Annotated in this window: 34 protein-coding genes, 4 tRNA genes, 5 rRNA genes and 1 pseudogene (2 of these 44 cut by a window edge); 28 read left to right on the top strand and 16 right to left on the bottom strand. The window is 45.1% G+C overall.

From position 1 onward, the window contains the following. From NEE14_RS10955 to NEE14_RS10945, 3 genes are all read left to right on the top strand, one after another. A protein-coding gene (locus NEE14_RS10955) for a hypothetical protein (RefSeq protein ID WP_251967861.1) crosses the window boundary here: on the top strand, nt 1–138 show its 3' end. Its footprint begins 150 nt before the window's first position; 138 of the gene's 288 nt are visible here — the last part of the coding sequence; its start codon lies beyond the left edge, outside the window; its stop codon occupies nt 136–138. A gap of 192 nt (nt 139–330) precedes the next feature. After that, nucleotides 331–1,812, top strand: a complete 1,482-nt coding sequence (gene cysS, locus NEE14_RS10950; RefSeq protein WP_251967862.1) for a cysteine--tRNA ligase — start codon at nt 331–333, stop codon at nt 1,810–1,812. 81 nt (nt 1,813–1,893) lie between these two features. Beyond that, a complete protein-coding gene (locus tag NEE14_RS10945; protein WP_251967863.1) occupies nt 1,894–2,301 on the top strand; it encodes a PaaI family thioesterase in 408 nt (135 codons plus the stop codon). On the opposite strand, the gene purN is transcribed toward NEE14_RS10945, so the two are convergent. Beyond that, nucleotides 2,285–2,857, bottom strand: a complete 573-nt coding sequence (gene purN, locus NEE14_RS10940; protein WP_251967864.1) for a phosphoribosylglycinamide formyltransferase — start codon at nt 2,855–2,857, stop codon at nt 2,285–2,287. The two genes, NEE14_RS10945 and purN, sit on opposite strands and share 17 nt — an antisense overlap. A gap of 153 nt (nt 2,858–3,010) precedes the next feature. On the opposite strand from purN, the gene NEE14_RS10935 reads away from it, so the two are divergent. The 3 genes from NEE14_RS10935 to rnc are packed head-to-tail and all read left to right on the top strand — an operon-like array spanning nt 3,011 to nt 5,456. Continuing rightward, nucleotides 3,011–3,247, top strand: coding sequence for an acyl carrier protein (locus NEE14_RS10935; protein ID WP_022454585.1), 237 nt, complete (start codon nt 3,011–3,013; stop codon nt 3,245–3,247). A 24-nt stretch (nt 3,248–3,271) separates the two neighbouring features. After that, on the top strand, nt 3,272–4,537 hold the full coding sequence (gene fabF / locus NEE14_RS10930; RefSeq protein ID WP_251967865.1) for a beta-ketoacyl-ACP synthase II: 1,266 nt from the start codon (nt 3,272–3,274) through the stop codon (nt 4,535–4,537). A 37-nt stretch (nt 4,538–4,574) separates the two neighbouring features. Then, the gene (rnc, locus tag NEE14_RS10925; protein ID WP_251967866.1) at nt 4,575–5,456 is read left to right on the top strand and encodes a ribonuclease III; all 882 of its coding nucleotides are present in this window, start codon (nt 4,575–4,577) and stop codon (nt 5,454–5,456) included. A 94-nt stretch (nt 5,457–5,550) separates the two neighbouring features. On the opposite strand, the gene NEE14_RS10920 is transcribed toward rnc, so the two are convergent. Further along, nucleotides 5,551–6,597: an asparaginase gene (locus NEE14_RS10920; protein ID WP_251967867.1), complete on the bottom strand. Its 1,047-nt coding sequence runs from the start codon at nt 6,595–6,597 to the stop codon at nt 5,551–5,553. Nucleotides 6,598–6,919: 322 nt separating this feature from the next. Here NEE14_RS10920 and NEE14_RS10915 point away from each other — a divergent pair, with 322 nt between their 5' ends. The 3 genes from NEE14_RS10915 (at nt 6,920) to mutS (ending at nt 11,424) form a co-directional block, all read left to right on the top strand. Further along, nucleotides 6,920–7,744 (top strand): 1-acyl-sn-glycerol-3-phosphate acyltransferase, encoded by an 825-nt coding sequence (locus NEE14_RS10915; protein ID WP_251967868.1) that lies wholly within the window; start codon nt 6,920–6,922, stop codon nt 7,742–7,744. A gap of 4 nt (nt 7,745–7,748) precedes the next feature. After that, entirely contained in the window at nt 7,749–8,714 is a 966-nt protein-coding gene (locus tag NEE14_RS10910) for a GNAT family N-acetyltransferase (protein WP_251967869.1), read from the top strand. 88 nt (nt 8,715–8,802) lie between these two features. Further along, a complete protein-coding gene (gene mutS / locus NEE14_RS10905; RefSeq protein WP_251967870.1) occupies nt 8,803–11,424 on the top strand; it encodes a DNA mismatch repair protein MutS in 2,622 nt (873 codons plus the stop codon). Nucleotides 11,425–11,455: 31 nt separating this feature from the next. Here mutS and ftsH read toward each other — a convergent pair whose 3' ends face one another. Then, nucleotides 11,456–13,330, bottom strand: coding sequence for an ATP-dependent zinc metalloprotease FtsH (ftsH, locus tag NEE14_RS10900; protein ID WP_251967871.1), 1,875 nt, complete (start codon nt 13,328–13,330; stop codon nt 11,456–11,458). Nucleotides 13,331–13,568: 238 nt separating this feature from the next. Further along, a pseudogene (locus NEE14_RS10895) lies at nt 13,569–14,513 on the bottom strand (phosphatase PAP2 family protein); the annotation flags it as partial. Between the two features lie 971 nt (nt 14,514–15,484). Here NEE14_RS10895 and NEE14_RS10890 point away from each other — a divergent pair. The 5 genes from NEE14_RS10890 to rrf all read left to right on the top strand — a co-directional run bounded on the left by NEE14_RS10890 (nt 15,485) and on the right by rrf (nt 20,500). Continuing rightward, nucleotides 15,485–17,011 (top strand): 16S ribosomal RNA (locus NEE14_RS10890). Nucleotides 17,012–17,145: 134 nt separating this feature from the next. Then, nucleotides 17,146–17,219 (top strand) — tRNA-Ile (locus NEE14_RS10885). Nucleotides 17,220–17,230: 11 nt separating this feature from the next. Continuing rightward, nucleotides 17,231–17,304: transfer RNA gene (locus NEE14_RS10880), tRNA-Ala, on the top strand. A 111-nt stretch (nt 17,305–17,415) separates the two neighbouring features. After that, a 23S ribosomal RNA gene (locus NEE14_RS10875) occupies nt 17,416–20,298 on the top strand. A 91-nt stretch (nt 20,299–20,389) separates the two neighbouring features. Continuing rightward, nucleotides 20,390–20,500, top strand: a 5S ribosomal RNA gene (rrf, locus tag NEE14_RS10870). Together the 16S, 23S and 5S rRNA genes with 2 tRNA genes alongside form the textbook arrangement of a ribosomal RNA operon. A 229-nt stretch (nt 20,501–20,729) precedes the next feature. Here rrf and NEE14_RS10860 read toward each other — a convergent pair. The 4 genes from NEE14_RS10860 to NEE14_RS10845 form a co-directional block, all read right to left on the bottom strand. Further along, nucleotides 20,730–21,341: an ISAon1 family transposase gene (locus NEE14_RS10860; protein ID WP_422394704.1), complete on the bottom strand. Its 612-nt coding sequence runs from the start codon at nt 21,339–21,341 to the stop codon at nt 20,730–20,732. A gap of 1,582 nt (nt 21,342–22,923) precedes the next feature. Further along, the gene (locus NEE14_RS10855) at nt 22,924–24,585 is read right to left on the bottom strand and encodes a SusD/RagB family nutrient-binding outer membrane lipoprotein (protein ID WP_251968640.1); all 1,662 of its coding nucleotides are present in this window, start codon (nt 24,583–24,585) and stop codon (nt 22,924–22,926) included. An 18-nt stretch (nt 24,586–24,603) separates the two neighbouring features. Beyond that, nucleotides 24,604–27,639, bottom strand: coding sequence for a SusC/RagA family TonB-linked outer membrane protein (locus NEE14_RS10850; protein WP_251968639.1), 3,036 nt, complete (start codon nt 27,637–27,639; stop codon nt 24,604–24,606). Nucleotides 27,640–28,291: 652 nt separating this feature from the next. Beyond that, nucleotides 28,292–30,496, bottom strand: coding sequence for a sodium-translocating pyrophosphatase (locus NEE14_RS10845; RefSeq protein ID WP_251968638.1), 2,205 nt, complete (start codon nt 30,494–30,496; stop codon nt 28,292–28,294). A gap of 151 nt (nt 30,497–30,647) precedes the next feature. Between NEE14_RS10845 and NEE14_RS10840 the strand changes: the two genes are divergently transcribed. From NEE14_RS10840 to NEE14_RS10830, 3 genes are read left to right on the top strand one after another with little or no spacing between them, the layout of a single operon-like run. Further along, on the top strand, nt 30,648–31,649 hold the full coding sequence (locus NEE14_RS10840; RefSeq protein ID WP_251968637.1) for a hypothetical protein: 1,002 nt from the start codon (nt 30,648–30,650) through the stop codon (nt 31,647–31,649). Further along, the gene (locus NEE14_RS10835; protein WP_251968636.1) at nt 31,637–32,086 is read left to right on the top strand and encodes a YqaA family protein; all 450 of its coding nucleotides are present in this window, start codon (nt 31,637–31,639) and stop codon (nt 32,084–32,086) included. Before NEE14_RS10840 ends, NEE14_RS10835 begins: the two co-directional genes overlap by 13 nt. A 46-nt stretch (nt 32,087–32,132) precedes the next feature. After that, nucleotides 32,133–33,026, top strand: a complete 894-nt coding sequence (locus tag NEE14_RS10830) for a YitT family protein (RefSeq protein WP_251968635.1) — start codon at nt 32,133–32,135, stop codon at nt 33,024–33,026. A gap of 115 nt (nt 33,027–33,141) precedes the next feature. On the opposite strand, the gene NEE14_RS10825 is transcribed toward NEE14_RS10830, so the two are convergent. The 7 genes from NEE14_RS10825 to NEE14_RS10795 form a co-directional block, all read right to left on the bottom strand. Further along, on the bottom strand, nt 33,142–34,407 hold the full coding sequence (locus tag NEE14_RS10825; RefSeq protein ID WP_251968634.1) for a hypothetical protein: 1,266 nt from the start codon (nt 34,405–34,407) through the stop codon (nt 33,142–33,144). Between the two features lie 3 nt (nt 34,408–34,410). After that, the gene (locus NEE14_RS10820; RefSeq protein ID WP_251968633.1) at nt 34,411–35,922 is read right to left on the bottom strand and encodes a TolB family protein; all 1,512 of its coding nucleotides are present in this window, start codon (nt 35,920–35,922) and stop codon (nt 34,411–34,413) included. After that, the gene (locus NEE14_RS10815) at nt 35,922–37,439 is read right to left on the bottom strand and encodes a DUF6057 family protein (RefSeq protein WP_251968632.1); all 1,518 of its coding nucleotides are present in this window, start codon (nt 37,437–37,439) and stop codon (nt 35,922–35,924) included. Before NEE14_RS10815 ends, NEE14_RS10820 begins: the two co-directional genes overlap by 1 nt. A 157-nt stretch (nt 37,440–37,596) precedes the next feature. Beyond that, nucleotides 37,597–38,352 carry a succinate dehydrogenase/fumarate reductase iron-sulfur subunit gene (locus tag NEE14_RS10810; protein WP_251968631.1) on the bottom strand — a complete coding sequence of 252 codons (756 nt, stop codon included), beginning with the start codon at nt 38,350–38,352 and terminating at the stop codon, nt 37,597–37,599. Nucleotides 38,353–38,413: 61 nt separating this feature from the next. Then, nucleotides 38,414–38,791 (bottom strand): four helix bundle protein, encoded by a 378-nt coding sequence (locus NEE14_RS10805; RefSeq protein ID WP_251968630.1) that lies wholly within the window; start codon nt 38,789–38,791, stop codon nt 38,414–38,416. Nucleotides 38,792–38,827: 36 nt separating this feature from the next. Further along, nucleotides 38,828–40,771, bottom strand: a complete 1,944-nt coding sequence (locus NEE14_RS10800) for a fumarate reductase/succinate dehydrogenase flavoprotein subunit (protein ID WP_251968629.1) — start codon at nt 40,769–40,771, stop codon at nt 38,828–38,830. Between the two features lie 129 nt (nt 40,772–40,900). Beyond that, nucleotides 40,901–41,575 carry a succinate dehydrogenase/fumarate reductase cytochrome b subunit gene (locus NEE14_RS10795; protein ID WP_251968628.1) on the bottom strand — a complete coding sequence of 225 codons (675 nt, stop codon included), beginning with the start codon at nt 41,573–41,575 and terminating at the stop codon, nt 40,901–40,903. 258 nt (nt 41,576–41,833) lie between these two features. On the opposite strand from NEE14_RS10795, the gene NEE14_RS10790 reads away from it, so the two are divergent. Further along, complete coding sequence (locus tag NEE14_RS10790) at nt 41,834–42,307, top strand: pyridoxamine 5'-phosphate oxidase family protein (RefSeq protein ID WP_251968627.1); 474 nt, start codon at nt 41,834–41,836, stop codon at nt 42,305–42,307. A 564-nt stretch (nt 42,308–42,871) separates the two neighbouring features. Continuing rightward, entirely contained in the window at nt 42,872–45,136 is a 2,265-nt protein-coding gene (locus NEE14_RS10785; protein WP_251968626.1) for a DUF3987 domain-containing protein, read from the top strand. A 332-nt stretch (nt 45,137–45,468) separates the two neighbouring features. Here the strand turns inward: NEE14_RS10785 and NEE14_RS10780 are convergent, their stop codons facing one another. Continuing rightward, the gene (locus tag NEE14_RS10780; RefSeq protein ID WP_251968641.1) at nt 45,469–47,031 is read right to left on the bottom strand and encodes a sialidase family protein; all 1,563 of its coding nucleotides are present in this window, start codon (nt 47,029–47,031) and stop codon (nt 45,469–45,471) included. A gap of 1,234 nt (nt 47,032–48,265) precedes the next feature. On the opposite strand from NEE14_RS10780, the gene NEE14_RS10775 reads away from it, so the two are divergent. From NEE14_RS10775 to NEE14_RS10735, 9 genes are all read left to right on the top strand, one after another. After that, the gene (locus NEE14_RS10775) at nt 48,266–48,736 is read left to right on the top strand and encodes a hypothetical protein (RefSeq protein WP_251968625.1); all 471 of its coding nucleotides are present in this window, start codon (nt 48,266–48,268) and stop codon (nt 48,734–48,736) included. A 19-nt stretch (nt 48,737–48,755) separates the two neighbouring features. Continuing rightward, nucleotides 48,756–49,646 (top strand): serine O-acetyltransferase, encoded by an 891-nt coding sequence (locus tag NEE14_RS10770; protein ID WP_251968624.1) that lies wholly within the window; start codon nt 48,756–48,758, stop codon nt 49,644–49,646. A 151-nt stretch (nt 49,647–49,797) separates the two neighbouring features. Further along, complete coding sequence (locus NEE14_RS10765; RefSeq protein WP_251968623.1) at nt 49,798–51,204, top strand: THUMP domain-containing class I SAM-dependent RNA methyltransferase; 1,407 nt, start codon at nt 49,798–49,800, stop codon at nt 51,202–51,204. Next, nucleotides 51,194–53,386: a S9 family peptidase gene (locus tag NEE14_RS10760; protein WP_251968622.1), complete on the top strand. Its 2,193-nt coding sequence runs from the start codon at nt 51,194–51,196 to the stop codon at nt 53,384–53,386. The genes NEE14_RS10765 and NEE14_RS10760 overlap by 11 nt, the downstream gene beginning before the upstream one ends. Nucleotides 53,387–53,434: 48 nt before the next feature. After that, a complete protein-coding gene (gene purD, locus NEE14_RS10755; protein ID WP_251968621.1) occupies nt 53,435–54,706 on the top strand; it encodes a phosphoribosylamine--glycine ligase in 1,272 nt (423 codons plus the stop codon). Nucleotides 54,707–55,599: 893 nt separating this feature from the next. Then, nucleotides 55,600–57,126: ribosomal RNA gene (locus tag NEE14_RS10750) — 16S ribosomal RNA — on the top strand. Between the two features lie 127 nt (nt 57,127–57,253). Continuing rightward, nucleotides 57,254–57,327, top strand: a tRNA-Ile gene (locus NEE14_RS10745). An 11-nt stretch (nt 57,328–57,338) separates the two neighbouring features. Continuing rightward, nucleotides 57,339–57,412, top strand: a tRNA-Ala gene (locus NEE14_RS10740). 111 nt (nt 57,413–57,523) lie between these two features. Beyond that, nucleotides 57,524–57,671: ribosomal RNA gene (locus tag NEE14_RS10735) — 23S ribosomal RNA — on the top strand (it continues 2,734 nt past the right edge of the window).

The following is a 57,671-nucleotide window of genomic DNA, read 5'->3' as shown; positions in this document are numbered from 1 at the left end:
ACCAAAGATTATAATCCATCAATATTGTTGAACTATTTGAGGGTGATAAACAATATTCTTTATACATCTTCTATTACACCACAAAATAAGTTGAGTATGTGTTTGGAATATTTGATTGGTATTTTAAAGTTATTATAAGGCGGAATTTATGAGCCAATTAAAGATTACGCCTCTTGGATTTATGTGCTTTATTGTAGATGTTTTGCAATTCACCCACAAGTCGTGGGTGGATTATTGACGGCATCATTGATCCTAAGCAAGAAAAATTGGCAACATACTATCGGTAATGCTGTGATAAATATTACCTTTGCGATATTAAATGATTGAATTATGGAACATCCTTTGCATATTTACAACACGTTGACCCGTAGAAAGGAACAATTTGTTCCGTTGCACGAACCTTTTGTTGGCATGTATGTTTGCGGACCAACGGTTTATGGAGATGCGCATCTCGGACATGCGCGTCCGGCGATTACGTTTGATGTCTTGTTTCGGTATTTGAAACATTTGGGATATAAAGTGCGTTATGTACGTAATATTACGGATGTTGGTCACTTGGAGCATGATGCCGACAGTGGAGAAGACAAGATCGCTAAGAAAGCACGCCTGGAACAGTTGGAGCCGATGGAAGTGGTTCAGTATTATCTGAACCGGTATCATAAGGCGATGGACGCACTGAACGTATTGCCTCCCAGTATTGAACCACATGCTTCCGGTCATATTATCGAACAAATTGATTTGGTAAAGAAAATCCTGGATAACGGATATGCTTATGAAAGCCAGGGTTCGGTATACTTCGATGTTGAGAAGTATAATAAAGATCATCGGTACGGAATCTTGTCGGGACGGAATATTGAGGATATGCTCAATACAACACGTGCTCTTGACGGACAGGAAGAGAAACATAATCCGATTGACTTTGCTCTTTGGAAGTGTGCACAGCCGGAACATATCATGCGTTGGCCTTCTCCGTGGAGTGATGGTTTCCCCGGATGGCATTGTGAATGTACGGCCATGGGAAAGAAATATCTGGGTGAAAACTTCGATATTCACGGTGGCGGTATGGACTTGATATTCCCGCATCATGAATGTGAAATTGCTCAGGCAGTCGCTTCTCAAGGACATGATATGGTACATTATTGGATGCACAATAATATGATTACCATTAATGGTCAGAAGATGGGCAAGTCATTGGGCAACTTCATTACGTTGGATGAGTTCTTTAACGGTAATCATGCAATGCTGGTACAGGCTTATTCTCCGATGACAATTCGTTTCTTTATTCTTCAGGCTCATTATCGGAGTACAGTCGATTTCAGTAACGATGCTTTGCAAGCTTCAGAAAAAGGGTTGGCCCGTCTGCTTGATGCTTATGCAAGTTTGCTGAAGTTGAAACCGGCAGCTGCATCGACAGTCGATTTGAAGGATTTAAGACAGAAATGTTATGATGCCATGAATGATGACCTGAATACACCGATTGTCATCTCTCATCTGTTCGATGCTTCTCGTACCATTAATTCTATTAAAGATGGAAAAGATACGATCTCAGAAGCCGATCTGAAGGAACTGCAAGACGTATTCCAGCTGTTCGTCTTTGATTTGCTTGGCTTGAAAGATGAAGCACGGAGTGGAGCCGATAACGGCAGTGTGGAAGCATTCAGCAAAGCGGTAGATTTACTGTTGTCGATCCGCCAGCAGGCTAAAGCCAATAAAGACTGGGCTACTTCGGATAAGATCCGGAATGAATTGACGGCAATGGGCTTCGAAATTAAGGATACCAAAGAAGGTGCCGAATGGAAATTGAATAAATAAGCATGATAGCGGGCGAGTTGACAAAGCGGAATATCCTTGTCAACTCGTCTTTTTATTAATTTGTTAACTCATTAACTTACTATGACTATACAAGAATTTTTACAAGGGGATAAATTTGCCCTATTGGCCGGTGTTGAATTACTGGAAGCCGGCAACGGATATGCAAAAGCCCGCATGGAAATCAAACCCGAACATTTGAACGGAGGCGGTGTTTGTCAGGGCGGAGCGATTTTTACCTTGGCCGACTTGGCTTTTGCGGCAGCCACCAACAGTCATGCCCGCCTGACATTTTCTATTACCTCTAATATTAATTTCTTCAAATCAGAAAGCAAAGGATTCCTTTATGCCGAAGCGCGTGAAGCCTTCAGTCATAAACGTCTTGCCAACTGCGAAGTCCGTATCACTAACGAAGCTGGTGAGCTGATCGCCACATTCAACGGAACAGGTTACCGGAAAGATACCGAATTACCTTTCAAGCCTCTTGAGTGAGCAACTTCTCGATGACTTGCGGATAATAAGTATATTCTAAGGCGTGTACCTTTGCCGCTACATCTTCAGGCGTATCTGTCGGGAGTAATTCGCATGACGCCTGGAAGATGATGGCGCCTTCATCGTAATGTTCATTAATATAATGTATGGTAATTCCTGATTCTCTTTCACCGGCAGCAACCACAGCCTCGTGTACATGCATGCCGTACATGCCTTTTCCGCCATGTTTGGGCAAGAGAGACGGATGGATATTGATAATCTTTTCCGGAAAAGCCTGCATAAGCGGATCAGAGATCTTGCTCATGAAACCGGCTAAGACAATAAAGTCAATGTGATATTCCTGCAAGACTTTGATTACCGGTTCGCCGGCCTCAAAGTCGGCTTTCGATAAAGTAATGGAAGGAATATGCAGACGGGCGGCCCGTTCGTGTACACCCGCTTTCAATCTGTTAGACACAATTAATGCCACATTAATCTTTTCATTCTTAGAAAAATATTCGGCAATATTCTCTGCATTTGTACCTGCTCCGGAAGCAAAAATGGCTATATTCTTCATGATAATTTCTGTTTTTGTGCACAAGAAAATAAAAAATGTGCAATTTATCTCATTTTTCGGTCTTTAAATTTGTATTGTAACGCAAAAAATTCGTTTCTTTGCAGTGCAAAAATAAAAAGTAATATTGTAATTATTAATCTAAATTCAAAAGTTATGTCTGAAATAGCTGAAAAAGTAAAGAATATCATCGTTGATAAACTGAGTGTAGAAGAATCAGAAGTTACAAACGAAGCAAGCTTTACTAACGATTTAGGAGCAGACTCTCTTGATACAGTAGAATTGATTATGGAATTTGAAAAAGAATTCGGTATCTCTATTCCTGATGATCAAGCAGAAAAGATTACAACTGTAGGTGACGCTATCGCTTATATCGAAGCTAACGCGAAGTAATCAACCCTTTTTATATAAAAAGGTATGGAATTAAAACGAGTTGTAGTAACAGGTCTTGGAACTATTACTCCTCTTGGAAATACCCTCGCAGAAACATGGGAGGGTCTTCTCAACGGGAAGAGTGGGGCAGGACCTATTACTCATTTTGATGCAAGTAAATTTAAGACACGGTTTGCATGTGAAGTAAAAAACTTCGATGCCTCTTTATATGTAGATCGTAAAGAAGCACGCAAATGTGATCGTTATAGTTTGTTAGCCATTGGTGCAGCCAAGCAAGCAATTGAAGATGCAGCAATGGACTTGGAAAGCGAAGATAAGGATCGTATCGGTGTTATCTTTGCTGCGGGTATCGGTGGTATCCAGACTTTTGAAGATGAAGTATTGGGTTATGCTAAGACTAAAGATACAATTGGTCCGAAGTTCAATCCGTTCTTTATTCCGAAGATGATCGCGGATATCGCAGCTGGTCATATTTCTATGATTTACGGATTCCGTGGCCCGAATTTTGCAACTGTATCAGCTTGTGCATCTTCAACGAATGCAATTGCAGATGCATTCAATTATATCCGTTTAGGAAAAGCTAATGTAATTGTAACAGGTGGAGCAGAAGCTGCAATCGCTGCTCCTGGTGTAGGCGGCTTCAATTCAATGAATGCTTTGTCAACACGTAATGATTCTCCTGAAACTGCTTCACGTCCGTTCAGCGGAAGCCGTGATGGTTTCGTGATGGGTGAAGGTGCTGCGTGTCTGGTATTGGAAGAATTGGAACATGCTTTGGCCCGTGGAGCGAAGATCTATGCAGAAGTTGCCGGTGCTGGAATGTCAGCCGATGCTTATCACTTAACAGCTTCTCATCCGGAAGGCTTAGGAGCTATCCTGGTAATGAAGAATGCATTGGAAGACGCTGAAATGAAACCGGAAGACATTGACTATATCAATGTTCACGGAACCTCTACTCCGGTAGGTGATATTTCAGAAGTAAAAGCTATTCAGAAAGTATTTGGTGAGCACGCCTATAAATTGAATATCAGTTCAACGAAATCAATGACAGGACACTTGCTGGGTGCTGCGGGTGCTTTGGAAGCTATCGTTAGTATCAAAGCCGTCCAGGAAGATATCGTTCCTCCAACTATTAACCATGCTGAAGGAGATGATGATCCGGAAATTGATTACAACTTGAACTTTACATTTAATAAAGCTCAGAAGCGTACAGTAAATGTAGCTTTGTCAAATACATTCGGCTTTGGTGGTCATAATGCCAGTGTAATCGTTAAAAAATTTGTAAAGTAACGTGTTATCACAACTATACAAAAAAATAAGGCTCCTTATGCATAAAGGTAAGGAGCCTTATTTGTCTATATATAAGATTGTAGGCTTTTATCCGGATAATATCCAGCTGTACAAGCAGGCTTTTCTGCATAAGTCACAATCTATAGAAGACGATGAAGGAAAATGGTTGAATAACGAACGTCTTGAATTCTTGGGTGATGCTATATTGAGTGCGGTGGTAGCGGATATTGTTTATAAGCATTTCCAGAATAAGAGAGAAGGTTTCCTGACGAATACACGTTCCAAGATTGTGTCTCGCGATTCGATGAATCGGATCGGATTAAGTTTGGGCATCGATCATCTGCTAAGGTATTCTATTAATGTGCATGCTCAGCACGAAGCGCATAATAGCAATATGCTGGGAAATGCTTTGGAAGCATTAATCGGAGCTATTTATCTGGATCAGGGTTTTGATGCGTGTTATCGGTTTATTGATGATGTCCTGATCAAAAAACATATTGACATTGACAAGATTTCGGAAACGGAAGTCAACTTCAAATCGAATTTGATTGAATGGGGACAAAAGAACCGCTTACCGATATCGTTTGAGATTATTGAGTCGTTCCAGGATGAACAGAGTAATCCGGTATTCCAGACGGCAGCCGTTCTTGTTGAAACCGGCGAACATATTGGAATCGGAATCGGATATTCTAAAAAGGAATCACAACAGAACGCGGCTCAGATGGCTATGAAAAAAATACGTACGGACCGGATTTTCCAACAGCATATTTTAGGCTTGAAGAAAAAACTTCGGGAAGAGAAAAAGTCTCGTGAAGAAGTTGAACAGACAGACGGGCAAAATATCGTGGTGGAAGAATCCTCGTCTGAGGTAGAAAGAATAGATCTTTCACCCATATCTAAGGAAGCCGTAGCTGAATAAGGTTTCCTAAAAAACAGGCAGAAAAAGAAATGGCATACAGATACCGGAATGGTAATTGATTCTGTATGCCATTTTTATGAATAGATGGTTTCTTTTAATCTTCTACTGTAATCTCACCAATTAGCGAACACTGCATATATTCTTTTACTTCTTCCGGACTTAATCCGCTTCCGAACAGAAACATCAGTTTGGTAACAGCACTTTCGGTTGTACTGTCGTAACCGCTGATTACTCCGTTTTCAAGTAAATGATGGCCTGTTTTATATCGTCCCATTTCAACACTTCCGGTATGGCATTGCGTAATATTGACGATCACAATACCTTTGTCGGTTGCCTCTCGGATCAGTTTGAGAAACCATTCCGACGAAGGCGCGTTTCCACTGCCGAAGGTTTCCATCACAACTCCTTTTAAGTTGGGCGTATTCAGCAGATTCTCAACAACCGAGGGCGACATACCCGGGAAAAGTTTGAGTATGGCGATATGGTTGTCGAAGGTATAATGCGGTTTCAAAGGCTTTCTCAGTTTAGACCGGTAAATATGGGGCAAGTTGTAATGAATACTGATACCTGCATGAGCCAGTACCGGGTAATTATAAGAATGAAAAGCATTGAAATTGTCGGCGCTCGTCTTGCTGGTTCGGTTGCCACGCATCAAATCATTCTCAAAGAAAATACAAACCTCCTGAATAAGCGGAGAATCACCGTCGCGGGCAGCAGCTATTTCAATGGCTGTGATCAGATTCTCTTTTCCATCCGTACGAAGCATGCCTAATGGCAGTTGTGAACCTGTTAAGATAACCGGTTTACTCAGATTCTCGAGTATGAAACTAAGGGCAGAGGCTGTGAAAGCCATTGTGTCTGTCCCGTGTAAAACGACAAATCCGTCGTATATAGCATAATTCTCGGTAATAATCTGTGCTATTTTGATCCATACATCTGGTCCGATTTCGGATGAATCAAGCGGATTCTCAAATTGGATAGTCGAAATGGTACAGTCTAAAGCATTCAGATCAGGAATAAACTGGGACAAATATTGAAAATCGAAAGGTTCGAGTAATCCTGTTTCCTGGCTTTGTATCATCCCGATAGTTCCGCCCGTATAGATTAAAAGGATGGATGTTGGTTTATTATTCTCTTTCATGTTAATAAGAAGTTGCGCTTAACAGTTTCGTGCTGCAAAGATAACTATCATTTTGTAACAATTTATATAATCCATCCGCTAATTTCATGCGGAATATATTACATTATGATTCTATTATGTCTGGAAATGAATTTGATTCTCGTTAGAAACGGGCTTTTCGATATATGTGAAAAGCTTCTTGACTTCTGTTCACCATTTATTTTCTGGCAAGAATTGAACTCATGATTAACAGGGTTGTGGTCTTTTTTCACAGGTTTTATTGAATATATACATATCATGTTATTTTTTATTGTAAGTTTGTAACGAAAAGAATCAATCTCCAATGAACGAACAAGGAATTAATTTGATAAATATCCGTAAGGTATTGGAACAGAAAGCCCCTTCTGCTGCGAAGAAGATCCCGGACTTTCTGGTTAATTATCTGGTTCGTACGGTTCATCAGGATGAACTGAATGACATTATACTTCGTTATCACGACAAGTATGGGGTTGATTTCATGGAATCTTTACTCGGTTATTTCGATTTGAAGCTGGATATTCACGGTGAAGAGAACCTGAAGTCCGACGGGCGGTTTATATTTGCTTCCAATCATCCGCTTGGAGGAATGGACGGGATTTGCCTGTCGGCTTATATTGGCCGGCGGTATGATGGAAAAATCCGTTATCTGGTGAACGATCTTCTGCTCTATTTACAGAATCTGCAATCTATTTTTGTCCCGATTAACAAGCATGGCGCACAAGGACGCGATAATGCTCTTCGAATTGAGGAGGCATACGCTTCCGACAATCAGATTATTACCTTTCCAGCTGGACTTTGTTCACGGAAAATAAACGGGAAGATTGTAGATTTGGAATGGAAAAAGTCGTTTATCCAGAAGGCAGTGCAATACAAACGGGATATCGTGCCGGTTTATTTTGACGGACAGAATTCTGCCCGTTTTTACCGGTTGGCCAATATTCGGAAAAAACTGGGTATCAAGATGAATTATGAAATGATTTATTTGCCGGACGAGATGTTCCGGGCCAAGCATAAAACATTCCATATCTACTTTGGAAAACCGATTCCGTGGCAAACCTTCACTTCCGGCCAGAAGTCGGTAGAGTGGGCGGAATGGGTAAAACAAATTGTTTATCATTTAAAAGGATAATACGATGCAAGATATCATTCAACCGATTGACCGCGGCTTATTGAAAGCGGAGTTGACGAAAGACAAGTTGCTTCGCCGTACGAATAAATCAAATAATGAGATTTATGTCATAACCGCTCACGATTCACCCAATGTAATGCAAGAAATTGGACGTCTGCGGGAAATCGCTTTCCGTTATTATGGTGGTGGAACCGGGTTCCCGGTTGATATTGATGAGTTCGATACGATGGAAGACGCATACCGGCAGCTGATTGTCTGGAATCCGGATGAAGAGATGATCTTGGGTGGTTATCGTTTCCTTTGTGGCTCGGATGTCCGGTTCGACAAACAGGGCAAACCTGTTTTGGCAACATCTCATCTGTTTAATTTCTCCGACCGGTTTATCCGGGAATATCTGCCTTATACTGTAGAATTAGGCCGTTCGTTTGTGGCCCTTGAGTTTCAGGCAACGCGTTCGGGCAATGCTCGGGGATTGTTCGTTTTGGATAATCTTTGGGATGGACTGGGGGCTTTGTCGGTAATCGACCCTACGTTGCAGTATTTCTTTGGAAAGGTAACGATGTATAATACCTATAATACTGAGGCTAGGAATATGATTCTGTATTTCCTGCATCATCATTTTGAGGATAAAGAACATTTGGTAACCCCGATTTATCCGTTGCAGACCAATACAGATGTAGAGCGGATGAAAGAGTTGTTCCGCTATGATAATTTCAAGGATAATTATAAGGTATTGAATCAGGAAGTCCGGAAATTTGGTATTAATGTCCCGCCATTGGTAAATGCCTATATGAGTCTTTCTCCGAAGATGAAGGTATTCGGTACGGCTATCAACCATGAATTCGGTGAAGTGGAAGAAACGGGCATACTGATTAAGATCAATGAAATATTGGAAGACAAGAAAAAACGCCATATCGAAACCTTCCTCAAAGAAGAATGCCAGCATCCTGAACTGATCCGGAAAGGATAAATGATGGGCTGAGTTTCGGGAAAGAGCATTTTTCCGTTTCCTATTTTTGTGCTAATTTTGCTCAGATTAATTTAAAGCAGGATAAATCGTGGCAAAGATAGTAGAAACCCCATTGATGAAGCAGTATTTTGATATCAAGGCGAAACATCCAGATGCTATTTTACTGTTTCGTGTGGGCGACTTTTACGAGATGTATGGCGATGACGCAGTCGTCGGAGCTGAAATATTGGGCATTGTCCAGACAAAACGGGCGAATGGAGTAGGGCAGTCGGTCGAGATGGCCGGGTTTCCGCATCATGCCTTGGATACTTATTTGCCGAAACTGGTGCGTGCCGGCAAACGGGTAGCTATATGCGACCAGCTGGAAGACCCGAAGTTGGCCAAGAAACTCGTGAAGCGCGGAATTACTGAACTGGTAACTCCGGGCGTTTCTATCAACGATAATATCTTGAACCATAAGGAAAATAATTTCCTGGCAGCCATTCATCTGGTAAAAGACAAATGTGGCGTTTCTTTCCTCGATATTTCTACGGGTGAATTCCTCACGGCCGAAGGAACGACGGATTATATTGATAAGCTGTTGAATAACTTCTCGCCGAAAGAAGTCCTGATAGAACGGAACAACAAGAAAAGATTCGAAGAACTCTTTGGTCCGCGTTATTTTACGTACGAACTGGACGACTGGATTTTTACTTCTGAAGCAGCCAACGACCGTCTGCTGAAGCATTTCGAAACAAAGAACCTGAAAGGTTTCGGTATCCAGCACCTGAAGTTGGGAATTATCGCTTCAGGGGCTATTTTGTATTATTTGGATCAGACACAGCATACCCATATTTCTCATATCACTTCGTTATCTCGGATAGAAGAAGAGCGTTATGTCCGTCTGGATAAGTTTACGGTACGTAGTCTGGAGCTGGTCAGTGCGATGAACGAAGACGGGAAAAGCCTGCTGGATGTCATCGACAAAACGATTTCTCCGATGGGTTCCCGATTGTTGCGCCGGTGGATTTTATTCCCGTTGAAAGATGTAAAGCCGATTCAGGAAAGACAGGATGTGGTGGAATATTTCTTCCGTCATCCGGAAGTGAAAGAATTACTGGACGAGCAGCTTGAACAGATTGGAGACCTCGAACGTATTATCTCGAAAGTAGCCGTCGGGCGTGTCTCTCCGCGTGAAGTTGTACAGCTGAAGGTTGCTTTGCAGGCACTTGAGCCGATCAAAGAGGCTTGTATGGCAAGCAACGAACCTTCTTTATGCCGGATTGGCGAGCAGCTGAATGTCTGTGCCCTGATTCGGGATCGGATTGATCGGGAAATTCAGCCTGATCCGCCTACTTTGGTTAATCGGGGTGGCGTCATTGCCAAAGGAGTTAACGCTGAACTGGATGAGTTGCGTTCGATTGCTTATTCGGGAAAAGATTATTTGCTGCAAGTACAGCAGCGGGAAATTGAGCGGACCGGTATTCCCAGTTTGAAGATAGCTTTCAACAATGTTTTTGGTTATTATATTGAAGTCCGGAATGCCCATAAGGATAAAGTTCCGGCCGACTGGATACGTAAACAGACGTTGGTTAATGCCGAGCGTTACATTACCGAAGAACTGAAAGAGTATGAAGAGAAGATCTTAGGAGCCGAAGAGAAGATTCTTTCTTTGGAAGCCCGTCTGTTCAATGAGTTGGTGCTCTGCCTGACGGAATATATTCCTCCCATCCAGTGTAATGCGAATCTGGTTGGGCGTCTGGATTGCCTGCTTTCGTTTGCCAAAGCAGCTGAAAGCAATAAGTATATTCGTCCGCTGGTAGATGAATCGGACGTGATCGATATTAAAGGTGGCCGTCATCCGGTTATCGAAAAGCAGTTGCCTTTGGGAGAAGTTTATGTGGCGAACGATGTATATTTGGATGAAGACAAACAGCAGATCATTATCATTACCGGACCGAATATGGCGGGTAAGTCGGCTTTGCTGCGTCAGACAGCTTTGATCACTCTGTTGGCTCAGATCGGATGTTTCGTACCGGCCGAGAGTGCCCGGATCGGAATCGTGGATAAAATCTTTACCCGTGTAGGAGCTTCTGACAATATATCGGTCGGAGAATCAACCTTCATGGTCGAGATGAACGAGGCGGCAGATATTCTGAATAACATGACTTCGCGCAGTCTGGTCTTGTTTGACGAATTAGGCCGGGGAACAAGTACCTACGATGGTATTTCCATTGCCTGGGCAATTGTCGAGTACATTCACGAACATCCGAATACACATGCCAAGACTCTCTTCGCAACGCATTATCATGAATTGAATGAGATGGAACGCTCTTTCCCGCGGATCAAGAACTTTAATGTCTCGGTAAAGGAAGTCGGCAATAAGGTGATATTTCTGCGTAAACTGGTTCCCGGCGGAAGTGAGCACAGTTTTGGTATTCATGTTGCCAAGATGGCCGGAATGCCCAAGTGCATTGTAAACCGGGCAGACGAAATATTGAAACAGCTGGAGTCTGAGAAACGCCAGGAAGGAGCGATATCGGGTTCATCGGTAAAGAAAACTCCGGTAACTGGGCAATCGGGAAACTATCAGCTCAGCTTTTTCCAGCTGGATGATCCGGTCTTGAGCCAGGTTCGGGATGAAATCAAGAATATGGACTTGAATAACCTGACTCCGCTCGAAGCGCTGAACAAGCTGAGCGAGATCCGGAAAATCATTACTGGAAAATAAAAGCATAAGCCGAGTTAAACCGGTTGAAAGATCAGGAAGCCTGTTCCCGATATTTCTGGAGAATCTTCATGAATTCGTCGCCGGTAATCGTTTCTTTTTCTATCAGATAAGAGGCTGCTTCGTGCATGACCGGAATATGTTTCGAAATGAGGTCACGAGCTTTCTGATGGGCTTCTTTGATGAGCCGTAATACTTCCTCGTCGATTTCGGCAGCTGTTTCGGCCGAACAGTTCAAGGTCGTATTTCCTCCTAAATAGGCATTATTGACTTGTTCCAATCCCATCATATCATATTTCTTACTCATACCGAAACGCGTTACCATGGATCGGGCAAGCTGCGTGGCTTGTTCGATATCATTGGATGCACCGGTGGTTACTGTTTGGCAAAGAAGTTCTTCCGCAGCCCGGCCTCCGGTGAGTGTAGCAATGCGGTTAAACAAATCTTCCTGGCTCATCAATACATGTTCACCGCGGTCTACTTGCATCGTATAGCCCAAAGCTCCGGATGTACGTGGTATGATGGTTATTTTATGTACCGGTGCGGAATGTGATTGCAGGGCAGCAACCAGGGCATGACCGATCTCATGGTAGGAAATGATTTTCTTCTCTTCGGGAGAAATGACCTTGTCCTTTTTCTGTGCGCCGGCAATAACAGTCTCTACACTTTCTTCTAAGTCTGCCGTAATCACACGCTGACGGCCTAAGCGGACAGCACGTAGAGCTGCTTCATTGACAATGTTTGCCAATTCAGCTCCTGACGAACCGGCTGTAGCCCGGGCAACGATATCCAGATCAATCGTTTCGTGTTTTACCTTTTTCAGATGGACTTGCAGGATTGCTTTTCGTCCTTCCAAATCGGGAAGTTCCATTTGTATACGCCGGTCAAAACGTCCGGGGCGAAGTAAAGCCTTGTCCAACATTTCTGGTCGGTTGGTTGCAGCTAAGATGACAACACCTTTTCGTCCGTCAAAACCATCCATCTCGGTTAATAATTGGTTTAACGTCTGTTCCCGTTCATCATTTCCTCCATAAGCTGAGTCTCGTTTCTTCCCAATAGCATCAATTTCATCAATGAATATGATGCAAGGTGCTTTTTCGCTGGCCTGTTTAAATAAGTCGCGCACTTTGGCCGCACCCATTCCAACGAACATCTGGACAAACTCCGAACCGGATATAGCAAAGAATGGAACTTTGGCTTCTCCGGCCACTGCCCGGGCAATCAAGGTCTTTCCGGTTCCCGGAGGTCCTACCAATAAAGCTCCTTTGGGTAAAGAGGCTCCAATATCTGTATATTTCTGAGGATTATGCAGGAAGTTTACAATTTCAGATAACATTTCCTTAGCCTCATTTTGTCCGGCTACGTCAGCAAAAGTTGTTTTGATATCTGAATCGGCGTAAATCTTGGCACCGCTGTTTCCAAATGACATGAAATTTCCGCCGGCTCCTAATCGGGCTTGAAGGCTTTTACTGGTTTGTTTCCAAATAATATAAAACAGTAGTCCTGGCAAAATCCACATCAGAATGAAATTCAGGATAGGTGAATTTTCCCGTGGAACAATTTGATTGAAGGCTATTTTCCCTGACTGATTTGGGCTTTTGGCTTGTAGCAGTCTGTCTACTAATTGAGGGTCGTTTATTGCTCCTGTCTGATAGGTCGTTTGTTGGCCTTTTTCATTGTCGGCCGTGAAATAAATCTGTTTGTCTTCAATCATGACTTCCCGCACTTGACCGCTATTTATTTTTTCAATAAAGTCGCCATAGTCGGTTTTGTAGATTTTCCGATCCATCAAGTTCGGAAAGACAAGTCCATTTAAAAATAAGACAATTAAAATACCCCACAAAAAGCCCATGTATGGATTTCCTCTTTTTGTGGGTTGTTTGGATAGATCTTGTTTAGTATTTTCCATATCACCAATAATTTGGCGATAAAATTAGGTATTCTGTTTTTCAGAATACTATCCAAAAGGTTTGAAAAAGTGTTCCGAATCGGTTTTCTTCCTTTGGAAAACCAGTTTTATTAGGTAAATAAAACCAGTGTCCAGATTATTTTTTCATACTAATGAAGATCAGAATATAGGAAAAGACTTTCTTGATACCGGCTCCTTGAAGAGCTGGGAAAATATGGATGATAGAAAATACGGCTTGTCGCTGATACAGTTGAGATGATATCCAAAGGACGAGAAAAGCAGTACAAAAACCGGCTAATGCGTCAATTAGATAATGGGCTTGTATATAAACGGTAGCTCCGCAAAGTAAAGCATAAAATGGGAAGAGCAGTACCCATAGTCTCTTGCTGGCTTTCCAGGCTAGACACATAGCTATGGTGGAAACTCCTACGTGAGAGCTGGGAAAAGCGGCTGTGGGCCGTTCGCCAACTTGCTGAGATGTTTCTACAAGCTGGTAGAAAAATCCATGTGAATCACCTGGACCAGGAAGCAGACTATTATTAGAATAAAAGTAATCTCCGATGGCCGGGAAATGACCTGCAAGAACCTGGTCCATGCCAATGGCCGGGAAATAGAATTGTGGACCGGCAACAGGAATCAGTATATAAAAAGCATAATATATAAAGAAAGAAGTCACAAATAAAAAGCCTACTTTCTCAAACTGGTCGTGCCGTTTGAAGAAATAATAGACAGTTACAATAAAAATCATGGGGTAATAGAAGAAATATCCCATATGCAGGGCTTCACTGATCCAGAGGTTGGAAAAGTGCTGACTGAATTCGACGGCGGGTTGGCAACCAAACAGCCATTGCTCTGCTTGGGCAAAGTAATGATCCATGTTCGGAAACAAACGGTTGAATTCATAAGTATCCGGATACCAATAGGCCAGCAATCCCATTTGAGTAGCGATTCGCAGAAAAGCAGTCAGTTTACAAGGGACAATCGTATATAGAAAAACCAAGGTAATTGTCAAAGAGGCAATTCCCAGTCGTTCATATAACATAAGGGTAGGATGATCCAAGTTCGCATATAAGATCAATATCAGGGCCGTTGTTATTACATTATATAATAAACTAATGCTTTCGATAGCAAATAAACCACTCTCTCGTTCAATTCTCTCCAACCAATTAATTTGTAGTGCCATGATTCTTTAAATATTTCTGGTACTATACTTTATTCACACAAACTCTCTTTTCCGGTATTTACCCAACATAAGTAATTGTACTCATTATGTTGAGAACATAACCGATTGGCAAAGATATAAAAACTTGTTTATAATCATTATATATCGCCTGTTTCTTAGGTCCTTTTCTGTCTTCTAAACTTTTTTTAGGAGTATATGAAATTGTCCTATCCCAAACTAAACGGGAATCGAAATTAAATCCGCCGAGGATCGAAATCGATTCCCGTTTATTTGATTTAAAAAGGTAGGCAGGAAAGAGAAAAAAGCCGGCGTCTTTTGATGAAAAGCCGGCGTGAAATGATAAAAACACGCCGGCTTTGAAGTCAATTGAGAATGGAGGATTGAAAATTGAGAATTAAAAGAAGAAAAAATAAGAGGAAAGGAAGAAAAATAAAAGGGAAGAACGGAAAGCAAGAGAAAGAAATGACCGGCCTAGCGGAGAAGGCGTAAAGCAAATTTGGTTCTTTTGGGTCAAGCCAAAAGAACGGGGAAGAAAAAGTGTATTTATAAATATCTGACAATCAGGAAAGGCAAAAAATAATTGGAAAAAAGTGGCAAAAACATTTGGAGGATATGTTATAAAGCAGTACTTTTGCACCCGCAATCGAGAGAGATGCGTGAGACAACATGATGGAAGGGGTTAAGGACCCGGAGAGGAAAGAGGATGAGGTTGGAAGAATCCAGGCAGATATCCGATATCCGCCCGGCGGTCTTCCGAAAAAAATAAATCGAAAAAAACCTCGAAAAAATTTGGAAGATAAAAATAAAAATACTTACCTTTGCACCACGTTTCGCAAGAAACCGATTGAGAAGAGTTCTTTGAGAAAATTACATATACAACAGTAGTACAAGTATTTAGAATGAATACCGTCAATAATACTTGAACCTGAAGGAAAGACGGAATCTTGAGCAAAGACATAAAAACAATTTCAACAACGAAGAGTTTGATCCTGGCTCAGGATGAACGCTAGCGACAGGCTTAACACATGCAAGTCGAGGGGCATCGGGGAGTAGCAATACTCTGCCGGCGACCGGCGCACGGGTGAGTAACGCGTATGCAACTTACCTATCAGAGGAGAATAGCTCATCGAAAGATGAATTAATGCTCCATGAAACAGGGGTCCCGCATGGGAATATTTGTTAAAGATTCATCGCTGATAGATAGGCATGCGTTCCATTAGGCAGTTGGCGGGGTAACGGCCCACCAAACCGACGATGGATAGGGGTTCTGAGAGGAAGGTCCCCCACATTGGTACTGAGACACGGACCAAACTCCTACGGGAGGCAGCAGTGAGGAATATTGGTCAATGGCCGAGAGGCTGAACCAGCCAAGTCGCGTGAAGGATGAAGGATCTATGGTTTGTAAACTTCTTTTATACGGGAATAAAGTGAGCCACGAGTGGCTTTTTGTATGTACCGTATGAATAAGCATCGGCTAACTCCGTGCCAGCAGCCGCGGTAATACGGAGGATGCGAGCGTTATCCGGATTTATTGGGTTTAAAGGGTGCGTAGGTGGTTTCTTAAGTCAGCGGTGAAAGTTTGTGGCTTAACCATAAAATTGCCATTGATACTGGGAGACTTGAGTATGTTTGAGGTAGGCGGAATGCGTGGTGTAGCGGTGAAATGCATAGATATCACGCAGAACTCCGATTGCGAAGGCAGCTTGCCAAGCCATAACTGACACTGAAGCACGAAAGCGTGGGTATCAAACAGGATTAGATACCCTGGTAGTCCACGCAGTAAACGATGATTACTAGGAGTTTGCGATATAGTGTAAGCTCTACAGCGAAAGCGTTAAGTAATCCACCTGGGGAGTACGCCGGCAACGGTGAAACTCAAAGGAATTGACGGGGGCCCGCACAAGCGGAGGAACATGTGGTTTAATTCGATGATACGCGAGGAACCTTACCCGGGTTTGAACGCACAGCGACGAATCAGGAAACTGATTTTCTAGCAATAGCGATGTGCGAGGTGCTGCATGGTTGTCGTCAGCTCGTGCCGTGAGGTGTCGGCTTAAGTGCCATAACGAGCGCAACCCTTGCCGTTAGTTACTAACAAGTAGAGTTGAGGACTCTAGCGGGACTGCCAGCGTAAGCTGTGAGGAAGGCGGGGATGACGTCAAATCAGCACGGCCCTTACATCCGGGGCGACACACGTGTTACAATGGCGTGGACAAAGAGCAGCCACTTGGCGACAAGGAGCTAATCTCCAAACCACGTCTCAGTTCGGATCGGAGTCTGCAACTCGACTCCGTGAAGCTGGATTCGCTAGTAATCGCGCATCAGCCATGGCGCGGTGAATACGTTCCCGGGCCTTGTACACACCGCCCGTCAAGCCATGGGAGCCGGGAGTACCTGAAGTCCGTAACCGTGAGGATCGGCCTAGGGTAAAACTGGTGACTGGGGCTAAGTCGTAACAAGGTAGCCGTACCGGAAGGTGCGGCTGGAACACCTCCTTTCTGGAGCGAGAGATTCCGAAAGAAAAAAAGAAGGATCAAGTAGAGGTATGAATGAAGAATACCTTGTACTACAGGTTGGATATGAAAAGATAATAGAGAGAAAAAGATGAAGCTGGGAAACCGGCAAAGTTGACAGTCCTATAGCTCAGTTGGTTAGAGCGCTACACTGATAATGTAGAGGTCGGCAGTTCAACTCTGCCTGGGACTACTCTCAGATACGGGGGATTAGCTCAGCTGGCTAGAGCATCTGCTTTGCACGCAGAGGGTCAACGGTTCGAATCCGTTATTCTCCACAGTCCTGATGGAAACATCAGAAGAAGATCTTTGACATGTTGTACATTCAGTAAAGTAAAAAAGAAGAGCAAGCTTAGTAAATATCAATCCGGCGCGTAAAGTGCCAGATAAAGAAAGTAAGCAAGGGCAGACGGTGGATGCCTTGGCTCTCGGAGGCGAAGAAGGACGTGATAAGCTGCGAAAAGCCCGGGGGAGGTGCAAATAACCCTTGATCCCGGGATATCCGAATGGGGCAACCCGGCAGGTTGAAGGCCTGTCACCTTGAAACAAGGGGCAAACGCGGGGAACTGAAACATCTAAGTACCCGTAGGAGAAGAAAACAAAATGTGATTCCGCAAGTAGTGGCGAGCGAACGCGGAAAAGCCCAAACCGGTTTTGTCTAGGCAAAGCCGGGGTAGTAGGACCACGACGTGGCAAGACAGCCTTGAAGTAGAACCATCTGGAAAGGTGGGCCAGAGACGGTGACAGCCCGGTACACGACTCAAGGCCGAAGCCTAGTGGCATCCTGAGTAACGCGGAGCACGAGGAATTCTGCGCGAAGCAGCGGGGCCCATCCCGTAAGGCTAAATACTCCCGAGAGACCGATAGCGAACCAGTACTGTGAAGGAAAGGTGAAAAGAACCTCGAACAGAGGAGTGAAATAGACCCTGAACCCGTCTGCCTACAAGCGGTCGGAGCAGCGTAAGCTGTGACGGCGTGCCTTTTGCATAATGAACCTACGAGTTACTTTCAGTGGCAAGGTTAAGTACTTCAGGTACGAATCCGAAGCGAAAGCGAGTCTGAATAGGGCGTCAAGTCACTGTGAGTAGACGCGAAACCAAGTGATCTACCCTTGTCCAGGATGAAGGTTGGGTAACACCACCTGGAGGTCCGAATGGTTATACGTTGAAAAGTGTTCCAATGAGATGAGGGTAGGGGTGAAAGGCTAATCAAACTTGGAGATAGCTCGTACTCCCCGAAATGCATTTAGGTGCAGCCTGTGCGAAGTATAATATGAGGTAGAGCGACTGATTGGATGCGAGGGCTTCACCGCCTATCAAGTCCAGACAAACTCCGAATGCGTATTATATGATTCCATGGAGTGAGGGCATGGGTGCTAAGGTCCATGTCCGAGAGGAGAAGAATCCAGACCACCTGCTAAGGTCCCGAAATAATGCTTAAGTTGTGAAAACGAAGTCAGATTGCAAAGACAGCTAGGATGTTGGCTTGGAAGCAGCCATTCATTTAAAGAGTGCGTAACAGCTCACTAGTCGAGGAATTTGGCATGGATAATAATCGGGCATAAAGCATTTACCGAAGCAGTGGAATCTTTAAAGATTGGTAGGGGAGCATTCCGGCGGCGTCGAAGATGGAGGATGACCTCCGTTGGAGCTTCCGGAAAAGCAAATGTAGGTATAAGTAACGATAAAGGAGGTGAGAAACCTCCTCGCCGAAAGACTAAGGTTTCCTGATCAACGTTAATCGGATCAGGGTAAGTCGGGACCTAAGGATAAGCCGAACGGCGAGGCCGATGGAAGAAACGGTTAATATTCCGTTACTGCTTTAATGAGTGACGTGGAGACGGAGAAGTGACAGTCCTGCCGGCTGACGGAATAGCCGGTTGAAGGGTGTAGGAGCAGATCTCTGTAGGCAAATCCGCAGAGAGATCCGAACCTGACAGTATGGAACGCACCCCGGTGCAATCCAACATGGACGTAACCAGGCTCCCGAGAAAATCCGCTAAACATAATCATTGAAGTACCCGTACCACAAACGGACACACGTAGTTGGGTTGAAAATACTGAGGCGCTCGAGTGAGTCACGGTTAAGGAACTAGGCAAAATGGTCCTGTAACTTCGGGATAAAGGACGCCGATCGGAAGATCGGCCGCAGAGAATAGGCCCAGGCGACTGTTTAACAAAAACACATGGCTGTGCGAAATAGTTAACATGAAGTATACAGCCTGACACCTGCCCGGTGCTGGAAGGTTAAGAGGAGAGCTCAGCGCAAGCGAAGGCTTGAATTGAAGCCCCAGTAAACGGCGGCCGTAACTATAACGGTCCTAAGGTAGCGAAATTCCTTGTCGGGTAAGTTCCGACCTGCACGAATGGTGTAACGATCTGGGCACTGTCTCAACCGTGAGCTCGGTGAAATTGTAGTATCGGTGAAGATGCCGATTACCCGCGATGGGACGAAAAGACCCCGTGAACCTTTACTATAGCTTTACATTGAATTTGGGCAATTGATGTGTAGGATAGGCCGGAGGCTATGAAGCTGGTACGCCAGTATTAGTGGAGCCGCCGTTGAAATACGGCCCTTTGATTGTTTGAGTTCTAACTTGCGGAAAGCGAGGACACTGTATGGTGGGTAGTTTGACTGGGGTGGTCGCCTCCAAAAGCGTAACGGAGGCTTCTAAAGGTACCCTCAGACCGATTGGTAACCGGTCGCAGAGTGTAATGGCATAAGGGTGCTTGACTGGGAGACAAACAAGTCGATCAGGTAGGAAACTAGAGCATAGTGATCCGGTGGTTCCGTATGGAAGGGCCATCGCTCAAAGGATAAAAGGTACTCCGGGGATAACAGGCTGATCCCTCCCAAGAGCTCATATCGACGGAGGGGTTTGGCACCTCGATGTCGGCTCGTCACATCCTGGGGCTGGAGAAGGTCCCAAGGGTTGGGCTGTTCGCCCATTAAAGTGGCACGCGAGCTGGGTTCAGAACGTCGTGAGACAGTTCGGTCTCTATCTATCGTGGGCGCAGGAAATTTGCGGGGATCTGACACTAGTACGAGAGGACCGTGTTGGACAGACCTCTGGTTTACCGGTTGTACCGCCAGGTGCACCGCCGGGTATCTAAGTCTGGAAAGGATAAGTGCTGAAAGCATCTAAGTACGAAGCCAACCTCAAGATAAGATTTCCTTAGGAGGGTCGTCAAAGACGATGACGTTGATAGGCTGCAGGTGTAAGGTCAGTAATGGCGAAGCCGAGCAGTACTAATAGCCCGAAACTTTCTTATCGAAGAAGGATTGATAGTTACGAAGCAGAAAAGGTCTTCCGGAAGACTTTACGGGATGTACGGCAGGTTCAAAAGATTTAAATAAAGAGCTTAAGGTGGTTATAGCACGAGGGATCCACCTCTTCCCATTCCGAACAGAGAAGTTAAGCCTCGTCACGCCGATGGTACTGCGTAACAGTGGGAGAGTAGGTAGCCGCCGTTTTAGAAAGAGAGCCGGTTCAACAATAGTTGGATCGGCTTTTTCGTGTTTATAGGCTTTCTTTATATCCGGATATTCTCTGAAGAGGATGGCGGCACGCGCACGCTGCGATGTCCATAAGGATTCTTTCGGATCAACGTAAAAATATGAGGGATTAGAAATTTACGCATAAATATTGCAAAGTCTGAAGAGAAAGAAAGGGATCAACGTAAAAATATGAGGGATTAGAAGTTTACGCATAAATATTGCAAAGTCTGAAGAGAAAGAAAGCTTTGTCTTTAACCCCTCTGAACTGAGAACGAAAGTTCTTTATTTTAGCATTGAAGGACTCAGAAGCAGCATTAGTAGACCGCTTGTCGAAGAAGTTTATGATTTGCTGATAATGAGTTTGTATGGATCTAGCCACTCTGCCGAAAGCAAGGAATCCAGATTTGTCTACTTCATCGTACCATCTTGCAAGTCTGGTCAAGGCCGTATCCTTATGCCTGCATTGGTGATATATCAGCCCAAGTCTCATTGAAAGATAATAGGCTTTCTTAATATCCGGATATTCCCTGAAGAGGATGGCGGCACGCGCACGCTGAGATTCGGTCCACAAGGATTCTTTCTTATAGAGAAGGTAGATGCTTCTAGCCAGTAATTGCTTCCTTGAGTCTCCGTTTTCGAAAACCGGAGCATGATAGATTTTCCCGCAAGCTCTGGCATGTGCTATCTGTATGGATTCCTCATCCTGGGCTTCCCTTCGAACCTTGACTCTCATTTCCTGAACAGCTTCATAAGCCAGTTTCTGGACATGGAAACGGTCCGTTACACGACGTGCTACGGGAAAGCACGTGCTGTCTATTTTATGTTGGAATCCATGTCAAGGCTTGTCTTCCGGAGTTAGGGTCGTCTGCATCTGGAGGACTTTAGCAAGACGGAAATAATGGTATTTGCACTTTATATTCGCCTGTGAGAGCTGTTTCCTGCTAATGTGACCGTACTGTACTAGCGTTCAAACAGCTCGTCCACGCTGTAGAGTAATCCTAAAAGCTTGTAACTTGTCCTCAATTTGCTAATTTCTCTTTGTTGTTGGTTTGTTTAAATGGATGGCTATAAGTTTGTCTTGACAGTAAAAATAGACTTGTTATTCAGCGTGGGAGCAGTTAAAATCTTATATTTAACTCATTTCAAAGGAACAAAAATTCTTCAATGTGTAGAAGCATACTCTAACCTAAATACTGATATATGATATTATTTTTTATTGCCAAAATATTCTGAGAAAAGTTTGCCATTTAGTGAAATATCAATTATATTTGCCTCATAAGTTAAGAGAAACTTTTTTATAATAAAAATAAACCTTGCTGTGAAAAAGACCAGTTTTACTGACAAAACGCTTTGCTATGGATGGTAAAATTTTTAAGGTGGTTGGTCTTGGGATCAATCACCTTTTTTTGCATGTTCATGTTCGAGGTATTTTAATCTTAGCATGGTCACTTATTTTTTTTCTATTTGCAATATAAAGGTAGGTGGATAAAAATAAATGAAATTTTTATTATAAATTTTTTGTTTATTAAAAAACTCTTTGTATATTTGTGGTGTGAAGTTGATAGAGAAACAATGAGCTTCTAAGTTGTAAATATCAGGGAAAGGTTTTGTTAACCAATAATTGTTGTTGATTATAAAGATCTTGAGAGCGGATAAATTTCTTGGTGTTACTCTTTCTCTTGTATTATCTTATCGTTTACTTCGTATGCGGATATTGATGTGCTGTTAGATATTTATATAATCAGATTGAATTGGGTATAAGGCAATTGCTTAATCTCTTTCAAGTGCTGCTTTGACGAAATGAATATTATATATTTGTAGTATATTTGAAGCCAGAACGTTAGCTATGGAGCAGAGGGTGGCTTTGTATTAAGCCGCCCTCTTTTAATCAGAATCCAAATTAAGCTTGATCTGGGTTTGTTGAAGATATTTGAATTCATTTTATTGATATAAAAAACATGGATAAAATTAAATGAATTTTTACTATAAAAGTTTGTATATTGTAAATGGTATTCATAATATATTTGTAGTAAAAGATTCTTCAAGATCTTAACAATGAAAAATGATGAAGGCTAAGGCCTTAAGGAGGGTGTATTATTTATACATCCTCCTTTTTTTGTACTCTCACTTTGATATATCGTGTAGACCTTAAATATTTATGAACTGTCGTAAAGATTAAGCTACTTAAATTACAGTAGAGGTAAAGTTTTGTGCAGGTCATCAGGAAATGGAATCTGAGCAAAAAGGTATTTAAGCTGATTTATTGGTAATGGTCGATGCTGCAGAAAAAGAATATAATAATGCTACCGTCCGATAAAAATCCTGATGAAAATAAAATAAAAAAGGCGTGCCGGAATTCGACACGCCTTCGTATTGGATTTCTAACTGATTGCCATTAATTAGAAATTGCCGACATTGGCTTTATCCCACCATACGCGAGTACCACCAATATCACCAGTGAACTTAGAGCTTGAGTTCTCTTGATTCAGAAGTTCAATACCTTTTTGCAATTCGGCATTATTGGTATTGATTTCGTTGTCTGAATAAATCAAACGACGGATCTGCTCATCTGTATCAATAGTTCCATTACTTAAGTTAACACGGTTCGGGAAGAACTTAGGATAACCTGTACGGCGGTATTCAGCCCAACCTTCACATGAAATTGGGAAGTTGGCAATCCATTTCTGGATAATGATACGCTGTAATTTCTGTTCGTTTGAAGCGCTTTCATCCCATTTAACGCAAACGTCATTTTGGGCTTTAATGCTGTTCTGACTATCTACCGGGTCAACGAAATCTTCCTGCAGTGTTGTTCCATTGATGTAAGCATTAATTTCTTCATCTGAAACAGATGTAACGCCTGCAAGAACTTCAATGCCTTTGTATGCAGCCTCATTCTTGATAGAAGTGCGGATACCATCTTCATACCACTGTTGAGCAGTTCCACCACCCATATTCCAGCCACGAAGAATACCTTCAGCACGTAAGAAATAGCCTTCAGCAGCTTTCATAACAGGGAATGCAGTTGTATATGAGCATACGATCTTAGAGAAGTTACCCCACTGATTAGGTTTTGATGGTAAGTTACAACCACCGCGGATACCTAAATATTTAGTACCAGCTGCGATAGTAGAGCCATCCTCACAAGCTACGTCTGCCTGGTTCTTGGTTACATACAGCGGAAGACGAGGATCGTTATAGCCTTCCATAATTGTGATTAAGTTGGCATTCATACCAGCATCACCCCATTCAAACATACGAGTCTGTTCGTTGCTGAATCCTTGGTTGATCAGGATGTCTTGTGGTAATACACCTGCTTGAGCTGCTTCTTCTGCCTTTTGCTTAGCTAACGTCGGGTTAGCCTTTACAATACGCATAGCCATACGTAATTTCAGCTGATTTGCGACCTTGATCCACAAATCCAGATCTCCGTTACACCAGAAGTCAAAAGATTGTCTTGATGTTAAATCTGAAGTCGGATTCTGGAAGTTCTTAATGGCTTCATCCAACAACGCGAACATAGAGTTATAGATGTCTTCTTGTTTGTCGTAAGAGAAGGAAGCACCGTTCGTTGGGTCTTCAATAGCTGATGTATAAGAAACCGGACCATAAACGTCTGTCAGCATCTGAATGGCATAAGCCTGGATGACACGCATCATACCTGCGTAGTCTACAAAGCCTTGTTCTTCGCAAGACGTAATCAGACGACGGGTATTGTTGAAGATGTGCAGATAAACATTTTCATACATACCACCACAGAAACCACGGTTCAGCGCATAATCTACGTTACCAGAACCATTGAAGTTGTGAGGTGTCATAAAATAACCACTGAACAGGTCAATGTTCAAGCTGAAACAGTATTGGAACAAGTTCTGTTGCGGAGCATAAACGTATGACATTGGTTCCTGGAACTGTGCAGAGAACGGAAGTGCATCCGGATTCAATTCATACGGGTCTGTATTCAACTCTTCAAAATTATCTGTACAGCCAACAGTCATTACACCTGTTGCCAAAGTTAAAGCTGATACAGCTGTGTATTTTAAAATCTTATTTAGTTTCATACGATATTCCTCAAAAAATTAGAAGTTAAGTTTCAAGTTCAAACCAAAGCTACGAGATGTCGGCAATGCGAACATATCAACACCTTGCCAACCATTACCAGTTGCAGCAGCTACATCCGGATCCATCGGAGCATCTTTGTAGAAGAAGAATAAGTTACGACCAATGATTGATGCATTCAAATTCTTGCCGGCACCAAACAGGTTGCGGAAAGTATAACCGAATGATAATTCACGCAGACGGACATTGGTTGCGTCATATACATACTGTGATGTCAAGATATTTGAGTTATAGCTTGTACCACCAGTTGTTGAATAGTAAAGCTGCGGATCGAATGATACGCCGTCGACTACAACTTCTCCTGCTTCACGAGCAGCGCCAGAGCGTTCAGAAACACCCCAACCGTCTAATGTAGCTTCAGTCATTGAGAATACTTTACCACCTACTTTGGCATCGATCAAGAATGACAGTGTAAAGTCTTTATAGTGGAATGTATTGGTCCATCCCATATTAACTTTAGCATTCATATCGCCTACATAAACCAAGTCTTCATTATCAGTTCCGCCTAATACTGGAGCGCCATTTTCTGCTTTTAACGGTTTTCCGTTTTCGTCGCGTTCGAAGTCACGAACATACAAGTCTCCAAAGTGACCACCTTCTTTCAACAGAATCTTAGCTCCTGTACAGTAGCTTGCCAATGTCCATTCAGGTAATTCATTAGACAACTCAATGATCTTGTTGTTGTTGTATGAGAAGTTGAAGTTTGTACTCCAGCTGAAGTCGTCATTAAACTGATTGTACCAGCCTAAGCTAACTTCAAAACCCTGGTTCTGTACGTTACCTGCATTGATATAACGGTTTCTTAAACCAGTTTCCCACGGAGCTGAGATATTGAAGTACTGGTTCTTCGTATTTGTCTTATAGTAAGTCAAATTAACGTTGAAACGGTTCTGGAAGAATGTTCCATCAAAACCAACTTCCAAAGAGTTTGTCTTTTCAGGCTTCAATGTACGGAAAGAAGAACTTTCAGGAGGAGTAATAGAACCGGCTGTTTCACCGAAATTATAAAGTTCGTTAGTTACGCCAATAGGCACATCGTTACCTACGATAGAATAAGTAGCACGCAGTTTGAACAAGTCGACGTTCTTGCCAAAATCAATGAACTTGTCTAACAATGCACTGACACCAAATGACGGATAGAAGAATGATACACCGTCTGTAAATGCCAAAGATGATGACCAGTCGTTACGTCCGCTGATATCAACGAACAAACCTTCTTTATAACCGAACTGAGCTGTTGCGAATACAGAGTTCAAACGCTTTCTTTCTTTTGAGAATGTAGATTGAACTGTGTAGTAGTTCTTCGGGTTGAAGACATTCGGGAAGTAAGCACCTGGAGTAACAACACCATTGTTTACTGAATAGACTTTATCACCCCAACCGATGATTTCAGAACTTGTTCTTTCTGTTTTCTGATAGCTACCACCAGCGGTTACTGACAATGAATAAGTTTCATTCCAAGTCTTGTTGTATTGTGCCAACAAGTCGGCGTAAGTCTGATCACTGAAAGTACGTGTGTCTTTCAAAGTACCTAACAAGTTACGGTTAGCTGTACTTGAAGCATATTCGTTCAGTGTCCATTGTTCTTCACCACGTTCATAACGTAAACGACCTGTTACTGACAGACCTTCAATGATATCATATTTAACGCTACCACCAAATTCATAACGGTTACGGTCAGTTACCGGTTTCTGGCGATTCAACATCCAGTACGGGTTTGTGAACTGTTCCTGCAGGGTATTCGTCCAGTTGTGAACATTGATGTTACGTGTACCATCATAAATTTCGTAGTTGTTCTTATAGTAATCCCAGTCCTCGCCTCTCGGGAACAAGTAAGCACCTGTGATTGGGTTGCTCAGGTAACCGGCTGCCGGCTGGTTTTCGATGTGCTGGTTGTTATAACGGGCAGATACATCCACATGTACTTTCTTCCACAAGTTAAAACCAACTTTTGCCATCAAGTTATGGCTCATGTAATCATTTTCAGGAACAATACCGTTTGATGATACGTTGGCATAAGAGAAGTAAGAAGAGATGTTTTCGTTACCACCTGATAATGCAATAGAGTTATTGGTTGTATAACCCGGCTGATAGAAATCTTTTGCATAGTTAGGAGCAGCAGATGACAGCTTTTCACCCCAGCTGAATGTACCTTCATTACTTACACCGTACATGTTCTGGAATTTCGGCAATACCATCGGTGTTTCAACAGTAGTATTACTTGATACGTTGATAGCTACTTTTCCTGACTGAGCAGATTTGGTTGTGATCATGATAGCACCGTTGGCTGCAACTGCACCATACAATGCGGCTGCTGACGCACCTTTCAGCAAAGTGATCTGGGCGATATCATCCGGGTTGATGGTTGACATGGCATCACCACCATCACGTTCACCACCATAAGCCATGGTAGTCTGTGCAGTAGAGACGTTCATCATCATAGGAACACCATCGACAACGATCAACGGCTGGTTGCTACCACTGATAGATTTGTTACCACGGAACAGGATCTTTGAAGAACCACCGGCACCGGTTGAGTTCGGGGTAATCTGCAAACCTGCACTCTTACCTTGCAAAGAGTTGATCATGTTTACGTTCTTGATCTCGTTCAAGTCTTTACCTCCCACTGTCTGGGCAGAGTAAGTTAAAGTCTTGGATTCACGCTTAATACCCATTGCTGTGACAACAACTTCTTCCAGAGCTTCTGAATCTGAAGACATCTCAACATTGATGGTAGAGCGACCGTTGATAGATTCTTCAACGGTTTTCATACTGACGTATGAAAATACCAATGTACCGTCACCTTCGACATCGATCGTATAGTTACCATCCATGTCGGTAACAGTACCTGTTTGTGTACCCTTTAAAAGTACATTTACGCCAATCAGCGGTTCCTTTAAGTCTTTATCTGTAACTGTACCGCTAATCGTTCGCTTTTGTGCATAACCTACTATGCACAAAAAGAATGTCATAAATAGGATAATTGACTTTCTCATGAAAAATCGATTTTTGGAGTTAAATAAATGTTAATTTTGTTTCTGAATGATTCTTGGAATACGTCCAATTCTGTTAATAAACCCTTCTACTGCATAGGCAATTCATTTAAAACGATTAATGTATCTCAACTATTTTCTAACTTTTTTCTTGGATAATATTACAAAGATATGAATTTTTTATCATATTAGGCAATAGTTAGTGCACAAAATAATAAGGATATATTTGAAAACGAATTTCTATTTTAAATAAACTGCAATATAAAATCTGATCATAAAAATAAATTTAAAATAAAAAGGCCGTATATAATGTGAATAGTAAGTTAGATGGTCTGCAAAGTTTGAATTTATTTTAAGTGATTATTTGTTTGTTGGATTTTATTATTTCTGAAAAAAAGGTTATTTCGAATTGTGATTGCAAAGGAATATTGTTTTAATGGATGCTGCTAATAGTTAAAATAATACGATCTATTCTTTAATCCACGGCGTGGATTACTTAGTTCTCGTCGTGGATTACTTAGTTCACGCCGTGGATTAAGTAGTTCACGACGAGAACTAAAGAATTTGTGGTGAGAAAAAGAAGAATCTGTGGTGAAGAATAAAAAAACCGTCCGGCGACCGGGCGGTTTTTAACTGCATATATATAATAGGTATATTAGAACAAACTCCATGTAACTGTCAGACCTGCCATGACGATGGCTACCATACTCATCAGTTTGATCAGGATATTCAGGCTGGGACCGGATGTGTCTTTAAACGGGTCGCCTACGGTATCACCCACAACGGTGGCTTTGTGTACTTCGCCTCCTTTGCCTCCGAAGTTTCCTTCTTCTACATATTTCTTGGCATTGTCCCAAGCACCACCAGCGTTGGCCATGAAGATAGCCAGTACGAATCCGGATGATAAACCGCCAATCAGCAGACCAATTACTCCGGGAACACCGAAGAAGATTCCGGTCAGGATAGGAGCCGCGATAGCCAATAGGGATGGAAATACCATCTCTCTTTGTGCGCCTTGGGTCGAGATTTGCACGCACCGGGCATAATCGGGTTCGGCCTTACCTTCGAGAATACCTTTAATTTCGCGGAACTGGCGGCGGACTTCTTCTACCATGTGGGCAGCAGCACGGCCAACGGCATTCATCGTCAGTCCGCAGAACAGGAAGGCCATCATGCTACCGATGAAGATACCGGATAGAACTTTCGGATTCATCAGCGTGACATCGTAGAAGATCATGAAGTCGGTAAAGCTTGCATGGCTCACTTCTACTTGCAGTCCGTTGGGTAAATCGAGCGACATCGTTCCGATGCGGGAGAGACCGATGCGTATTTCTTCAATATAGGATGCCAGCAATGCTAATCCGGTTAAAGCCGCCGAACCGATGGCAAAGCCTTTGCCTGTAGCAGCAGTCGTGTTTCCTAACGAGTCGAGGGCGTCGGTTCGTTTGCGGACATCTTTTCCGAGGCCACTCATTTCCGCATTACCTCCGGCATTGTCGGCAATTGGTCCGTATGCGTCGGTAGCTAAGGTAATACCTAAAGTCGAGAGCATGCCGACGGCAGCGATACCGATTCCATATAATCCCATACCGATATTGGCAAAATCGAAACCTGAGGCTAACCAGTAAGAAAGGATGATACCGGCAACAACAGCCAATACAGGAATCGTGGTTGAAATCATCCCTAATCCGATTCCGGAAATGATGACTGTGGCCGGACCGGTTTTTCCGCTTTCCGACAGGCGTTGGGTTGGTTTATACGATTGTGAAGTATAATATTCGGTAGACCGGCCGATAATAATGCCGACAATCAATCCAACGACGACTGCACACGAGATTTCAAACCAGTTTTCCAGACCTAAGGCCCAGAGAATGGCAAATGTAGCTACGACGATCAGGGCCGAACTTAGATTTGTCCCAACGGCCAGCGAATGAAGCAACTCTTTCATCCCGGCATTTTCTTTTGTCTTTACAGAGAAAATACCGATGATCGACAAGATAATGCCGACGGCGGCTATCAGCATCGGAGCAATTACGGCCTTGAATTGCATTTCTGTATTACCGGAACCGATAAATGCAGCAGCACCCAAAGCGGAGGTCGCCAGAATCGAACCGCAGTATGATTCATACAAGTCGGCGCCCATTCCAGCTACATCGCCTACGTTGTCACCCACATTGTCGGCAATAGTAGCCGGATTACGCGGGTCATCTTCCGGAATGCCAGCTTCCACTTTGCCTACCAAGTCGGCTCCAACATCAGCAGCTTTGGTATAAATACCACCGCCCACGCGGGCAAACAAGGCTTGTGTTGAAGCGCCCATACCGAAAGTCAACATGGTTGTTGTAATCATACATAACTTAGCAGTAGGGTTCATGGCATCAGCCGGAATCAGATTTTCCAGTAACAGATACCAGAATGAGATGTCGAACAAACCTAATCCGACAACGACTAATCCCATTACGGCTCCGCTTCGGAAAGCAACCCGTAATCCTTTGTTTAATGAATCCCTGGCTGCATTGGCTGTTCGGGCTGAAGCATAAGTAGCCGTTTTCATTCCCAAGAATCCGGAAAGGCCGGAAAAGAAACCACCCGTCAGGAAAGCTACCGGTACCCAATGATTCTGTAAGTTGAATCCATAAGCCATTATCGAGAAGAGAATGACTAAGCCTAAAAAGACCATGCCGACAATTTTGTATTGCTGTTTCAGATAAGACATGGCGCCCTGCCGGACGTGTGATGCAATCTTTTGCATGACAGGGGTTCCTTCGCTTTCACGCATCATTTGCTTGTAGAAGTACCAAGCCAGTACGAGTGCCAGAATGGATGATACAGGCACAATCCAGAATAGTGATGATTCCATAACGGGTAGATTTTAATTGTGTTGTGCCTAAAGATAACGGATTTATTTGTAATAGAAAAGAAAAGGAGACGAAAAACAGTGGTCTGTTATCCGGAATAATCAGGAGAAAAATACCTACCTTTGTCCGGTTCTTAGTAAAGAGTACAAAGACATGATGCTTTATTCCAGTCGTCAGAATATTTTAACGACCCCGTTCACCATCTTTTATCTGTTGGTAGGATGCATTGTTTGCTGGATAGCCTGTTACGCAACTTCTACCGGTTATCCGGTTTATGGCGAGGTGACGGCTCCTCCTTTGTGGAATCTGATCTGTCAGTATCTGCCGGGTAAAACCGGAACATATCTCATTGGCTTTCTGCTGATGTTGGGTGGTGCTTTTATGATCCATCGGGCCAACTATGTACTGATGCTGATTCGGGAGAAGACCTTATTGCCAGTATTGTTTTATATCTTGCTGATCAGTACGAATAAAGATTTCCTGCCACTGAAGTCCACTTCATTCGGGGTATTTTTCCTGATACTTGCCATTTATTATCTATTTACGTCATATCATGATCCGGATAATAAGCGGAATGTATTTAATGCAACCTTTGTGATTGCGATCGGCAGTCTGTTGTGGATTCATATCTGCTGGTTTCTTCCACTCTTTTGGTACGGCATGTATAAGTTCCGGACGTTGACATTACAAACCTTTTTGGCGAGTCTGTTGGGCTTGGCCGTAGTGTATTGGTTTGTCGGGTTTTATTGTGTGTGGCAACAGAACTTTGATATGTTTACGGTCCCGTTCGATTCTCTTTATAAGATTCGTCCGCTGAGTATCAAGGGGAACAGTTGGCTCGACTGGCTGGCAATCGGCTATATGATAGTACTTGTGATGATTGCCTCATTCAATATTCTGGCGCACGAATATGAGGATAATCTCCGTACGCGTCAGTTTCTGGCTTTCCTGATTTTGCTGGCGATTTCGTCATTCGGATTGTATTTCTTGTATGAACAGTCGTCTGAAGAGTATCTGCAAATCGCATGTTTCCCTTCCTCGATTCTGATTGCCCATTTTTTTACCGTTGTAAGAAATAAATATGTATTCTGGGCGTTTCATATATCTGTAGTTGTACTTATTTTGTTGTTGTTATTACGCATATGGAGTTTCTGATAGAGTATGGTTATATTGGCGTGTTTATTGCCGCTTTTTTAGCCGCTACGATTTTGCCTTTTAGCAGTGAAGTTGTGTTGACGGGTGTTTTGTTGGCTGGAGCATCTTACTGGCCCTGTATGATTGCTGCCACGTTAGGAAATTTTTTGGGTGGAATGAGCTGTTACTGGTTAGGCATGTTGGGAAAAATAGAATGGATAGAGAAATATCTGAAGCTGGACCCACAGAAAGTCTATAAGGTACAAGACTGGATTAAAGATAAAGGTTCGTGGATGGGGTTCTTTGTCTTTCTTCCTGGAATAGGCGACTTTATCGCTGTTGCTTTAGGCTTCCTTCGGGCGAATGTCTGGATCGTAGCCATATCAATGTTCTTGGGAAAAGCCATACGCTACTGGATCTGGATGGAATTTGTATTTAAAGTACAGTCTTTTATTTAAAATACTAAAGAAAATTGTAATTTTGTGCCCATAATTATCTTTGGAGATGAACGCTAATATTTCTAATTTAACGAACAAGCAGACCATATTCCGCGAAGCTAAAGATTACATCATGATTGCTTTGGGAATGACGTTGTATGGTATCGGATGGACGATTTTCCTCCTTCCGAATGATATTACTACCGGCGGTGTTCCGGGTATTGCTTCTATTGTGTTCTTTGCGACCAAATTACCGGTTCAGTACACTTATTTTACAATCAATGCGTTGTTGCTGTTGTTGGCCTTGAAGATTCTTGGATTTAAGTTCTGTGTCAAGACGATTTACGCCGTATTGGTGCTGACTTCTTTTCTATCACTGTTGCAAAGCCTGATAGGTGAGGTCCATATTCTGCAGGATCAGCCTTTTATGGCTTGTGTATTGGGCGCTTCATTCTGTGGTAGTGGAATTGGTATTGCCTTTTCGGCTAACGGAAGTTCTGGAGGAACAGATATTATCGCTGCTATTATCAATAAGTATCGGGACGTCTCTTTGGGAAGAGTGGTAATGGCTTGTGATATGATCATCATTACTTCCAGTTATTTTGTCCTGCATGATTGGGAAAAGGTCGTTTATGGTTATGTGACCTTGTATGTATGTAGTTTTGTGCTCGATCAGATTGTGAACAGTGCCCACCAGTCAGTGCAATTCTTCATTATCTCCAAGCATTATAAAGAGATTGGTGAACACATTAATAAAGACATGCACCGCGGTGTAACGGTTTTGGATGGAACAGGTCTTTATACCGGCAATGGGGTGAAGATGATGTTCGTTCTGGCCAAGAAGCGGGAATCGACAACGATTTTCCGTTTGATTAAAGACATTGATCCGGATGCATTCGTATCACAGAGCACGGTTATCGGTGTCTATGGAAAGGGTTTTGATCATATTAAGGTAAAATAAAAGACGACAGGTTGCCGTCTTTCTTCTTGTAAGGCCTTCGAACAGATTTCGGCGGCCTTTTTTGTTGAATGCAGTCGCCGGAATCAGTTTGAGGCTTTCTGTCAGATGATTGGATTCAATGCTTTCTGGTCTTATCTGCGGCCCAGATTGCTTTGATGGTTTCTTCCTGGTTATAACCATTCGGCGATTGTGCGCTCCGGGTATTGGCCCGATAGGTATTATCTGTTTCGTTCGGGCAGCAGATACCACGGATGCCCGGCATCTCAACATGTCCGTCCGGATCCGTTTCCTTCATCCATTTCCAGGCATATTGCAGCCATTCGTTCCGGTACTTTTCCGGCTGTTTGGCAAACCAGGAGATTTCGTCCCAGCCCCACGGGAAATAAGAAGTCGTATCTGCGGTGTTGACGGGTTCTTCTTTTCCGTAATTGTCAATCTCCACTAAATAGGGCAGATGTTTGCACGACCATCCGGATGGTGTCTGGCAACCTTGACTCCTTTTATAGAGGGCATCTAAGTGATTGACGCGGAGCTCGGCGGGCTGAATGTCGCCTTCTTTCCAAGGTGTGGCTGTGGGAAGAGCACAGATACGCATCGGGAATGAATTGAAATCAATCAGGCTTTTCCCATTTGTCACCATGCCTCCTTTGGGCGTGTGTGCATCCAGAATCACCCATTGCCGGCGGGCGTGCTGGGCTGCAAAGGCACGGATTTTGTCGATCAGTGTAATCCAGTGTGCCCGGTCTGGATCATTCATGCCCATCAGCTCGATTTGTCCTAAATGAAAGGCTTCACAACCGATGCGGATGTAGGAGCAGGCCAGGAAATAAAACCATAATTGGGTTTCCTGCCGACTGATATCCGGCACACTTCCTCCCGCATGCCAGTGATCTACATATTTTCCTTGAAGGTTCAGCATATCTTCATATCGGAAATTTCTTTTCTCCGGCTTCAGTCCGTAACTTTCGAATACCCATTCCGGGATTTTAATCTGACTGACTTCAGTAGAAATAGCTTCGAACAGGCACGCCTGGAAGACTAAATCCGGATCGTCGGCATGCATTCGTTGGATGATCTGTTCGGCTTTCGTCCAAAAGGCCGGGTCTTTCAACACCTGTTCGTTCTCCCACAGCAGAATAGAGCGGCCCAAGAATTTGGCTCCGATATTCCGGATCATGCGGATATCGTCGTTCAGCTGCTCTTCTCCCTGATGAGGAACCAGTAAGTTGGTGACGGTTATAGAACGGTCTAGGTAGTTTTCCAGTACTTCTTTTTGAATGCCGTTTTTATCGAAGTAGTAAGGTGACGCTTCTCTTTGTGCCCATCCGGCAAAAGGAACGAGAATCGAAATCAAAAGTAATAAGAATCGTTTTTGAATCATATATTATTCGTTTTTATAAGTAATAGGACTTCCTTGTGTCTGATAAATAACCTGCCGGAAGGTCTGCGGAGAGATCCGTACCTGGTCGCGGGTCAGTTCCGGTACATTGTAACTCTTAAGTCGCTTCATATTTTGTTCCGGGTCTTCCTGCGGCAGGATAAAGGCTTTGCTGGCCTTTCCTTCCGGACTGAAGTAGGTGATATAAAGTCGGGTGTAAGAACCGTCGTCGCGTCGGGAGCTGAAGATAATCCATCGTCCGTTACTGCTCCAGCTGTGATAACTGTCAGCGTCGGTACTGTTGGCTTCTTGCAACGGATAGACGGTATCGGTTTTCAGATCTTTTACATAGAGGTCTGCACTCTTATGCCAGATATGGAATTGCCCGTATTCTCCGGAAGTAAACAGCAGATAGCGTCCGTCCGGACTGATGCGGGGAACGGAGGCGCTCCGGCCGACTGAATCGCAGTCGACTTCCATTACTTCATCTCCGAATTCCTGGCTGTCGGCTTGGAATGTCCTGCTGACGATGTTGTAACGCAGGGTATTAAAGTCTTTGGGCTGAGCGGCCGGTGTGTCCTGATAAAGACTGCCTACACAATAATAGATTTTGTCACCGGCTGGCGACCAGCAGGGAAATGTCTCGAGCAGGCTGTCTGTGTGGCAGACATATTTCACTTCCTTCTGATTGGCATCATAGAAGAGCAGATCAGAAGCCATATCCACCACTTCCACCTTTTCTTCGTTCAGGATGTGGAAGGCTTGTCCGGTCTTGTTCGAGGAAAACAGAATCCAGTCTTGTGTTGGGTGCCAGGCCGGATAAACGGCTCCAAACGGAATGGAATCATGGCGGAAGTTGATTTTCTCGGCAGATTCACCCTGGGCGATGATCGTCCCGCTGTGATTGGTCCGTACATGGAAGAGCATTTTCTGTGTGCTGTAATTCTGGTAATTATGGCAGTTGATGCAATGGTTGTCTTCGTAATCGAATGTCCGGTTGTTCTCATAGATGACTTCTTCCTGGAAGTTCGTGAGGTTGCGCTGATATAAGCCGAGCTGGCGGTAATAGGAATAACCGGGTTCGATCAGGCGGTAGGAGACGAACGGATCAATCTCTTCTTCCGCCACATGCCAGGTGAATGGCTGGAGGCGTATCCATCTCTTCTCTGTATAGGTATAGACTTGTACTTGTATGTCTTTTCCCCGGGATGCAGCCAAAAGTGATTTCCATTGTTCCGCATTGAATTGTACTGTTGATCCGTGCGCAGCAGAGGCCGATAGTTTCTGCTTTTCGGACGAAGTCAATACGACCACAAACTTCTCTCCGGGCGTGCGGACCAGAAAGTTCAGCGGAGCGATGTTGGGTGGAATGACGATGTCTTTATAATCCGGATAGATGGAAGCGGGTTGTCCGACTTCCGTAAAGTCCGTGGGTTCGTCTGTGGTAGAGGAACAAGCTGTCAGTATTCCGGTGAGGACTGACAGGAGAATGCTGAATAGGTACAGAACGGTTTTCATTAGTTAACTCCCCCTTTCATCAGTATCTGATAACGCTTCATCTGTTCTTCATCTATCTTGTTCTGGCAGAAATAGTAGAACGGATAGAAATGAGCATATTCTTCCTGCAGCTGAGGAATCAGTTCGTCGGCCACTTGCCCGTTCTTGACATATCGGGCGAGAAAGTCTTTCACCTGTTGTACCGTAGTCGGACGGATCTGGAACTGCGACAGCAGATTTGCGGCCCGTTCTGGCTGTAAACAGGTATATAGAACGACGGCCTGTTCTACCAGGAGCGGAAGTTGCTTTCCTTTGTATGGGCGGGTCCGGTTCACCACTTCATCTAATAATTTGGTATATAGGCAGGCGGCTAGCGAGACTTCCAGTGTCTGCTGGTTGCGTATGTTGTTCGATGCTAAGGGATATCCGATAAAGATCGGAGACCGGTAAGACTGCTCGAAGCTGTCGCTCGTGGGCGTGAGTGCCAGTATGCGGTTGAAAAACGGATGGGATACGATTGCTTCCGGATTCGCCACAAAAGGCATATATCGTTCTACAAAGTCGGATTCGAAGGGAACCTGTTGCAGCTGGTAGAGATATTTGTTGGCCAGCGCATATTCTTCGTTGAGCAACGAGCAGAAGAACAGTTGTTTGAGCGTGTAACAGCTGGGTCCGTCGATAACCATGCGTTCCATGGCCTGGTGATAAGCCGTATTGAGCAGGCCGGAAGAGAAACAGCAGTCGGCCAGATATAAATCGGTTCCGTCGTCGGGTAATCCGCCCCGGTTGACCAGGCCTAAATCCGGATATTGGTAAGGAATATCGAGCAGGTTCTGCAATAAGCGTCCGGTCTGCAACAAGGCGATGGCATGATAGGCGGCAACACTTCTGGTAGGGTGCTGAGCCCGCTGGGCCTTGTGGATCATTTTATCCCAGTCCTGTTCCTGATAGGCCCGTTGCATTGAGGCGGTCAGTCTTTCGTTTTCCTTGCCGGTCCAGGTATATATATACAGCAGCAGGAATAATAATCTGCTGATACTATTTGACAGTGATGAAGAAGCAATCTGCTGGGATGATTTTCCGCTGATGAAATGAAAGGCGATGCTGACGAAGGCTGCCAGCATGAAAACGGCCAAGGGCCACAGGAAAACCACCGATGGCTCTTGCTGGTAATAGAGATTTTCTCCTTTCTGGATGAGGTACCATATAACGGCCATGGAAGGAAGCAGCGCGATCCATTCCCATTTTCCCCGGAGCGCGAAGGCCTTTTTGACGAGGCAGACCGTTCCGGTCAGCAGGACCGACATAAACAGGCCACCGGCCCAGGGCTCATGATACGAAAGCAGGAGCAGGCGTCCGAACCAGTATATTTTTCCGCCCGGCTGGTTGAGGATGAAGTCCATCATCTGTGGGTCGAAGGCAAACAGACTGTACTGTTCGGCCATATAAAATACGTCTCCATATAAAATGGAGGCAAAGATCCAGAATCCGATGAAGGCAATGACCGGCGTGGAACTCAAGACTGTTTTGATTTTCATCTTTTTCATGTTATTAGATCTGATTCTAAATAGCAGTTTAAAGGTAAGAAATCCTCGGTGGAATACATCGCCGGCATGGCTGTTATGCAACATAAAAAAAGCGACCTGCCCCGCCGGACAAGTCGCTTTGATAATGTATGAATGAATTCTTATGTGATTAGTCTTTCAGTTTTGCCTTCAAGAATTCACGGTTCAAACGCGCGATGTTGCTGACAGAGATGTTCTTCGGACATTCCATTTCGCAAGCGCGAGTGTTTGTACAGTTACCGAAGCCCAGTTCGTCCATCTTGGCAACCATGGCTTTCGCACGGCGAGCTGCTTCAACGCGTCCTTGTGGCAACAGGGCCAGCTGGCTTACCTTGGCAGAAACGAACAACATGGCTGAACCATTCTTACAAGCAGCTGCACAGGCACCGCAACCGATACAAGCGGCTGCATCCATAGCCAAGTCGGCGTTCTTCTTCGGAATAGCGATGGCGTTAGCATCAGGAACACCACCTGTATTTACTGAAACGAAACCACCAGCCTGCATGATCTTATCATAAGCAGAACGGTCAACCATCAAGTCGCGGATAACCGGGAAACCGGCTGAACGCCATGGTTCGATAGTGATTGTTTCGCCATCGTGGAAACGACGCATATACAACTGGCAGGTAGTAGCACCTGTTGCCGGTCCGTGCGGGTGACCATTTACATACAGCGAACACATACCGCAGATACCTTCACGGCAATCGTGGTCGAATACGATCGGTTCCTTACCTTCATTGATCAAACGCTCATTCAAAATGTCCAGCATTTCCAGGAAAGAGACACTCTGATTGATCTTATCTATTTGGTAAGTCTCGAACTGTCCTTTTTCTTTCGGACCTCTTTGACGCCAAACTTTAAGCGTTACTTTTATATCTTTATCCATACGTTTTTAGTTTTTAAGTTTTTTAGTTTATTAGTTTTTAAGTTTTATTGTTATTGAGTTTTTAAGTTCTATGATTCTTATCCAATCCATTCTTACGTCTGTAAATCAAAGATGATAACATCTTATTCACTTCTGTATTCAGATTCTGAACATTCTTAAAGGCTTCTTCACTCATAAAAGAAAGTTCAAAAGATAAGATCAATTGCGTTTCCAATTCATTAGAAGAGCCTAATGCAACATATAAAAAACGCAATAACTCTTTATCAGAACCTCGCCCATAGCCCTCTGCTATATTTGAGGGGATGGATACTGCACATCTTCTCATCTGATTAACAAGTCCGAAACGTTCTTCATTAGGAAAATCAGCCGTTGATAAATAAACCATTTTCGCCAAATTCAAACTTTTCTGCCAAGCCGATAAGTCTTTGTAAGTACCCATAAACTTAAAAACTCAAAAACTTATAAACTTACAAACTTACTTTTTGTAATTACGTGTTTGCGGAACTACGAATTCATAGTTCAAATCTTCTTTCAGCATAACCGGATCTTTGTCTTCACCCTGATATTCCCAGCAAGCTACATACATGTACTTATCGTCATGACGTAAAGCTTCACCATCTTCAGTCTGGTGTTCAACACGGAAGTGACCACCACAAGATTCAGCACGGTTCAAGGCATCATGGGCCATCAATGTACCGATTTCGATGAAATCAGCCAAGCGCAATGCTTTTTCCAGTTCAACATTCTGATCTTCACCAGAACCCGGGATATATACATTGCTCCAGAATTCCTTCTTCAGGTCTTTCAGCATGTTGATTGCTTCCAACAGACCTTTTTCGTCGCGGGCCATACCGATGTGTTCCCACATGATGTGACCTAACTTACGGTGGATGGTATCAACGGTTTCTTTACCCTTGATGCTCATCAGTTTCTGGATACGAGCCTTGATAGCTTTTTCTGCTTCGTCGAACTCAGGCAGGTCTGTGCTGAAGCGCGGAACCTGGATCTGGTCTGACAAGTAGTTCTGGATGGTGTACGGCAATACGAAGTAACCATCAGCCAAACCTTGCATCAACGCAGATGCACCCAGACGGTTGGCACCGTGATCAGAGAAGTTGGCTTCACCGATAGCGAACAAGCCCGGGATTGAAGTCTGCAATTCATAGTCTACCCACAGACCACCCATTGAGTAGTGCAATGCCGGGTAGATCATCATCGGAGTTTCGTATGGATTATCATCGGTAATTTCTTCGTACATATCGAACAAGTTACCATATTTCTGCTTAACAACGTCTTTACCCAAACGCTGGATAGCTTCCGAGAAGTCCAAGAATACGGCACGACCGGTGTTGTTTACACCATAACCTGCGTCGCAACGTTCTTTGGCAGCACGTGAAGCCACGTCACGCGGAACCAGGTTACCGAATGCCGGGTAACGGCGTTCCAAGTAGTAGTCACGGTCTTCTTCCGGAATATCTTTACCTTTCTTCTGTCCGGCCTGCAATGCCTTAGCATCTTCCAGTTTCTTCGGAACCCAGATACGACCATCGTTACGCAAAGATTCTGACATCAATGTCAGCTTAGACTGATAGTCACCTTTTACCGGGATACAAGTCGGGTGAATCTGTACCATACAAGGGTTAGCAAAATAAGCACCTTTCTTGTAGCACTGCCATGCAGCTGATCCGTTGGATGCCATGGCGTTGGTCGACAAGAAGAAGGTATTTACATAACCACCTGTTGCTACAACTACGGCGTGAGCAGCATAGCGTTCGATCTTACCGGTGATCAGGTTACGGGTGATGATACCGCGGGCACGACCGTCGATCAAAACAACGTCGAGCATTTCATGACGGGTATACATCTTTACTTTACCTTTACCGATCTGACGGCTCAATGCTGAATAAGCGCCTAACAACAGCTGCTGTCCCGTCTGGCCACGGGCATAGAACGTACGGGATACCTGAGCACCACCGAATGAACGGTTATCCAGCAGACCACCATATTCACGGGCGAAAGGAACACCCTGGGCTACACACTGGTCGATGATGTTGTTAGATACTTCGGCCAGACGATATACGTTTGCTTCACGGGCACGGTAGTCACCACCTTTGATCGTATCGTAGAACAAACGATATACAGAGTCACCATCATTCTGATAATTCTTAGCAGCGTTGATACCACCCTGTGCAGCGATAGAGTGTGCACGACGAGGTGAATCTTGGATACAGAAGTTCAATACGTTGAATCCCATTTCTGCTAAAGAAGCTGCTGCAGAAGCACCGGCCAAACCTGTACCTACTACGATAATGTCCAGACGACGCTTGTTAGCGGGGTTCACCAATTTCTGGTGATCTTTATAATTTTTCCACTTGTCAGCCAACGGGCCTTGAGGGATTTTAGAATTTATTTCAGCCATATTGTTTTTAGTTTTTTAAGTTTGTTAGTTTCTTAGTTTTTAAGTCATTTTGTTTTTGAGTCTGTTCGTTTTGAATGTTTGATTCCAAACTCATAAACTTATAAACTTATAAACTTATAAACTCAAAATTTACGCTCCTACACCGTTCAGGTAGAATACAATAGTAATAATTGCGAACAAACCGCAGATGATCGTTGCTACCCATTTAGAGATGCATTCCCAACGGCTCAACCAGATCGTGTTGCTCCAGCCTAATGTCTGGATAGCTGACCAGAATCCGTGAGTCAGGTGGAACCACAAAGCTCCGAACCATACCAGATACAATACTGTGTTCACAATATTACCCTGGAAGTAGTAGTTGATGAAAGCTGCTCCGTCCTGCGGATGGATGTCTCCATGGATACCTGCCAGTTCAGCAAACATCATGTGATACCAGAACTGTGTGAAGTGAAGGATCATGAACAGAATCACGATCAAGCCCAGTACGAACATGTTCTGTGATGCCCATTCTACGCCTTTCGGACGTGAATTCAGTGCATAACGGTCGTTACCGCGAGCTCTACGGTTCTGCAATGTCAACATCACTGCATACACGAAGTGAACCACTACACCTGCTGCCAAAACGAGTGTTCCCACGATAGCGTACCAGTTACTGCCCAGTAAACCGCAGATCGTATTATACGCCTCGCCAGAGAATACTGCCGCTACGTTCATCGACAGGTGGAACAATAAAAACAGAATTAGGAAGAGTCCTGATATACTCATTATCAGTTTCCTCCCGATAGAAGAATTAAGTAACCACATAAGATAATAATTTAAGTTATTTAATTGTGTATAAAAATCACACTTCTATAGCATTTAATTATGCAAAGGTAGTTTAATTCCACGGATAACCAACAAGAATAAATAAATATTTCTCTAATTGAAACGGCTTTTTTATCCAATATCGTTATTCTCTGTAACTTTTATTATTTTTGCCTCTGGTTGCGGGCTGATTAGTCTATTAATTAAGGTAGATCTGCCTGCCGGCTGAGAAATTCGGAAATTAAAATTCAACACAATATGAAGACACTGGTACATGTTGACAACGAACAGATCGAATCTGTAATGAAACAATGTAGTATTTGTTTCGTGGGAATGGCGGATACCGATGGAACGCCGTATGTGATCCCGATGAATTTTGGTTACAAAGACGGAACGCTTTACTTGCATTCGGCTCAGGAAGGCAGAAGCATTTCGATCTTGAACCGGAATCCGCGTGTTTGTATTTCTTTTTGTCCGACAACCGAACTGGCCTATCAGAATGTAGAGGTGGCATGCAGTTACCGGATGCGGGCCAGCAGCGTTATCTGTTGGGGAAATGTCGTCTTTGAAGAGGATTACGACAAGAAAGTCGAGGCGCTCGATATCCTGATGAAACAGTACACCGACCGTCCTTTTACCTATGGTCGTCCGGCTGTCCTGAACGTCAAGGTCTGGCGGGTGGATATCGACGAGATTACCTGCAAGGAATTCGGAGCTCCGTACCGGAGATAATCAGGCTTGTATCCACGTCTTTTCCTGGAGGCGTGGATATCGGGTAACATCCATGTTGTTAGTACTTTCCCCCGTATGGCCTGGCAGGCGTCCCGGCTTGGCTGTATCTTTTTCCGTAGGCCGGGGAAAGTTTTTTTCTGATATAATTTGTTAGTATAATTTCTGTTTACTACCTTTGAAATGTCTTAAATCGTAAGGCGTCTGATTTTCAGTCACTCACAAGGAATGACTGGTAATCCGACTGAATCTTAAAGATAGGAAAACGCTGGAAAAGGGGATACGTTTATGCATGACAGGCGCGCTGTCCTTGACTGGAACTGTATGGAAAAAGATACGTTTGGCGAGGGATATACTCATGAAGAAGACGGGGAGACATTTCTTTTGTTATTTCATTTCTTTCAGATAATCAAAAATTTTGTTTAACTCCAACGGCTATGTGCTCTTTCGGGTGGTCGCATGGAAAGAGGCTGTGGCGGTTGGCTAAATTTAATGCCAGAGTGAAGAATGTTTTTACGGAAATTTTGTTGGTTCTCTTCTTGTAAGGAGGGAACAAAATCGGGCGATATGACGTTCGGCGAACTGACGAACTATATGGCCCGTCATGTGTATTTGGAAGAAATGACACGGAAGGCCCGCGCTTGTCTGCTGGCTGCTGATCAGAACGGTTATGAGTGGATCAAGCGGTCGGAAGTGCTGGCCATTACCCCGAATGCTTATTTTGAGGCGGGGCGGAAAAACGATGATCAGCATACGTATGCTACGGGTGTCATGATGTTTGATTGGGATCATATTGAAGGTGACTTGAATGCGTTGGTCGAACGCATCGCGGCTCATCCTTCGATCTGCTTGGTAACCAAAAGCCTGAGTGGTAAAGGTGTACATGCCTTCGCCCGGGTGGAAGGTGTTACAGATGAGAATTTTAAAACCGTGTATGCGGCTGTCGGTTCACGCCTTGACTCGGTGGCCGGATATGCTTTTGACCGGCAATGCAATAATTTTTCCCGCCTGATGGTGCTGGCTCACGACCCCGATCTGCGTGTCCGCCAGGATGCCAAGCCGTTTCAGGCCGGGGCGCTCTTGGCCGATTCTTCGGAGATGACGGTTCCCGCAGCGGCCGAACCGACGGCCCTGTCCCGCTATTTGTCGGTGGCCCAGGCGGGGTTGAACCTGGCTGAAGGCAACCGCCACAGCGAGCTGGTTTCGCTGGCTGCCTGTCTGAACCGGAAAGGTTTCCAGGCGGATGAGGTGATTCCGGAGCTGGTGAAGCGGTATGCGCAGCCGGGCTTCGACGCGCGTGAAATCACGTCGACCGTCAACGATGTTTATCGTCGGTATGCTGCCGATTTTGGGGTGAATCAGAAACCGGTCGAGGCCGTTACGGAGCGAAAAGTTCAAAAAGTTCAAAAAGTTCAAAAAGTTCACTGTGCCCCCGACGCGGATACTTACCTGAAAGGGGTTGCCTGCGAGCGGCCTCTCGTGGAATCGTTCCGCGAGCAATTGCCCCTGCTACTGCAAAAGGCGATCGACGAAAGCCAGTCGGCCGATGTACAGTGGGCCATGCTCCTGGCCGGCCTGTCGGTCTATTCGGCCATGCCGGTCGATGTCCATTTTATGGAAGAAGACGAATGCTATCTGCCGATCAGCTGTATCTGGGTGGGCGAATCGACTTCCGGAAAAGGGCGCATCAAGGTGGCGGCTGACATCCATCGGCTGTTTGCCAAGGCGGTAGCCAGAGACTTCGAGGCGAACGAGATCATTCCTGCCAAGAGCCGGCTGAAAGAATGGGAAGCCCGGCAGGAAGCCATCCGCAAGCTGAAGGATGAAGTGGAGGGCGGATGGGAAGAACGTCCGCTGGTGCCCGAAAACAAATTCCTGCAGACGTCGATGAGCACTTCCGAATCGCAGTTCGTACGCCGGCTGCTGACAAACCAGCCTTACACGACGCTCCGCTTTACCGAAGAGATCGGAACGGTGTGCGAGAATACGAAGCGCGACTACGGGGTTTCGCGCAGTAACCTGCGGGCCGGACTGGAAGGCGGACGGATGAGCCTCGATTACAAAGACGGCGGCTTCATCTGTGTAGACAATGCCCGCATGGTCGATCTCTATGCCGGAACGCCCGGCGCTTTTCAGCAATTTATTGATAATCAGGAAGACGGTCTTTCGCATCGCTTCCTCTATGCCGTGCTCGATTACAACCCGGCTTATAAACGCCTGCGGACGGGACAGCGCATGGACCGTGCGTATTGGGATGCCATGGAAGGCCGTATCCGGACGTTCAAGGTGAATTGCGAGAACCAGCACATGGAAATCTTGTTTCCCGCTCCGGTGATGGATCTGATTGAAGACCTGCTCGAAGACCTCTGCAACCGTTATGCCTGCTATGCCAATCCGTCTTTTCTCTCGTATATCCGACGAATGCGCAAGAAGGCGATGCAGCTGTGTGCCTTGCTGACTTTCATGCAGGCCTGCGAAGAGAATCTTCCGTATGCCGGTTATTCGGCCGAGAAGCCGCGACGGGTCGACTGCCGGCTGGACGTTGCCCGTCTGGTGGTCAGCTGGATTCCGTATCTGGTTTACACGGCAGCCTGTATGATTGCCCCGCTGCGTAAGAACGAAACGGCCGAGGTGAAGCTCGACGACCTGAAGACCGAACAGCTGCTGGCTTCGCTCCCCTCGGATTTTTCTACGGAAGACTTTGATCAGGCGGCTTCCCGTCTGCAGATCAGCCGGAGCACGGCCATGCGCCGCCGGAAGATCTGGCTCGAGAACGGGGTTCTCGTGCGTGTCTCTCACGGGAAATACCAGAAGCGGGAATCGCTCTCATAGCGGCTTCCTTTTCCCAAGAGACGGATTATGTCAAAAAGGGTACAGTGAACTTTTTGAACTTTTTGAACTTTTTGAACTTTTCGGTTCGTGAAACCGGACTTGGCAGCAGTCGGTCATGCGACCCCGGCTGTTCCGCCACTCCGGATCTGCCACGAACCTGAAAACAGAAAGTCCTATGACTCGGATTCTCCTCATTATTCCCTCCGAATCATAGGACTTTTTCCTGAAAAGACGCCGGCTTTTTATGATTTCCTGCCTATCAATTCAAGCTTTTCTGCCTATGTTTTTTCCTGTATTATGGTTATTCATTTTATTCCCCTTATTCCCCCTCTTTATCGGCAAATATCTTTCACATCAATCTGCTGGAAGATGAGGTTCGCACCACTGCCTTCGTAGACGACGCCGAGGGTTTGTTCGTCGATCGACGTGATGCAGGAATATCCGGCTCCGCCCCATTCGTCCAGTAAGATCCAGTACTTCTCGGGCCAGGTTTGGCCGTCGTCAAAGCTGAATTTGACGGTCAGCCGGTTGCGCTCGTTGTATGAATTGGGATTCATGAAGACTAACACCGACTTCGGTTGCCCGTCTTTTGTATAATGATGCTTGTGGATAGAAGCCATGCAGGTTGGTTCCGTAAGTACGGCGTGCGACGTCGGGTGTTCTTTCCAGGTCTTGCCCAGGTCGGATGTGGTACAGATTCTCCGTCCGTTGGGCGAGACGACGCCGCGATTCCGGTTGTCGCGCATATTGAGCATGATGTCTCCGTTTTCAAGCTGGACAGCCATGCATTCGGTTGTATTGGAATAAGCCGGATTGCTGGTCGTCCAGGTTTTTCCGCCATCCTGACTGTATGTGATATTGGAGAAAGGAAGGCCGTTCTCGTCTCGTCCCTGTGTAGGGAAGACCAGTGTTCCGTCTTTCAAAGTAATGCCGTGTCCCGGTGCCGGTGCAAACAGCCACCATTCCGGCCTTTTGGTGGCCGCGGTGATGTTGACAGGCTCGCTCCAGGTCTTCCCGTCGTCGGTACTCTTCGTAATCAGGAACTGGGATGTCTCTTTGACTCCCAAGCCCGGCTGTGAACCCTTTGCCTGCCACTGATGAATCCAGCGCGTACTGTCTTGCGTCAGACCTTCTACCCATTTTCCGGTATTCCGGTCTAACACCCCATGCATCCACAAGCCGGCTACATATAAATCGCCGGTATGCTCATCCAGCAGGATGCAGGCATCACTCACGCCGTTGTATTTTTCCGGAAGTCCGCCCCATTCGTGCTGGTCGAGTATCCGTTGCATGGGTTGCCAGGTTTGCCCGCCGTCTTCACTTCGGTTCAGGGCAATGTCGATGTCTCCTTGCAAATCCCGTCCGGATTCCCAGCGGGCGTCATAGATGGCCAGGAGCGTTCCTTCTTTCGAGGTGATCAATCCCGGAATGCGACTGGTGTGTACGCCGTCTTGCCGGTGTTTCCGAAGGGCAATGCCTGTGCGCAATCCTTCTTTGAAAGAGCCTTGAACGGGATATGTCTTTCCGTTGAGAGTAATTTCCGGGCAGTTGACCAACACCCGATGCTGCAAAGACGTTTCTTTCTTCAGCCGGACCGCCAGTCCATAATAGCTTGTATCTGCTTCTAAGGGAATATTTAATCGGAAAGATCCGGTTGGAGACGAAATATCCGAAAAGGCAAGTAGATCAGACGTCTTGATCCGTCCGTCTTTCTGACAGGCATACAATGACAGCTGTTCGATGTCACCTAAATCTGTCGTACCTGATAAATCATACGCCAGGCTTGTCAGGCGCGTTTTCTCTCCCGGCGTCTGGATAATCTGTATGTATCCGACCGGATTCACCGTTTCTCCAGCTAAAACCGGTACGGTGGCACGGAGAAAATGAACCGTCAGGTTTTGACAGACTTCAAACCGGAAAACAGCAGGTGTCCGTATGCCCAGTTTGATTTCTCCACTGGTGATATAATGGGTTTGTCCGTGCGACACCAGGTTGGTAGTCACGGCAATCGGCGCCTCCGAAACGGCAGTTGTGGACAGTGTATTCGTAATGGTATGATAGGCTAAAACCCGGTGACTGAAGCCCGGATGTGTATCCGAACCCGGTATCAGTTTTTCAACACCGCCGAAGAAAAGGATGTGGTGACTACCGGTGGCAAGAGCCGTTCCTGCCATCACCGGAAATTCACCTGGCAGCTTCTTCCATTGCTTGAGACGGGGATTGTAAACAAATCCGTCGGTCAGCACTTCCATTTCTCCATCCGCTTGGTAATTCCGTCCGCTGAACAGATAGAAACAATCGTCCGAGCCGTTATTCTGCACGGCACTGACGGCATAGCCCCGTGCTTTTCCTGGCCAGGATTCGAGGGTTTGCCATCCTTTTTCCGGTTGTGACAGATCGAGCACGAAGAAATGTGAAGTAGCCACTTCCGGTTTCATCTGTTCTTGTCCGCCGGCCAGAAAGATTTTGTTCCCCAGTCTGGCTCCGGTCATATTCGCTAACGGAACAGGCAGTTCCGGCCAGTTCTTGTCTATTTCTACTTTTCCGTTCTGCATCCGGATGGCGAAGACTTCTTGATAACATTGGCTGGCATCACATCCGCCAATACATAAAATAACGTCTGTCAACGGAATAGATACGCCATAAGCCCGGGCAGAAGGCAAGGCATCTTTTATTTCTTTCCAGGCAGATGAGGCATCGTTGAGGTCCTTGTAGTAGAGTGTGTTCCACCATGTTTTCGTGCCACCGTTCCAAGGTGTGGCATCCGGGAAGTTTGCTCCGCCGGCAATGATCAGAAAGTCACCAATACACCCGGAAAAAGCTCCAGCCAATCCGGGATGAGGCTTGCCGCCTGTGTCGGGAAGACAGAGCGATGAATCCCAGTGGATGGTTTCAGCCGAGCTTTGAGAAAAAACGGATTCGGGTTGGATCAGCAGGATCAGTCCGAAAAAGATGGATAGAAATGCATTCAGATGTTTCATGTCGGAGGAATGATGATTTTTGATAGTAAATGAACGGATAAAATTCCAAATAGACAAATGAAAAGAAAAAATAAACCAGCATTTCGCTTCCCATTCCTAAAAGTTTATTACATTTGCAAACTATCATAGTATCATAAGATTGGAACAGATGAAAAAGATTATTGGATTACTCATGTTGCTGGTCGCTTTTACAGCTTGTGAAGGACCAATGGGCCCCGAAGGTCCGATGGGACCAGCAGGACCTGCCGGAAGTGGAGACGGTGTGGTTGAAGGTTGGAGAAATATTACTTTTACTATAAAGAGCGAAGACTGGCAACTGATTTACAATATGGACGGAGATCCGTATTATATGTATGAATTCCAATGGGACGAATTAACAGATTATGTCTATGAAGAAGGTATTGTGTTGGGATATTTGTTTACTCAAGTAGGAGATATTGAAACTATGACTCCGCTGCCTTATGTATTGCATCGTCAAGATGCTAATGGTGTTCCTTGGACTGAAACTTATACGTATGATGTAAGTCCGGGTTATGTGGCTTTCTATGCGACATATAGTGACTTCAAGGTGCAGGAAAGACCGGCTACAATGGATTTCAGAGTTTCAATCCTCTGGTAATAGGTATGAATAATACTACATGGAAGCACAGCAACAGCATAGCAGCATAATCAGTCGTGCCGTTCTTGAATTGTCTGATGAGGCCTCTTATCAGGCGTTGTTTCACAGCCGTCGCGATGAGGAAGCCTTGCCTTCGGGAGAGACGTTGAAGCGCATTGTCGATCTGTGCCGTGCTATTTTGTTCCCCGGATATTATGGTTCAGCCCGAATTAACAAACAGACCATCCGCTATCATCTGGGTGTGCTGGTGGAGACGCTTCATGGCTTGCTGACAAAAGAGATTCAGGCAGGTCTGTGTTTTGCCGATGCTTCCTGCGAATCGTGTGGTGACCAGTTGACGACCGAGGCGGCAGCACTGTCAGAACAGTTTATTGCTGCCTTGCCACAGCTGCGTCACATGCTGGCAACGGATGCTGAAGCTACCTATAACAGCGATCCTGCCGCACAGAATCTGGGAGAGATTATTTTCTGTTACCCGGGATTCCGTGCTATCTGCAATTATCGCATCGCCCATCAGCTGGATCAGCTGGGTGTGCCTTATATTCCCCGTATCATAACAGAACTGGCTCATTCGGAAACGGGTATTGATATTCATCCGCGAGCCAGGATTGGGCATCACTTCTCGATCGACCATGGCACCGGAACGGTGATTGGCGAGACCAGTGTGATTGGTAATTATGTCCGTATCTTTCAGGGTGTCAGTCTGGCTGGTGAAAAATTCCCGCCCGATGAGAATGGAAATGCCATCCGTGGTGTTGACCGGCATCCGATTGTTGGCGATCATGTTACTATTTATTCGAATGCGACGCTGTTGGGGCATATTCATGTGGGCGACGGTGCAACTATCTTTGGTAATGTGTGGTTAACGCATGATGTGGCGGCAGGCGAGTCGGTATATCAGCGGACTTGATGAGAAGACAGGTAACGGCGAAGATAATGATCGTGCTTGTCGACTGAATGGATTCAACTAATAAAAACAATATAACAGATTAACAACAACAAGGCAGTGACTCTTCAAGGTAGAAAAGGAAGAGTGCTGTTAGCCAATTTTTAGTAACAAAATGGGAGAGACATTTGAAATGGTGGCCAAAACCCTGTATGGGTTGGAAGAAATTTTGGCCGGCGAATTATTAGCTTTGGGTGCCAACGATTTGCAGATAGGCCGCCGTATGGTTTCGTTTACAGGAGACAAGGCGTTATTGTATAAGGCAAATTTCTGCTGTCGTACGGCTTTGCGTATCTTGAAACCAATCTATCACTTCAAAGCGAAAGATGCCGATACGGTGTATAAGGAAGTGATGAAAGTGGAATGGGAAAAGTATCTGACGCTGGATAAGACTTTTGCCATCGACTCTGTGATCTATTCGGAAGATTTCAACCATTCTAAATTTGTTGCCTATCGAACGAAAGATGCTATTGTGGATTATTTTATCGAGAAGTTCCATAAACGTCCGTCGGTTCGTGTGAACAATCCGGACTTATACATTAATATACATATATCACATAACGACTGTACCTTGTCGATCGACAGCTCGGGTGAAAGTCTGCACAAACGCGGTTATCGGGTGGATCAGACGGAGGCTCCGCTGAATGAAGTGCTGGCTGCCGGTATGATCCTGAAGACAGGCTGGAAAGGCGAATCGAATTTCGTAGATCCGATGTGTGGTTCGGGTACACTGCTGATCGAGGCAGCCATGATTGCCCTGAACATTGCGCCGGGTATTCACCGGAAGGAATTTGCTTTCCAGAAATGGGTCGATTATGATGCCGATCTGTTCGATCAGATTTATAATGATGACAGCCAGGAACGAGAATTTACGTTTAAGTGTTATGGCTCGGATATCTCGCAGCAGGCCATCGATATTGCCCGCGAAAATATCCGCAGTGCTGGTCTGATGAAATATATTGAATTGGAGACCAAACCGTTCCAGCAGTATACAGAGGCGCCGCAGCCGGGTATTCTGGTAACGAATCCTCCGTACGGCGAGCGTATTTCCAGCCGGGATCTGCTGGGCTTGTACAGCATGATCGGGGAACGTCTGAAGCATGTCTTCATGGGTTACAAAGCCTGGATCTTGAGTTACAAGGAAGAGTGTTTCGACAAGATCGGTCTGCATCCGTCTGAAAAGATGAAACTGATGAATGGTTCGTTGAGCTGTGAATATCGTTGCTATGAAATGTTTGAAGGCACGAAAAAGGAATTCAAGACGAACCAGGCAGAAGAGAAAAAACATACAAAGACAAATAACCAGCGGGATAATAAATCAGGCGATTTCAAGCGGAAGAAGGTTGATCGTCCGGAACGTCGTTTTGCAGCCGCTCATCGGGATGAAGATGAGGATTACGGTGGCCGGTTTAACGAAAAGCGTCCGGCAAAGATGCGTTATCGGGACAACAGCGACCGGAAGCGCCTGGATAAGAAGTCCTCGTTTGGCGGTAAAAAGAAAGGACGTTTCTATGAAGATTAAGTATTGGCTTATCGGAATTCTTTTTCTTCCTATGGCATTGATGGCGCAGCAAAAGGATTTGACGTTGCAGGATCTGATTCCGGGTGGTAAGAATTATGCCAAGTTCGTTCCGAAAAATCTGTCGCAGTTACAGTGGAACGGTGATGCTTATCTGTATGCGAAAGGAGATACAGTATGGACAAGCGAGGCGCCGAAGTGGAAAAAGTCGGTGTTGCTGACGAAAGCAGGACTGAATGAAGCGCTCGAAGCAGCCGGACAGAAGAAAGTCGGTTCGTTGCCCCGTTTCTCTGTTCCTTATGCAGGACAGTCATTACTGTCGTTTATGGCCAATAAGCATTTGTATCACTATGATTATGCGGCCAAGAAGATTGTAGCCGATTATACGTTACAGCCAAAATGGGAGAATTATGATTTCTGCCCGGAAAACCGGTATCTGGCATTTACGGAAGGAAATAACCTGAAGATCCTTTCTCCGGAGAATCAGGTGACTGACGTGACGAACGAGACGGCCGATGGCATCGTCTGCGGACAGTCGGTTCATCAGAATGAATTCGGGATTCATAAGGGAACCTTCTGGTCGCCCAAAGGTTCTGCCCTGGCTTTCTACCAGATGGATGAAAGTATGGTGACAGAATATCCGATTGTCAATATCGACGCGCGTTGTGCCAAAGTAGAGCCGCGCCGTTATCCGATGGCCGGGATGAAGAGTCATCATGTGACAGTGGGTGTCTATCAGTTGGAAACCGGAAAGACTGTCTGGTTGAAAACGGGTACACCGAAGGAGAAATTCCTGACGAACATCTCCTGGAGTCCGGATGAACAGCATATTTATATTGCGGAATTGAACCGGGAACAGAATGAGATGAACCTGGTTTGCTATTCGGCAGTGACAGGACAGAAAGAAGGTGTCTTGTTCACGGAGAAGGATGAACATTATGTGGAACCGCAGCATCCGTTGCTTTTCTTGCCGAATCAGCCGGATCAGTTTATCTGGCAGAGCGAACGGGATGGCTATAATCACTTGTATTTGTACAATACAAAAGGTGAGTTGCTGAAACAACTGACGAAAGGAGAGTGGGTTGTCATGGACGTCCTGGGCTTTGATGAAAAAGGAGAGAACTTGTTTATCTCTTCTACACAGCCTTCTCCGCTCAGTTCTTTCGGACCGGATCACGGGCCTTTGAGTGTCAAGACATGGGCTTTGAATCTGAAGAAGGGCAAATCAACGTGTCTGGCTACGGATGCGGTACTGACAGGCGTGCACAATACGCAGTTGAGCGGTTCGGGCAAGTATTTGCTGGATAATTATTCATCGTGGGATATTCCACGGAAGATCGTATTGGTTGATACGAAGAAGGATAAGGAAATTGCGACTTTGCTGACGGCTGAAAATCCGTATAAGGACTATGAGATGCCGGAAGTGGAACGCGGAACAATCAAGGCGGCCGACGGTGTGACCGATCTGAATTATTTCCTGGTGAAGCCGTTGCATATGGATTCTACGAAGAAGTATCCTACTATTATATATGTATATGGCGGACCTCATGCACAGCTGGTTATCGGTGGCTGGATGGGCGGCGTCAGTGGCTGGGACATTTATATGGCTCGCCGCGGATATGTGGTCTTTACGGTTGATGGCCGGGGTTCGGCCAACCGCGGACATGCGTTTGAAAGTGTGATCCATCGTCAGCTGGGTGTCAATGAAATGGCCGATCAGCTGAAAGGAGTGGAATTCCTGAAGTCGAAACCGTATGTGGATGCCGATCGGATCGGTGTGCACGGCTGGAGCTTCGGTGGATTTATGACAACGAACCTGATGTGTTCTTATCCGGATGTGTTTAAGGTAGGTGTTGCCGGTGGTCCGGTAATCGACTGGAGTAATTATGAAATCATGTATGGTGAGCGTTATATGGATACGCCCCAGGAAAATCCGGAAGGTTACAAGAACTCCAATCTGAAGCTGAAAGCCAAGAACCTGAAAGGACATCTGCTTCTGATTCATGGAGATATTGATCCGGTAGTAGTTTGGCAGCATAGTCTGGGCTTCCTGAAAGCCTGTGTGGATGCCAATACGTATCCTGATTATTTCGTTTATCCGCGGCACGAACACAATGTGATCGGGAAGGATCGCCCGCATCTGCATGAGAAGATAACCCGTTATTTCGACGATTATTTACGATGAGATAAGTTGGAAAACTTATATAACTCAGAAACTAATATACTTAAAGAAATGAATACACTGTTATTAGGCTCTGGCGGTCGTGAACATGCAATCGCTTGGAAAATAGCTCAAAGTCCGAAAGTAGAAAAACTGTTTATTGCTCCTGGTAACGCAGGTACGGCACAGACAGGAACGAATGTGAATATCAAGGCCGACGATTTTCCGGCCATCAAGGATTTTGTATTGGCAAATGATATCCAGATGGTTGTTGTTGGTCCGGAAGATCCGCTGGTAAAAGGTGTTTATGATTATTTCAAGAACGATCCGCAGTTGGCTGCCATTCCGGTGATTGGTCCGAGTAAAGCTGGTGCCCAGCTGGAAGGAAGTAAAGATTTCGCCAAGGCTTTCATGATGCGTCATCACATTCCGACGGCCCGTTATAAGAGTATCACTGCCGAAAATCTGGAAGAAGGTTTTGCTTTCTTGGAATCACTGCCTGCTCCTTATGTCCTGAAAGCCGATGGTCTGGCAGCCGGAAAAGGTGTGCTGATCATTGATTCTCTGGAGGAAGCCAAGAAAGAACTGGCTGAAATGCTTCAGGGAATGTTCGGAGATGCCAGCAAGACGGTTGTCATCGAAGAATTCCTGGATGGAATTGAATGTTCTGTATTCGTTGTAACAGATGGCAAAGATTATAAGATTCTGCCGGTAGCCAAAGATTATAAGCGTATCGGCGAAGGAAATACGGGTCTGAACACCGGTGGTATGGGTGCTGTTTCACCTGTTCCGTTTGCCGATCATGACTTTATGCAGAAAGTGGAAGAACGTATCATCCGTCCGACTGTAGAAGGTTTGAAGCAAGAAAACCTGGATTATAAAGGATTTATATTCTTGGGTCTGATCAATGTGAAAGGTGAACCGCTGGTTATTGAATACAATTGCCGAATGGGCGATCCGGAAACAGAAGTCGTGATGTTGCGTATTCAAAGTGACTTGGTAGAACTCTTGGAAGGCATTGCACAAGGTGATTTGGCATCTCGTATCCTGATTCAGGATCCGCGCGCTGCTGTAACGGTTATGGTCGTTAGTGGCGGTTATCCAGAAGCCTACGAGAAAGGAAAAGTCATCACCGGCTTCGATCATATCTCTCCGGAAAATATCTTATTCCATGCCGGAACAAAAGAAGTGGATGGCCAGATTGTAACAAATGGAGGTCGTGTTATTGCCGTAAGTTCGTATGGAACGACTAAAGAAGAAGCCCTGGCTAAATCATTCGCCGGAGCCAAAGCGCTTCAGTTCGATAAAAAATACTTCCGTTCAGATATTGGGTTTGATTTGTAAATAATAAATCCGATAAGAAATAGCTGTTGGCTATTATCCTATTCCAAGATAAACGGGAATCGAAATTAAATCCGCCGAGGATTGAAATCGATTCCCGTTTATTTGATTTAAAAAGGTAGGCAGGAAAGAGAAAAAAGCCGGCGTCTTTTGATGAAAAGCCGGCGAGAAATGATAAAAAACACGCCGGCTTTTAGTCAATTGAGAATGGAGAATTGAAAATTGAGAATTAAAGGAAGAAAAATAAAAGGGAAGAACGAAAAGCAAGAGAAGAACAGGACCGGCCTAACGGAGAAGGCGTAAAGCAAATTGCGAGCGGAGCGTAAAGAAATCCCGGCTGTCTGAGCGCGAAGCGCGAGTTATCCGGGATTTTAGCGGAGCGAAGCTAATTTGCAGCCTTCTCAAGTGTAGCCTTGACCTTTTGGTTCTTTTGGGTCAAGCCAAAAGAACGGGGAAGAAAAAGTGTATTTATAAATATCTGACAATCAGGAAAGGCAAAAAATAATTGGAAAAAAGTGGCAAAAACATTTGGAGGATATGTTATAAAGCAGTACTTTTGCACCCGCAATCGAGAGAGATGCGTGAGACAACATGATGGAAGGGGTTAAGGACCCGGAGAGGAAAGAGGATGAGGTTGGAAGAATCCAGGCAGATATCCGATATCCGCCCGGCGGTCTTCCGAAAAAAATAAATCGAAAAAAACCTCGAAAAAATTTGGAAGATAAAAATAAAAATACTTACCTTTGCACCACGTTTCGCAAGAAACCGATTGAGAAGAGTTCTTTGAGAAAATTACATATACAACAGTAGTACAAGTATTTAGAATGAATACCGTCAATAATACTTGAACCTGAAGGAAAGACGGAATCTTGAGCAAAGACATAAAAACAATTTCAACAACGAAGAGTTTGATCCTGGCTCAGGATGAACGCTAGCGACAGGCTTAACACATGCAAGTCGAGGGGCATCGGGGAGTAGCAATACTCTGCCGGCGACCGGCGCACGGGTGAGTAACGCGTATGCAACTTACCTATCAGAGGAGAATAGCTCATCGAAAGATGAATTAATGCTCCATGAAACAGGGGTCCCGCATGGGAATATTTGTTAAAGATTCATCGCTGATAGATAGGCATGCGTTCCATTAGGCAGTTGGCGGGGTAACGGCCCACCAAACCGACGATGGATAGGGGTTCTGAGAGGAAGGTCCCCCACATTGGTACTGAGACACGGACCAAACTCCTACGGGAGGCAGCAGTGAGGAATATTGGTCAATGGCCGAGAGGCTGAACCAGCCAAGTCGCGTGAAGGATGAAGGATCTATGGTTTGTAAACTTCTTTTATACGGGAATAAAGTGAGCCACGAGTGGCTTTTTGTATGTACCGTATGAATAAGCATCGGCTAACTCCGTGCCAGCAGCCGCGGTAATACGGAGGATGCGAGCGTTATCCGGATTTATTGGGTTTAAAGGGTGCGTAGGTGGTTTCTTAAGTCAGCGGTGAAAGTTTGTGGCTTAACCATAAAATTGCCATTGATACTGGGAGACTTGAGTATGTTTGAGGTAGGCGGAATGCGTGGTGTAGCGGTGAAATGCATAGATATCACGCAGAACTCCGATTGCGAAGGCAGCTTGCCAAGCCATAACTGACACTGAAGCACGAAAGCGTGGGTATCAAACAGGATTAGATACCCTGGTAGTCCACGCAGTAAACGATGATTACTAGGAGTTTGCGATATAGTGTAAGCTCTACAGCGAAAGCGTTAAGTAATCCACCTGGGGAGTACGCCGGCAACGGTGAAACTCAAAGGAATTGACGGGGGCCCGCACAAGCGGAGGAACATGTGGTTTAATTCGATGATACGCGAGGAACCTTACCCGGGTTTGAACGCACAGCGACGAATCAGGAAACTGATTTTCTAGCAATAGCGATGTGCGAGGTGCTGCATGGTTGTCGTCAGCTCGTGCCGTGAGGTGTCGGCTTAAGTGCCATAACGAGCGCAACCCTTGCCGTTAGTTACTAACAAGTAGTGTTGAGGACTCTAGCGGGACTGCCAGCGTAAGCTGTGAGGAAGGCGGGGATGACGTCAAATCAGCACGGCCCTTACATCCGGGGCGACACACGTGTTACAATGGCGTGGACAAAGAGCAGCCACTTGGTGACAAGGAGCTAATCTCCAAACCACGTCTCAGTTCGGATCGGAGTCTGCAACTCGACTCCGTGAAGCTGGATTCGCTAGTAATCGCGCATCAGCCATGGCGCGGTGAATACGTTCCCGGGCCTTGTACACACCGCCCGTCAAGCCATGGGAGCCGGGAGTACCTGAAGTCCGTAACCGCAAGGATCGGCCTAGGGTAAAACTGGTGACTGGGGCTAAGTCGTAACAAGGTAGCCGTACCGGAAGGTGCGGCTGGAACACCTCCTTTCTGGAGCGAGAGATTCCGAGAAGGATCGAGTAAGAGGTATGAATGAAGAATACCTTGTACTACAGGTTGGATATGAAAAAAGATAATAGAGAGAAAAAGATGAAGCTGGGAAACCGGCAAAGTTGACAGTCCTATAGCTCAGTTGGTTAGAGCGCTACACTGATAATGTAGAGGTCGGCAGTTCAACTCTGCCTGGGACTACTCTCAGATACGGGGGATTAGCTCAGCTGGCTAGAGCATCTGCTTTGCACGCAGAGGGTCAACGGTTCGAATCCGTTATTCTCCACAGTCCTGATGGAAACATCAGAAAAAGATCTTTGACATGTTGTACATTCAGTAAAGTAAAAAAGAAGAGCAAGCTTAGTAAATATCAATCCGGCGCGAAAAGTGCCAGATAAAGAAAGTAAGCAAGGGCAGACGGTGGATGCCTTGGCTCTCGGAGGCGAAGAAGGACGTGATAAGCTGCGAAAAGCCCGGGGGAGGTGCAAATAACCCTTGATCCCGGGATATCCGAATGGGGCAACCCGGCAGGTTGAAGGCCTGTC

Origin of the sequence: Parabacteroides sp. AD58 (assembly GCF_023744375.2) — a bacterium.
Lineage (GTDB): Bacteria > Bacteroidota > Bacteroidia > Bacteroidales > Tannerellaceae > Parabacteroides > Parabacteroides absconsus.
Note: the sequence above shows the minus strand (reverse complement) of the source record. Positions and strands in the feature narration are given on the sequence as shown.

Coding starts and splice junctions, on each gene's coding strand:
- cysS (WP_251967862.1), top strand. CDS start 331: ATGGAACATCCTTTGCATATTTACAACACGTTGACCCGTAGAAAGGAA.
- NEE14_RS10945 (WP_251967863.1), top strand. CDS start 1,894: ATGACTATACAAGAATTTTTACAAGGGGATAAATTTGCCCTATTGGCC.
- purN (WP_251967864.1), bottom strand. CDS start 2,857: ATGAAGAATATAGCCATTTTTGCTTCCGGAGCAGGTACAAATGCAGAG.
- NEE14_RS10935 (WP_022454585.1), top strand. CDS start 3,011: ATGTCTGAAATAGCTGAAAAAGTAAAGAATATCATCGTTGATAAACTG.
- fabF (WP_251967865.1), top strand. CDS start 3,272: ATGGAATTAAAACGAGTTGTAGTAACAGGTCTTGGAACTATTACTCCT.
- rnc (WP_251967866.1), top strand. CDS start 4,575: ATGCATAAAGGTAAGGAGCCTTATTTGTCTATATATAAGATTGTAGGC.
- NEE14_RS10920 (WP_251967867.1), bottom strand. CDS start 6,597: ATGAAAGAGAATAATAAACCAACATCCATCCTTTTAATCTATACGGGC.
- NEE14_RS10915 (WP_251967868.1), top strand. CDS start 6,920: ATGAACGAACAAGGAATTAATTTGATAAATATCCGTAAGGTATTGGAA.
- NEE14_RS10910 (WP_251967869.1), top strand. CDS start 7,749: ATGCAAGATATCATTCAACCGATTGACCGCGGCTTATTGAAAGCGGAG.
- ftsH (WP_251967871.1), bottom strand. CDS start 13,330: ATGGAAAATACTAAACAAGATCTATCCAAACAACCCACAAAAAGAGGA.
- NEE14_RS10855 (WP_251968640.1), bottom strand. CDS start 24,585: ATGAAACTAAATAAGATTTTAAAATACACAGCTGTATCAGCTTTAACT.
- NEE14_RS10850 (WP_251968639.1), bottom strand. CDS start 27,639: ATGAGAAAGTCAATTATCCTATTTATGACATTCTTTTTGTGCATAGTA.
- NEE14_RS10845 (WP_251968638.1), bottom strand. CDS start 30,496: ATGGAATCATCACTATTCTGGATTGTGCCTGTATCATCCATTCTGGCA.
- NEE14_RS10840 (WP_251968637.1), top strand. CDS start 30,648: ATGATGCTTTATTCCAGTCGTCAGAATATTTTAACGACCCCGTTCACC.
- NEE14_RS10835 (WP_251968636.1), top strand. CDS start 31,637: ATGGAGTTTCTGATAGAGTATGGTTATATTGGCGTGTTTATTGCCGCT.
- NEE14_RS10830 (WP_251968635.1), top strand. CDS start 32,133: ATGAACGCTAATATTTCTAATTTAACGAACAAGCAGACCATATTCCGC.
- NEE14_RS10825 (WP_251968634.1), bottom strand. CDS start 34,407: ATGATTCAAAAACGATTCTTATTACTTTTGATTTCGATTCTCGTTCCT.
- NEE14_RS10820 (WP_251968633.1), bottom strand. CDS start 35,922: ATGAAAACCGTTCTGTACCTATTCAGCATTCTCCTGTCAGTCCTCACC.
- NEE14_RS10815 (WP_251968632.1), bottom strand. CDS start 37,439: ATGAAAATCAAAACAGTCTTGAGTTCCACGCCGGTCATTGCCTTCATC.
- NEE14_RS10810 (WP_251968631.1), bottom strand. CDS start 38,352: ATGGATAAAGATATAAAAGTAACGCTTAAAGTTTGGCGTCAAAGAGGT.
- NEE14_RS10805 (WP_251968630.1), bottom strand. CDS start 38,791: ATGGGTACTTACAAAGACTTATCGGCTTGGCAGAAAAGTTTGAATTTG.
- NEE14_RS10800 (WP_251968629.1), bottom strand. CDS start 40,771: ATGGCTGAAATAAATTCTAAAATCCCTCAAGGCCCGTTGGCTGACAAG.
- NEE14_RS10795 (WP_251968628.1), bottom strand. CDS start 41,575: ATGTGGTTACTTAATTCTTCTATCGGGAGGAAACTGATAATGAGTATA.
- NEE14_RS10790 (WP_251968627.1), top strand. CDS start 41,834: ATGAAGACACTGGTACATGTTGACAACGAACAGATCGAATCTGTAATG.
- NEE14_RS10785 (WP_251968626.1), top strand. CDS start 42,872: ATGACGTTCGGCGAACTGACGAACTATATGGCCCGTCATGTGTATTTG.
- NEE14_RS10775 (WP_251968625.1), top strand. CDS start 48,266: ATGAAAAAGATTATTGGATTACTCATGTTGCTGGTCGCTTTTACAGCT.
- NEE14_RS10770 (WP_251968624.1), top strand. CDS start 48,756: ATGGAAGCACAGCAACAGCATAGCAGCATAATCAGTCGTGCCGTTCTT.
- NEE14_RS10765 (WP_251968623.1), top strand. CDS start 49,798: ATGGGAGAGACATTTGAAATGGTGGCCAAAACCCTGTATGGGTTGGAA.
- NEE14_RS10760 (WP_251968622.1), top strand. CDS start 51,194: ATGAAGATTAAGTATTGGCTTATCGGAATTCTTTTTCTTCCTATGGCA.
- purD (WP_251968621.1), top strand. CDS start 53,435: ATGAATACACTGTTATTAGGCTCTGGCGGTCGTGAACATGCAATCGCT.